This is a genomic window from Streptomyces sp. NPDC054883 (assembly GCF_053610645.1).
In genome coordinates, this window is sequence record NZ_JBSGYT010000032.1 from 21202 (window position 1) to 78872 (window position 57671).

Here is a 57671-nt window from a genome sequence, read left to right on the forward strand (position 1 = left end):
GTGGTCGCGCTGGGCTTCGCCACCGCTGCGGGCAGGTGCGCCCCTCGTTCCTCGGGGCACCCCTACCCTCCGCTCCGGCTCAGCTCAGCCGCTCGGGCTCGTGGTCGCGCTGGGCTTCGCCACCGCTGCGGGCAGGTGCGCCCCTCGTTCCTCGGGGCACCCCTACCCTCCGCTCCGGCTCAGCTCAGCCGCTCGATGACCATCGCCATGCCCTGGCCGCCGCCCACGCACATCGTTTCGAGGCCGAACTGCTTGTCGTGGAACTGGAGGCTGTTGATCAGGGTGCCGGTGATGCGCGCGCCGGTCATCCCGAACGGGTGACCGACCGCGATGGCCCCGCCGTTGACGTTCAGCTTCTCCAGCGGGATCTCCAGGTCCCGGTACGACGGGATGACCTGGGCGGCGAACGCCTCGTTGATCTCGAAGAGGTCGATGTCGCCGACCGTGAGACCGGCCCGCTTGAGGGCCTGCTTGGAGGCCTCGACCGGGCCCAGACCCATGATCTCGGGCGAGAGGCCGGTCACGCCCGTGGAGACGATCCGGGCCAGCGGCGTCAGGCCCAGCTCCCGCGCCTTCGTGTCGCTCATGATGACCAGCGCGGCGGCGCCGTCGTTCAGCGGGCAGCAGTTGCCGGCCGTCACCAGGCCGTCGGGGCGGAAGACGGGCTTGAGGCCCTGCACGCCCTCCAGCGTGACGCCGGCGCGCGGGCCGTCGTCCGTGGCGACGACCGTGCCGTCCGGGGTGGTGACCGGGGTGATCTCGCGCGCCCAGAAGCCGTTCTTGATGGCCTCCTCGGCGAGGTTCTGCGAGCGCACGCCGAACTCGTCCATGTCCTGGCGGGTCACGCCCTTCAGCCGGGCCAGGTTCTCGGCGGTCTGCCCCATCGCGATGTACGCGTCCGGGACCAGGCCGTCCGCGCGCGGGTCGTGCCACGACGCGCCCTCGCTCTGCGCCACGGCGGCCGTCCGGGCCTCGGCATCGGCGAAGAGCGGGTTGTGGGTGTCCGGCAGGCCGTCGGAGGAGCCCTTCACCGAGCGGGAGACCATCTCGACGCCCGCGGAGATGAAGACGTCGCCCTCGCCCGCCTTGATGGCGTGCAGCGCCATGCGCGAGGTCTGGAGGGAGGAGGAGCAGTAACGGGTGATCGTGCAGCCCGGAAGGTGGTCCATGCCCATCTGCACGGCGACGATGCGGCCCAGGTTGTGGCCCTGCTCGCCGCCCGGCAGGCCGCAGCCCAGCATCAGGTCGTCGATCTCGCGCGGGTCCAGCTCGGGGACCTTGGCGAGGGCGGCCTGGATGATCGTGGCGGTCAGGTCGTCCGGTCGGACGTCCTTGAGGGATCCCTTGAAGGCGCGCCCGATGGGCGAGCGGGCGGTGGAAACGATGACTGCTTCGGGCATCGGGGCTCCAAGGGGGTGCGTTGCGGCTCGTACCGGACCAGCATGTGAAGTTACCGGCCCGTACCGTCGAGGTCACCGGCCTCGCGGTGTGATGAGGACCGCACCGGGCGGCCCGGCCGGGTCCGAGCGGGCGGCCGTGCCTCCAGGATCCCTCCCGGCGGCCGCTCCGGGCCGCGGATCAGGGCCTGGGTACGGGGGCGTCCGTACCCTCGGCGTCCCCGGTGGCCTCGCCGGGGCGGCCCGGCTCGCCGGCCTCGGCCGGCTGGCCGATGGGCTCGGACTCGGGCACCCGCCGGCGCCGCCGGTGCTTGAGCAGGGCCCACGGGCCGCGGGCGGGCGTGACCTCCGTGCCCGCTTCCCCGGCCGCGGCCGAAGCGGCCTCCGCCACCGGCAGCAGGTCCTCGTCCCGGGACACGTCGAGACGGTCCGCCCCGGGCCAGAGCCCGAGCGCCGCGCAGAGGGTCGGCAGGACGGCCATGGCGGCGGTCGCGTACCCCTCCGCCGACGGGTGGTAGGAGTCCGGGCCGAACATCTCGCGCGGGTTCGCCGCGAACTCCGGCCCCAGCAGGTCCCCCATCGAGACCGTACGGGCCCCCAGCGCGACCACCCCGATCGTCTGGGCGGCCGCCAGCTGGCGCGAAACGCGCCGGGCCAGCATGCGCAGCGGCTGGTAGACCGGTTCGATCGTGCCCAGGTCCGGGCAGGTGCCGACGACCACCTCGGAGCCCGCCAGCCGCAGCCTGCGTACCGCCGCGGTGAGCAGCCGGACCGACTGGGTGAGCGGCATCCGGCGGGTCACGTCGTTCGCGCCGATCATGATCACGCAGACGTCGGGGGCGGGGGCGTCCCCGTCCAGCAGCAGGCCCACCTGCCGGTCGAGGTCGTCCGACCTGGCCCCCGAAAGGGCCACGTTGCGCAGCTCGACCGGCCGCTCGGCCACCGCCGCCAGGCCCGAGGCCAGCAGGGCGCCCGGTGTCTGCCGCGCCCGCCGGACGCCGAGACCGGCGGCCGTGGAATCGCCGAGCATGCCCAGCCGCAGCGGACCGGGACTAAGCTCGGGACCACCGAACTCGCTCCCGTACACCCCGTCGGCGCGGGGCGGATCCGGCAGGCCGGTGCCCACCGTGCGCTTGGCGAACTGGACCTCCGCGAGCACCAGCCCCACCGCGGCGACCCCGAGCAGCCCGAGCCCGCCGCCGCCGTACGCCGCGCCCGCCGCGATCCGGCGGGCCGTCCTCGCCCTGGACACCTTTGGGCACCTCGCTTTCCTCCTGCCCCGATGACCTTCCTGCCCCGTAGAGCCGGTCGGCCAATCCCTTTCCGCATACTCTGGCCGGACCTCCCGGAGAACCCGTGGAGTCCCCTCCTTGGAGAACATGGTGCAATTCCACGACTCGATGATCAGCCTCGTCGGCAACACCCCGCTGGTGAAGCTCAACCGTGTGACCGAAGGCCTGCAGGCCACCGTCCTTGCGAAGGTCGAGTACTTCAATCCCGGTGGATCCGTGAAGGACCGGATCGCCGTCCGGATGATCGAGGCCGCCGAGCAGAGCGGTGCCCTCAAGCCCGGCGGCACCATCGTGGAGCCGACCAGCGGCAACACCGGCGTAGGACTCGCCATCGTGGCCCAGCAGAAGGGCTACAAGTGCATCTTCGTCTGCCCTGACAAGGTGTCCCTGGACAAGATCAACGTGCTGCGCGCGTACGGCGCCGACGTGGTGGTCTGCCCGACCGCCGTCGACCCCGAGCACCCGGACTCGTACTACAACGTCTCCGACCGCCTCGTGCGCGAGACGCCGGGCGCCTGGAAGCCCGACCAGTACAGCAACCCGAACAACCCCCGCTCGCACTACGAGACCACCGGTCCCGAGCTGTGGGAGCAGACGGACGGGAAGATCACGCACTTCGTGGCCGGCGTCGGCACGGGCGGCACGATCTCGGGCACCGGCAACTACCTCAAGGAGGTGTCCGGCGGCAAGGTCAAGGTCATCGGCGCCGACCCCGAGGGCTCCGTCTACTCGGGCGGCTCCGGCCGCCCCTACCTGGTCGAGGGCGTCGGCGAGGACTTCTGGCCGAGCGCCTACGACCGCAACGTCACCGACGAGATCATCGCGGTGTCCGACAAGGACTCCTTCCAGATGACCCGTCGTCTCGCCAAGGAAGAGGGCCTGCTGGTCGGCGGCTCCTGCGGCATGGCGGTCGTCGCGGCGCTCAAGGCCGCCGAGGGCCTGGGCCCGGACGACGTGGTGGTCGTCCTGCTGCCCGACAGCGGCCGCGGCTACATGAGCAAGATCTTCAGCGACGAGTGGATGGCGGGCCACGGCTTCCTGGAGGAGGCCGGACCGTCCGCGCGCATCGGTGACGTGCTCGCGGACAAGGAGGGCGCCATGCCGTCCCTGGTCCACATGCACCCCGAGGAGACGGTCGGCGAGGCCATCGACGTGCTGCGCGAGTACGGCGTCTCGCAGATGCCGATCGTCAAGCCGGGCGCCGGTCACCCGGACGTGATGGCCGCCGAGGTCATCGGCTCCGTCGTCGAGAAGGAGCTGCTGGCGGCGCTGTTCGCGCAGCGGGCCTCGCTGGGCGACCCGCTGGAGAAGCACATGAGCGCGCCCCTGCCGCAGGTCGGCTCCGGCGAGCCGGTGGCCGAGCTGATGGCGGTGCTGGGCGAGGCGGACGCGGCGATCGTGCTGGTCGAGGGCAAGCCGACGGGCGTCGTCAGCCGCCAGGACCTGCTCGCGTTCCTCGCGAAGTCGGGCAAGTAGGCCGGAGCTGCCCGTCGCCCGAACGGTACGGGCCCGACACGTGACGGCAGCACCGGCTTAACACGGATCCGGCACAGTGGTGGTTGTCGGCAGGGAGCGGCAGACGTCCCCGCCGACACCACCGAACGGCGTTGGCGTACTTCCGGAGCGGCTCCCGGACCGCGTGAACGCCACGGACGCGGCCGGCCCTGACCCGGCCCGTGTCCCGCGCGGGAACCGCCGTCGTCCCGCCCCCCGGGCAACCGGGGGTGCGGCGGTTCCCGCGCCTCTCCTCTTTTGTTGTGGGCTCGGTTCGGCCCCGGGGCGCTTTCAGCCTGGCTCGCAGGGTCTACGTGCTCATACCGCTCGTTCCTCGCGGTCTTCCGCGCGAAGCCCCTGTTCCCCAGGCGCGCCCCTTCGCCTCACTCGCCCGTGCCGGCTTCGGGCAAGGGCCCACGCCCGGCGGGCCTTCGCCCCGGAGGGCTAGCCCGGGCAGGGGTACCGGCCCGAAGGGCCCCGGTTGACTCGCCCGTGCCCCCGCGGGGCCTCTGGCTCAGGCCGGGGGGTGGCGACGCGTGCGGTGGGGGAAGGTTTTGGCGGCGTGGGCGAAGTTGACCGCCACGATTCCCGCCCAGCAGACCAGCAGGCCCGTCAGATGGGCCTGCGTCGCGGCGATGGCGGTCAGCGGGATCGCCAGCACCAGCGTGATGATGGCGAAGCCGAACCGTTCGCCGAAGTTGCCGCCGTCCGCCGCGGACCCGGCAGGGTCGTCGCCGCGGGCCGTCGCCAGCCGTTCCTCCGCCAGCCGGCGTCTGACCTGGGCGTGGATCTTGTCCACGAACGAATCCACCAGCGCGGCCTCGTACTCCGGCCCCAGCTCCCTCCGCGCGTCCAACGTGGCGTCGAGTTCCTTCTTCAGCTCCTGGCGCTCCATGCGCCCACCGTAGGAACCCCCGCGCGCCCGGACACTGGGGCTAGCCCCCGTCTCGCCGGACGGTCCGCGGCTTGCCGTCCTGCATAACCACATGCAGAGTGCTCGGTGACTGAATATCACCGGGACGGGGACGGAGGGGACGGGATGAGCGACAGCCCGGCCGCGAGGCTGCAGAAGCTGTTCGAAGGGCACCGGCTGACGCCGACCCAGCGGCGGATCGCGCACTGCATGGTGCGGGGCGCCGCGGAAGTGCCCTTCCTGTCGAGCGTGGAGCTCGCGGAGCTGGCCGGGGTCAGCCAGCCGTCGGTGACCCGCTTCGCGGTGGCGCTCGGCTTCGACGGGTACCCGGCGCTCCGCCGCCACCTGCGCGAGGTCGCCCCGGCCGAGCGGCCGGAGGGCGGCCAGGAGGACCCGTACAACGAGTACCAGCAGGCCGTCCAGGGGGAGATCGAGAACCTGCGCCGGCTCTCGGCCATGCTCGCCGACCCCGCGCCCGTCCAGGAAGCCGGCCGGGTGCTGGCCGGGTCGCGCCCGCTGCCGGTGCTGGGGCTGCGCGCCGCGTCCTCGCAGGCGCGCGGCTTCGCGTACTTCGCCGCCAAGGTCCATCCGGACGTACGGCTGCTCGACGAGGGCGGCTCGATGCTCGCCGACCGGATCGACGCGGCGGTGGCGGCCGGGGCCTCGGCGCTGCTGTGCTTCGCCCTGCCCCGGCATCCGCGGGAAGTGGTGGAAGCGCTGGACCACGGGCGAGCGGCCGGGCTGAGCGTGGTGACGGTCGCCGACTCCGCCTTCGCCCCGGTGGCGCGCCACTCGGACCTGCTGATCCCGGCGCCGGTGGGTACCGGGCTGGCCTTCGACACCGCGTGCGCGCCGATGCTGCTGGGCCGGGTCCTGCTGGAGGCCATGGCCGACGCCCTGCCCGACGCCCAGGCCCGGCTGGAGGCCTTCGACGCCCGGGCGGCGTCCCGCGGCCTGTTCGTGGAGTGATGACCGGGCAGTGATGGCCGGGGGGTGACGGCGGTGCCCGGCACCCCCGTCCGGCGCGGCTACTGCCGGAGGGCGTCCCGCTGGTCGCCGCCCGCCTCCGTGACGATCGAGGCCGGGGACTGCGCCGGGCGGGCCAGGGCGAAGCGGATCCCGTCGGCACCGGTCACCGTGAAGCCGTGGACCGCCGGGCGCGGGAGGCTGTTGTAGCCGTAGTGGGCGGTGAAGAAGTAGGCGCCGGTGTCGGGCACCGCGATCAGGTCCCCCGCCGACAGCTGCGGCAGCTCCCGCGCCGTGGCCAGCAGGTCTCCCGCGAAGCACGCCGGACCCGCCACGTCCTGGGCGAGCGGCGGGCCGGTCAGCGGGGTGCCCTTCGCGTCGTACGGGAGGATCCGCAGCGGCCAGGAGGCCGGGGCGTACACCGTACGGGTGGCCAGCTGGACCCCGGCGTGGGTCACCGCGATGCGCCGGCCGCCCGTCGCCTTCGTGTACTCGACCCGCGCCAGGACCAGCCCGTGCTTGGCCAGCAGGGACCGCCCGAACTCGGTGACCAGGCCGTAGCCGCCGTCGAACAGGGCCGGGACGGCCTCTCGCAGCGCCGCCACGTACTGCGCGTACGTGGGCGTGGCGGCGTCCGAGGCGAAGTTCACGGGGAGGCCGCCGCCGATGTCGAGGGTGTCGACCTGGCGGCGGCCGGCCGCCGCGTTGATCTCCTCCGCCAGGGCGTGCAGCTCCCGTACGCCCTGCGCGATCAGCGCCAGCGGCACGCCCTGCGACCCGGAGTGGGTGTGCAGCCGGGTCAGCCACGGCCGGTCCAGGAAGGCTCCCACCAGCCAGGCGCGGGCCCCCGGATCGCGCAGCGGGAAGCCGAACTTGGAGGTGGCGGTCGCCGTCGAGAGGGCGTCGATCGTGCCGGCGCCGGTCTGCGGGTTGACCCGTACGCCGACCGGCGAGCGGGTCGGCGCCGCGGCCACCAGGGCGTCCAGCCGCTCCAGCTCCTGCCGGCTGTCCACGTTGACGGCGATCCCGAGGGCGAGCGCCTCGCGCAGCTCCGCCACCGTCTTCGCGGGGGAATCGAGGACGGTCGCGCCGGGCGCCACCCCCGCCGCCCGGGCGAGCGCCAGCTCCCCGGGGCTGGCCACCTCGCAGCCGATCCCCGCGTCCGCGAGCAGCCGCAGCACCGGGACCAGTGGGGCGGCCTTCACCGCGAAGGCGTGCAGGACGGGCGTGCCGGGGGCGAGCGCCGAGGCGAACGCGCTGGTCAGGGCCCCGGCGGAGGCGCGGATCCCGGCGGTGTCCAGCAGGCAGACCAGCGGCTCGGCCGACTCTGTCCCGCCCACCAGGCCCTGTTCCACGGCCGCCCTGACGGCCAGGTCCCGCCGCCGGGCGGCGGCCTCCGCCCGGCCGTCGGACACCGCTTCGTACGCCTCGTCTGAAGCCATGTCCGCCATCCCATCATCCGGCGCGATGGCCCGCAGCTGTTGACTGGATCTATTCATACAGCGAGGATGTGAATGGATTGACCAACATCGGAGGAGGCACCCGCCATGTCAGGACCCCGCCCCGTACGTGCCGCGCGAGGCACCGAGCTCAGCGCCCTGGGATGGCAGCAGGAAGCCGCCCTGCGGATGCTCCAGAACAACCTCGACCCCGAGGTCGCCGAGCACCCCGACAAGCTCGTCGTCTACGGCGGCACCGGCAAGGCCGCCCGCGACTGGCGCTCGTACGACGCGATGGTCCGCACCCTGCGCACGCTGAAGCAGGACGAGACGATGCTCGTCCAGTCCGGCCGTCCGGTCGGCGTGATGCAGACGCACGAGTGGGCGCCGCGCGTCCTGCTCGCCAACTCCAACCTGGTCGGCGACTGGGCCAACTGGGAGGAGTTCCGCCGCCTGGAGCACCTCGGCCTGACCATGTACGGGCAGATGACCGCCGGGTCGTGGATCTACATCGGCACCCAGGGCATCCTCCAGGGCACCTACGAGACCTTCGCCGCCGTCGCAGCCAAGAAGTTCGGCGGCACCCTCGCCGGCACCATCACCCTCACCGCCGGCCTCGGCGGCATGGGCGGCGCCCAGCCGCTCGCCGTGACGATGAACGACGGCGTCGCGATCTGCATCGACGTCGACCCCCGGGCCATCGAGCGCCGCATCGAGCACCGCTACCTGGACGTGAAGGCCGACAACCTGCGGCACGCGCTCCAGCTCGCGGTCGAGGCGCGCGACGCCCGCAAGCCGCTCTCCATCGGCCTGCTCGGCAACGCGGCGGACCTGCTCCCGCAGATGCTCGCCGAGGGCGCCCCGATCGACATCGTGACGGACCAGACCTCCGCCCACGACCCGCTCGCCTACCTGCCGACCGGCGTCGCCTTCGACGACATGGCCGACTACGCGGCCAAGGACCCGGCGGGCTTCACCACCCGCGCCCGCGAGTCCATGGCCACGCACGTGGAGGCCATGGTCGGCTTCATGGACGCCGGCGCCGAGGTCTTCGACTACGGCAACTCCATCCGCGGCGAGGCCCAGCTGGCCGGTTACGACCGTGCCTTCGCCTTCCCCGGCTTCGTCCCCGCCTACATCCGGCCGCTGTTCTGCGAGGGCAAGGGCCCCTTCCGCTGGGCGGCGCTGTCCGGCGAGGCGTCGGACATCCACAAGACCGACAAGGCGATGCTCGAACTCTTCCCCGAGAACGAGTCCCTGCACCGCTGGATCAAGATGGCCGGCGAACGCGTCCACTTCCAGGGCCTGCCCGCGCGGATCTGCTGGCTCGGCTACGGCGAGCGCGACAAGGCCGGCGAGCGCTTCAACGACATGGTCGCCTCCGGCGAGCTGGCCGCCCCGCTCGCCATCGGCCGCGACCACCTCGACTGCGGTTCGGTGGCTTCCCCGTACCGCGAGACCGAGGCCATGCTCGACGGCTCCGACGCGATCGCCGACTGGCCGCTGCTCAACGCCATGGTCAACGTCGCCTCCGGCGCCTCCTGGGTCTCCATCCACCACGGCGGCGGCGTCGGCATGGGCCGCTCCATCCACGCCGGCCAGGTCTCGGTCGCCGACGGCACGAAGCTGGCGGGCGAGAAGATCCGCCGCGTCCTGACCAACGACCCCGGCATGGGCGTCATCCGCCACGTCGACGCCGGCTACGACATCGCCGAGACGGTGGCGGACGAGCGCGGCGTGCGCGTCCCGATGCGCGAGGGCGACGACGCGTGACCTCGCACACCCCCGACCACGGCGCCGCCGGAGCCCCGGCCCCGGCGGCGCCCGGCGGCGCCCGCTCCTTCCACGACATGTGGAACGAACTCGCCCCCATCGGCCGCCACGCGGACACCGGCGGATACCGCCGGTACGCGTGGACCGGAGCCGACACCGACTGCCGGACCTGGTTCCGGGAGCAGGCGCTGGCCCGCGGGCTGGCGTACGAGACCGACCGCAACGGCAACCAGTGGGCCTGGCTGGGCGACCCCCTCGCGGGCGACGCCGTCGTCACCGGCTCGCACCTGGACTCCGTCCCCGACGGCGGCGCCTTCGACGGCCCCCTCGGCGTGGTGTCGTCCTTCGCGGCCCTGGACGAACTCCGCCGCAGGGGTGCGGAGTTCGCCAGGCCGCTGGCCATCACCAACTTCGGTGACGAGGAAGGGGCCCGCTTCGGCCTCGCCTGCGTCGGCTCCCGGCTCACCGCCGGACAGCTGACCAAGGAGAAGGCGTACGAGCTGCGCGACGCGGACGGCGTGAGCCTGCCCCGCGCCATGGAAGCCGCCGGATACGACCCCGACGCGATCGGGGCCGACCCCGAGCGCCTGGCCCGCATCGGCGCCTTCGTAGAGCTGCACGTCGAGCAGGGGCGGGCGCTTGACCTGTCCGGCGACCGCGTCGGCATCGCCTCCGCGATCTGGCCCCACGGGCGCTGGCGCTTCGACTTCCGCGGCGAGGCCAACCACGCCGGCACCACCCGGCTCGTGGACCGGCGCGACCCGATGCTCACGTACGCGGCGACCGTCCTGGCCGCCCGCACCGAGGCGGCCCTGGCCGGCGCCGTCGCCACCTTCGGCAAGATCGCGGTCGAGCCCAACGGGGTCAACGCCATCCCCTCGCTCGTCCGGGGCTGGCTCGACTCCCGCGCCGCCGACCAGACGACCCTCGACACGGTCGTCACGGCCATCGAGAAGGCCGCCCAGGAGCGCGCCGGCCAGGACGGCATCGACCTGGCCGTGGTCCGGGAGTCCTTCACCCCGGTCGTCGAGTTCGAGCACGCGCTGCGCGACGAGCTGAACCGGATCCTCGGCGGGGCCGTCCCGGTCCTCGGCACCGGGGCGGGACACGACGCCGGAATCCTCTCCGCCGCCGTCCCGACCGCCATGCTGTTCGTACGCAACCCCACCGGCGTCTCCCACTCGCCCCGGGAGTTCGCCGCCGAGGACGACTGCGTCGCCGGAGTCCTCGCCCTCGCCGACGTACTGGAAGGTCTCGCGTGCCGCTGAAGACGTACTGGCTGGAACACGCCTGGCTCGGCACCCACGTCGAGCCGGGCGTCGCCCTGGAGGTGTCCGAGGACGGCCGGATCGCCGGGCTGTCCAGGGAGGTCCACGCCCCGCCGCGCGGCGCGGAGGTCCTGCGCGGCCTCACCCTCCCCGGCCTGGCGAACGCGCACAGCCACGCCTTCCACCGGGCCCTGCGCTCCCTCGTCCAGGTCGGCAGCGGCACCTTCTGGACCTGGCGCGAGTTCATGTACCAGGTCGCCCAGAAGCTCACCCCCGACACCTACTTCGCGCTGGCCCGCGCGGTGTACGCGGAGATGGCCCTGGCCGGCATCACCAACGTCGGCGAGTTCCACTACCTCCACCACGCGCCCGGCGGCGCTTCCTACAGCGACCCGAACGCGATGGGCGAGGCCCTGATCGAGGCGGCGGCCGCGGCGGGCATCCGGATCACCCTCCTCGACACCGCGTACCTCTCCGCCGGCTTCGGCCAGGAACCGAGCGCCCACCAGCGCCGCTTCTCCGACGGCACCGCCGACGCCTGGGCCGAGCGCGTCAGCGCCCTGCGCCCCCGCGAGCACGCCCTGATCGGCGCCGCCGTCCACTCGGTCCGGGCCGTCCCCGCGTCCCAGCTCGCCACCGTGGCCCGCTGGGCCGACGAGCAGCAGGCCCCGCTGCACGTCCACCTCTCCGAGCAGACCGCCGAGAACGAGGCCTGCCAGGCCGCCCACGGCTGCACCCCCACCGAGCTCCTCGCCGAACACGGCGTGCTCGGCCCCCGCACCACCGGCGTCCACAACACCCACCTCACCGACCTCGACATCGGCCTCCTCGGCGGAACCCGCACCGGCACCTGCATGTGCCCCACCACCGAACGCGACCTCGCCGACGGCATCGGCCCCGCCCGCCGGCTCCAGCAGGCGGGCAGCCCGCTCTCCCTGGGCAGCGACAGCCACGCGGTGATCGATCTGCTCGAAGAGGCCCGCGCCATGGAGCTGAACGAGCGCCTGAGCAGCCGCACCCGCGGTCACTGGACGGCGAACGCCCTGCTCACCGCCGCCACCGCCGACGGCCACGCCGCCCTCGGCCGCCCCGACGCGGGCCGCCTGGAGACGGGCGCCCTCGCCGACTTCACCACGCTCGCCCTGGACTCCGTCAGGACCGCGGGGCCGCTGCCCCGACTGGGCGCCGAGACGGCCGTATTCGCCGCCTCCGCGGCGGACGTGCGCCACACGGTCGTGGGCGGCCGGCACCTCGTACGGGACGGGGCGCACACCCTGGTCCCGGACGTCCCCGCAGCCCTCGCCGAGTCGATCGCGGCCGTACGCGGCTGAAGGAGCCCCCGAACACCATGAGCACCCTGAACAGCGCGAGCACCACGCTCATCACCAACATCGCCAACCTGGTCACGAACGACCCCTCCCTCGGTGACGCTTCCCCCCTCGGACTGATCCAGGACGCGGCGGTCGTCATCGACGGCGACCGCATCGCCTGGGTCGGTGAATCCAGCAAAGCACCCGCCACCGACAACGCCTTCGACGCGGCCGGCCGGGCGGTGATCCCCGGCTTCGTGGACTCCCACTCCCACCTGGTCTTCGCCGGCGACCGCACCGCCGAGTTCAACGCCCGGATGTCGGGCCGCGCCTACTCCGCGGGCGGCATCCGCACCACCGTCGCCGCCACCCGCGCCGCCACCGACGCCCAGCTCGAAGCCAACCTGCTGCGCCACCTCCACGAGGCCCGCCGCCAGGGCACCACCACCTTCGAGACCAAGTCCGGCTACGGCCTCACCGTCGAGGACGAGGCCCGCGCCCTGCGCATCGCCGCCGCGCACACCGAGGAGGTCACCTACCTCGGCGCGCACATCGTCTCCCCGGACTACGCCGATGACCCCGCGGCCTACGTCGCCCTCGTCACCGGCGAGATGCTCGCGGCCTGCGCCCCGCACGCCCGCTGGGTCGACGTCTTCTGCGAGAAGGGCGCCTTCGACGGTGACCAGGCCCGCGCGATCCTCACCGCCGGCGCCGCCGCCGGGCTGATCCCGCGCATCCACGCCAACCAGCTCTCGCACGGCCCCGGCGTCCAGCTCGCCGTCGAGCTCGAAGCCGCCTCCGCCGACCACTGCACCCACCTCACCGACGCCGACGTGGACGCCCTCGCCCAGAGCACCCGCACCGTCGCGACCCTGCTCCCGGGAGCCGAGTTCTCCACCCGCGCCCAGTGGCCCGACGCCCGCAGGCTGCTCGACGCGGGCGCCACCGTAGCCCTGTCCACCGACTGCAACCCCGGCTCCTCCTACACGAGTTCCATGCCGTTCTGCATCGCGCTCGCCGTCCGGGACATGCGGATGACCCCCGACGAAGCCCTCTGGTCGGCCACCGCCGGAGGCGCCCGCGCCCTGCGCCGCACCGACATCGGCGTGCTCACCCCCGGAGCCCGGGCCGACCTGGCCCTGCTGGAGGCCCCCAGCCACGTCCACCTCGCCTACCGGCCCGGCGTCCCGCTGGTCTCCGCCGTCTGGCAGCGGGGCGTCCGCGCCGTCTGAAAGCCGGTGCGGCGCCCCGCTTGAACACCCTCGTCCTTTGTCTTCCCTCCATAAGGCCCCGGGCGTACCTTGAGCCACCGATCTGATGTGCCGTCAGTAACCTGTGGTCCGAGGGGAAGACGAAGGTGTCCAACCGGAAACGATTCACCACGCTCGCACCGGTCCCCGCCCTGCTCTGCGCGGTGGCCGGATCGGCGGCCGCCCTGCTGGCGGCCGCCCCCGCGGCCCGCGCCGACGTGGTCGACGTCGCGTACAACTGCCAGACCCCCATCGGGGACAAGTCGGCGGTCTCGCCCATCGACGTCAAGGCAGTCAAGGAGGGGGACGCGTACAAGCTGACGATGACCTTCCAGAAGGGGGTCTCCTCCAGCCCCATCGAGCTGGGCAAAGGGGCGATGAACCCGAGCGCCGTCCTCCAGACCGACGGCGCGGAGAAGGTGTCGGTACCCGTCTCGGGCCCCGCGAACTCCGAGGCCGTCCCCGCCGACACCCCCATCAAGATCTCCGACCTCTCGGGCACCTACACCCCGAAGAAGAGCGGCAAGGTCACCTTCACCGCCGGGGTGCTCACCATCAAGGCGATGGGCACCACCACCACCTGCACCCCCGGCAACAGCCCCAAGCCGTCCCTGGAACTGGACGTGACGGCCGCCGGCGGAGCGCAGCCCGCACCCGAGACCCTCCCGCAGACCGGCCCCGCCGACTCCGCCCTCGCGCTCGGCACCCTCGGCGCCACCGCGCTGCTCTCCGGCGCGGCGGGCGTGCTGTGGCTGACCCGGCGCGGCCGGCCGGCCCAGCGGGCCCGGTCCTGAACGGAGCGGCCCGCCCATGCCCGTGCCCCCCACGCCCCGGCGCCGCGCACCCAGGCGGCTCGGCCTCGCCCTCCTGACGGCGGCCGCGCTGCTCGGCGCGGCGCCCGCGCAGGCCGCCGACGCCCCCGAGGGCACCGGCTGGACCGCCGAGCCCGCCGCGGGCCGCGCGGGCGCCGCCGTCCGCCCGTACTTCTACCTCGCCGGGGCCCCCGGTGCGGTGCTCGAAGACGGCCTCGCCCTGGTCAACCCCACCGATCGGGAGCACACCGTCACGCTGCGCGGAGCCGACGCGTACAACACCGCCGACGGGGCCTTCGCCGTACGCCCCCCGGAGCGACCCGGCCCCGGCGCGGGCCCGGCCACCGGTCCCGGCACCGGCCCCGGATCCTGGATCAGCTTCGGCCGGGGCGCGACCGTCCGGCTCCCCGCCCGCACCCGCGCCGTGGTGCCCTTCACCGTCACCCTGCCGCCCGCCTCCGCGCCCGGCGACCACCCGGCCGCCATCGTCGCCGCAGAGGCCGGCCACGAGACGGGCGTACGGGTCCACCTGCGCGTCAGCGGCCCGGCCGTGGCGGCCCTCACCGTCGAGGACGTCGCCGTACGGGGCCGGGGCGGGGCCGCCGTCATCGCGTACACCCTGGTCAACCGGGGCAACGTCGCCCTCGCCCCCACCCTCGCGGTCCGCGCCGACGGCGGCTTCGGGAAGGCCCCCGGGCGCGCTCCGCACGCCCTCCCGGTGGAACTGCTGCCCGGGCAGCGGGTCGGGCTGACCGAACCCTGGCCCGGAGCGCCGGCGTTCGACCGCGTGCACCTCACGCTCACCGTCGCCGCCCCCGGCGCCCCCCGGGCCACGGCCACCGCCTCCGCGTGGTGCGTGCCCGCCTCCCTCGCCGGCTGGGCGGGCCCCGGCCTGCTCGCCCTCGGCGCGACCACCGCGGCCGCGCTGCTCCTCGTACGCACCCGGCGCATCCGCCGGGCGCCCGAGCCGCACGAGGACCACGTACCGGAGCACCGGCCGCACCCCCACCGACGCCCGCTGACGGGAGCACCCAGGTGAGCGCCAACGCCGGCCGGCCGGCCCGCGCCCGGATCACGGCCCTGCTCGCGGCGGGGCTGGCGGTGTTCGCCCTGGCGCTGCTTCCCGCCGCCCCGGCCGCGATCGCGGACGAGGGCAGGGCCGCCGCCGCGCTCTCCCTCCAGGAGGCCGCCAAGGGCACCGGAGTCACGGTCACCGGCACCGGATGGCGGCCCAAGACGCTGGTGATGTTGCTGGTCTGCGGACAGAACATGATCGGCGGCACCAACAGCTGCGCCAACGCCGACGGGGTCGCCGTCGCGGTCGGAGACGACGGGCACTTCACCGCCCGGCTGCCGGTCGTGGGGCCGCCCAAGCCGTGCCCCTGCGTGGTGAACGTGACCTCCGTCAACGGGGACCAGTCCACCGTCGCGCTCCCGCTGAAGATCACCGACCACCCCGTGGCCGAGCTGCCCGCCGAGTCCGGCACCGGCCGCCTCGCGCTGCTCACGGGGGTCCGGCTGGACGGCGACGACGGGGTGCTGACCTGGTTCGGGGCGCCGCCCACCCGGAAGTTCACGGTCACCGTGGGCAACCTCGGTTCCGCCCCGGTCAAGGACCCGGTCTTCCAGCTCGGCACCGCGCACGGGGTGTACGCGCCGCTGTGGGAGGAGGCCCGCTGGAAGGGCACCATCGCGCCCGGCGGCAAGGCGGAGATCCGGCTGGACGTGGCCCTGGCCGCCGGCGCCCACGGGGACTACACGGTCTCGCTCAAGTACGGGGACAAGGTGGTGGCCACGCAGCCGTGGGGGGTGGGGCGCCCGTACGGGGTGCTGCTGTTCTGGGCCCTGCTGCTGGTGGTTGTCCCGACCGCCGTCTTCCGCGTCGGCATGGCCGTCGTCGACCGCGTCCGCCCGCGCCCCACCCCGGCCGCCCCCACCTCCGCCGGCCCCGCGGCGGACCCCGAAGCCCCCACGGCGGTCCTGCCGTGGTTCACCCCGGACACCGCGCCGGAACCAGACGCACCACCGGCACCACACACACCGCAGACATCCGCACCGTCTGAAAACCGTCCGACGACGAAGGGACATTCGTGAAGACCCAACGGAGGGTGAGCGCGGCCGCTGTCGCGCTGCTGTTCGGCGGCGCGGGCATCCTGCTGGCGGCCGCCCCCGCCCAGGCGGCCGACGTCTCCTACAAGGTGGAGTGCATCCCGCCGGCGGGAGGCGGCGGCCCGGTCCAGGGCACCACCACCGTCTCCATCACCGCCCCCGCCACCGCGAAGGTCGGCGACGAGGTCGAGGTGGTCTGGAAGACCGTCAAACCCGCCTCGAACAACACCGACCTCATGGACCTGGGCAAGGACACCGTCAAGCCCACCGGCTACGTGACGCTCGGCGGCGCGCTCGGCTCCGAGGTCAAGCTGGAGGGGGAGCGGAAGAACCCGCCCATCCCGAAGAAGGCCCCCATGGTCATGTCCGACATGAAGGGCAAGGTCAAGCTGACCAAGGCGGGCGACGTCACGATCACGCCGGGCAAGTACGACGTGGACTTCAGCGGCTTCATCACGAAGTGCTCCCCGAAGGAGACGGTGGGAGTCGCCGCCACCATCAAGGTCACCGAGGGCGGCGGCACGACGGGTGGCACCACCGGCGGTTCGACCTCGGGCGGTACCACGGGCGGCTCGACCACCGGCGGCACCGGCGGGCAGACCGACTTCCCCGGCAAGCCGATCGAGGTCGCCTACGACTGCGGAGCCGTCGTCCCCGGCGGCATCAAGACCCCGGTCACCATCAACGCGAAGAAGAACGGCAGCGGCTACGACCTCACCGTCAAGACCGCCAAGGGCGCAATGGCCAGCCCCATGGCCCTCCCGGCAGGGGCCCTCAAGCCCTCGATGGACATCAAGCTCGGCGGCGCCGACAGCGGCACGGTCAAGGTCACCGGCCCGGCCAACGCCGAGCCGATCCCGGACAAGGCCCCGGTCAGCCTCAGCGACATGACCGGCACTTACAAGCCGGGCAAGACCGGCAAGGTGACGCTCAGCCCGGACCAGCTGACGATCGACGTCACGATGGCCCCCGGTGCCACACCGATCAACGTGCCCTGCAAGGCCACCAGCAGCGGCGTCTCCCTGGAACTGGACACCACCGCCCAGCCCGGCGGCTCCGGCTCGCCCTCCACCACCGGCAGCACCACCAGCGGCTCCGCCGCGTCCGGCGGCCTCGCCGAGACCGGCGCGGCCGACGGCGGCGGCCTCAAGGCCCTCGGCCTGGTCGCCGGCACGGTCATCCTGCTCGGCGCGGCGGTCTTCACCTTCACCCCCTGGCGCCGCCTGCGCGGCCACCGCTGACCCTCGGGACGTACGCCCTCCGTGTCACGGCGGCCCGAACCTCTTGGAGGTGATCGTTTCTGCTTGCTAGCTTCCGGTTCGGCGGAAAGGTGGTCTTTTGTCCGCCGGACCTGCGAAGAACGGGGCAGCTCATGAAGTTCACGTCCGTACTCGTGGCGGTGGCCGCCGTCGTGGCCCTCGCCGTCATCGGTGGAACGCCGGCCTCCGCCGCGCCCGCCGGCGGAGGCAACGGCCGCTGCAAGGCGACCGCCGACATGGACAGGTTCGGCCGTCCCAACGTCACGTCGGCCTGCTCCGGACGGCTGCCCTCGGGCGCCCGGCACCGTGCCGTGATCACCTGCGACACGGTTCAAGGCGTCCGGGAGCACGTCGTCCGCCACACGCACCACAGCCGCTGGACCCCGACGGGAAGCAAGGCCACCGTGCGCTGCGGTTTCAAGACGTTCCTCGTCGGCTTCAAGTCCGAGGTACAGGGCGCTTGACGCCTGACACTTGACGCCTGAGGCCGACCGGGTCGCGAGGAACGCCGAAGGGCCCGGCACACCTTCCGGTGTGCGGGCCCTTCGGTCGGGGCGGGAGGGCGCGTCAGCGCACGTCGCCCATGAGGTCCTTGACCTTCTTCCGGTACATGAAGACCGCGACGCCGGCCAGTGTGGCCAGGACGGCCTCGATCGCCACCGCGCCGGTGCCGTTGAGGTCCACGCCGAACACGGCCGGGTCGGACAGCAGGCTGGTGATGGAGTCACCCGCCGTCACCGCCAGGAACCAGACGCCCATCATCTGCGAGGCGTACTTCTGCGGCGCCATCTTCGTGGTGACCGACAGGCCGACGGGGGAGATGCACAGCTCGCCGACCGTCTGGATCAGGTAGATGCCCACCAGCCACATCGGGCTGACCAGGTGGCCGTTCGAGGACATGGCGACCGGCAGCAGGAAGAAGAAGAACGAGACGCCGATGAAGAACAGACCGGCGGCGAACTTGCCGACCGTGGTCGGCTCCTTGCCCTTGCGGTTCAGCCACAGCCAGATCCAGGCGAAGACCGGGGCCAGCGCCATGATGAAGACCGGGTTCAGCGACTGGTACCAGGACGAGGGGAACTCGAAGCCGAGCAGCGAGCCGGACGCCTTGGTCTCACCGAACGCCTGGACCGTCGAAGCGCCCTGGTCGTAGATCATCCAGAAGGCGGCGGCGGCCACGAAGAACCAGATGTAGCCGGTCATCTTCGACTGCTCGCCGCGGTCGAGTTCCTTGTCCCGCTTGATCCGCACGAGCACGGCGGTCGGGACGATCAGGCCGACCAGGGTGAGCGGGATGGTCGCCCAAGCCTTGGTGAACATGCCGGCGACGGCGATGACGGTGTAGAAGACCGCCACGACGGCCACCGAGATGGCGATCTTGCGCAGCCAGGAGGTCCGTTCCTCGGCCGACAGCGGCTTCGGGACGACCGAGCTGACCGGGTTCAGGTTCTTCGTGCCCAGCAGGAAGACGACGAGGCCGATGCCCATGCCGACCGCCGCCATGGCGAAGCCCAGGTGCCAGTTGATCTTCTGGCCCACCGTGCCGATGGCCAGCGGGGCGAAGAAGGCACCCGCGTTGATGCCCATGTAGAAGATCGTGAACCCGCCGTCGCGGCGCGGGTCGTCCGCGTCCTTGTACAGCTGGCCGACCATGGTGGAGATGTTGGCCTTCAGCAGGCCCGAGCCGATCGCGACGAGCGCGAGGCCGACGTAGAAGGTCGCCGATCCGGGCAGGGCCAGGATCACGTGACCCGACATGATCGTCACTGCGGCGACGGTCACGGTCTTGCGGGGGCCCCAGACACGGTCGCCCAGCCATCCGCCCGGCATCGCGAGCAGGTAGACCATGGACACGTAGATGGAGAAGACGGCGATCGCCGTTCCCTCGTCCATCCCGATGCCGCCGCCCAGGCTGCCCTTCTTGGCATCCGGGCCACCCGAGATCAGGTAGACGAGGAGCAGGGCCTTCATGCCGTAGAAGCTGAAGCGCTCCCACATCTCGGTCATGAACAGAGTGGCCAGGCCACGGGGGTGGCCGAAGAAGGTCTTCTCGGAGGCCGGAGCCGCCGGTTCCTTCGTCAGGCTGGAAGCCATGGTCGATCCTTGCTTGATCGGGACGCTGTCGCTTCGTGAGCGGGGCAGCGCCCTGTGGGGGGTGGCCGGCACCGGCGACGGGCCGCCCACCCCACGCCTCGGGGTCTCGACCCGCGGGTGGGGTCGAAGGAAGGTCCGTAACCGGGATCCACGCCCTCCGCGCACATTCGCGCGCAGGGCCCGGCCCCTAGGTCATTCACTTCATCCGGGGCGGACGGGGCCGTCCTTGACACGTGTACGCATCAAGGCGCCGATCCGCTCGGGACAGAAGGAGAGACCCTTGGCTCGTTTTTCGGCACAAAGGTCCCCTGGGTAGTGCATCAGGCGTCTCGCCACCATACGACACGACACTGCGGCATATGGAAGGACTTGAGATATGGATCACAAGGGGGCGCGGGAACCGTTCGACCATATTCGAAGGCGGGTAGTAGTCCATAAGCCCAGATAGGCAGGGGTATGCGGGCTGGCCCACGTTTCGGTCGCCGCGGACTACCATCACCCACATGACGCGTGTACTGCTCGCCGAGGACGACGCATCCATCTCGGAGCCCCTGGCCCGCGCCCTGCGCCGGGAGGGGTACGAGGTCGAGGTCCGGGAGGACGGCCCCACCGCTCTGGCCGCGGGACTGCAAGGCGGCGTCGACCTCGTCGTCCTGGACCTGGGACTGCCCGGCATGGACGGCCTGGAAGTGGCCCGACGGCTGCGCGCGGAGGGGCACGGGTTCCCGATCCTGGTGCTGACGGCCCGGGCGGACGAGGTCGACACGGTCGTCGGCCTGGACGCGGGCGCCGACGACTACGTGACGAAGCCGTTCCGGCTCGCCGAACTGCTGGCCCGGGTCCGGGCCCTGCTGCGGCGCGGCGCCAACGAGGCCTCCCAGGCGCCGGCCACCCACGGCGTACGGATCGACGTCGAGTCGCACCGCGCCTGGATGGGGGAGGAGGAGCTCCAGCTCACCGCCAAGGAGTTCGACCTCCTGCGGGTCCTGGTCCGGGACGCGGGCCGGGTCGTGACCCGCGACCAGCTGATGCGCGAGGTCTGGGACACCACCTGGTGGTCCTCGACCAAGACCCTGGACATGCACATCTCCTGGCTCCGCAAGAAGCTGGGGGACGACGCCGCGAACCCCCGTTACATCGCGACGGTACGGGGCGTCGGCTTCCGTTTCGAGAAGAGCTGAGCGAAACCGGGTGGAGAACCGAGTGCGGACTGAGCCGTGCGCCGCCGTCTGATCAACTCCACGCTCGCCGTGGTGCTCGTCGTGATCGCCGTCTTCGGGGTCTCCCTCGTCATCGTGGAGACCAGGACGATCACCAGCAGCGCCCAGGACCGGATCGGGTCGGAGGCGCTGCGACTGGTGGGCATCGTCGAGACGGACGTGCTGGAGGGCAAACCGGTCGACCCGGTCTCGCTGGGCGAGCAGCTGGACGTGGGACGGTACGCCCGCATCAGCGTTCCCGGCCGGCCGCCCGTCGAAGTGGGCGAGCGGATCCCGGACAGCGTCATCCGCGGCACCGCCCGCGGGGAGCAGGGCGAGGTGGTGGTGGTCGAGGAGTCCCGCTCCACGGTCACCAAGGAGGTCGGACGGACCCTGGTCGTGGTCGGCGCGGTGGCGCTGCTGGCCGTCGTGGCGGCCGTCCTGCTCGCCGTCCGCCAGGCGAACCGGCTGGCCTCGCCGCTCACCGACCTCGCCGAGACGGCCGAACGGCTCGGGTCGGGCGACCCGCGCCCCCGCCACAAGCGCTACGGGGTTCCCGAGCTGGACCGGGTGGCGGACGTACTGGACTCCAGCGCGGAGCGGATCGCCCGGATGCTCACGGCCGAGCGGCGGCTGGCCGCCGACGCCTCGCACCAGCTGCGGACCCCGTTGACGGCCCTGTCGATGCGGCTGGAGGAGATCACCGTCACCGACGACCTGGAGACCGTACGGGAAGAGGCGAGCATCGCCCTGACCCAGGTGGAGCGGCTCACGGACGTGGTGCAACGGCTCCTGACGAACTCGCGCGACCCCCGGACCGGCTCGGCGGTCCCCTTCGACCTGGACGAGGTCGTCAAGCAGCAGGTGGAGGAGTGGCGGCCGGCCTACCGCAGCGCCGGCCGGGCCATCGTCCGCTCGGGCAAGACGGGCATGCGGGCCGTCGGCACGCCGGGGGCGGTCTCGCAGGTGCTGGCCACCCTCGTGGAGAACGCGCTGATGCACGGCGGTGGCACGGTCGCGCTGCGCACCCGGGTCACCGGCAACCAGGCGGTGCTGGAAGTCACGGACGAGGGCCCCGGCGTTCCGCCCGACCTCGGCAACCGGATCTTCGAGCGGGCCATCAGCGGCCGCAACTCGACGGGCATCGGCCTCGCCGTCGCCCGCGACCTCGCGGAGGCGGACGGCGGCCGCCTGGAGCTGCTCCAGACGCAGCCGCCCGTGTTCGCCCTGTTCCTGAGCCGGACGGCGCCCCCGCCCGCGGAGCCCGAGCGGCCGGTCCGCTAGCCGCCGCCGGCCCGAGCCCGGGTCCGCTAGCGGACCGGCGTCGCGGCCGGCTCGGTGGCGAGGGGGGCTGCCACGGGGGCCTGCCCGTCGCGCTGCTCGACGACCAGCGAGGCGGCGGCCGGCGTGGGCAGCGCCTTGAAGACCCACGTCCGGTAGGACCAGAAGCGGAAGACCGTGGCGATGCCGATACCGGTGAACTTGAAGAAGTTCGTCGCGAGGGAGCCGTCCCAGCCGAGCCCGTAGGTGGCGGTGTACAGCACGCCGTTCTCGATGACCAGGCCGATCACGCTGAACGCGGCGAACAGCACCAGCTCACGGGTGCGGGTGTGGCTGCTGTTGTCGGCGCGGTCCCGGTAGGCGAAGTAGCGGAACCCGAGGTAGTTCGACGCGATGGCCACCACGGTCGCTATCACGCTCGCGCGCACCACCTGGAGGTCGGTGGTGCTGCGGATCAGGTTGAACACGCCCATGTTGACCAGCACGCCCAGCCCGCCGACCGCCCCGAACTTGGCGACCTCCCGTGCCATACCGCGTATGCGTTCGAGGGCGGATCCGTGCTTCGGCGTGCTCATGTGATGGTTCAGTCCCTGTCCGTCGTCGCCGCCCCGTGAAGGAGGCGTCACTCGTCGTCGACGACCCACGTCTCGGCGCACACGTCTTCTGCGTCACACGTATCCGTCAACCGAATCTCGTCGCCCGTCCATGGTAAGTGCCGCCCCGCGGCTCCGTCCGCGCATGTGCCCCCCTGCGACGCACGGCACACGGCCGTCCGGCGAGTCCGCGCCAGGGCTGCGTCCGGATGGCGGAATACCGGCGGATACCCTGGAGAGGTGACGTTCCCGGTAGTCGGCATGGTCGGCGGCGGACAGCTCGCCCGCATGACCCACGAGGCGGGCATCCCCCTCGGCATCAGATTCAAGCTCCTCAGTGACACCCCACAGGACTCGGCGGCCCAGGTCGTGAACGACGTCGTCATCGGCGACTATCGCGACCTGGAGACGTTGCGCGCCTTCGCGCGCGGCTGCGATGTGATCACTTTCGACCACGAGCATGTACCCATCGAACACCTGCGGGCCCTGGAAGCGGACGGCATTCCCGTCCGCCCGGGGCCCGACGCGTTGATGCATGCCGCCGACAAGGGGGTGATGCGCGCCAGGCTCGACGAGATCGGCGCGCCCAGTCCCCGCCACCGGATCGTGAGCGATCCGGCGGACGCGGCGGCCTTCGCGCAGGAGGTCGGCGGGTTCCCCGTCATCCTCAAGACGGTGCGCGGCGGCTACGACGGCAAGGGCGTGTGGTTCGTCCGCACCCCCGAGGACGCGGCGGCCCCCTTCAAGGCGGGCGTCCCGGTCCTGGCCGAGGAGAAGGTGGACTACGTCCGCGAGCTCGCGGCCAACATCGTCCGCTCCCCGCACGGCCAGGCGGTGGCCTACCCCGTCGTGGAGTCCGTCCAGGTCGACGGCGTCTGCGACACGGTCATCGCGCCCGCCCCGAACCTCTCGGCGGAGCTGGCGGGCGAGGCGCAGGCCCTGGCCCTGCGCATCGCGAAGGAACTCGGGGTGACCGGCCACCTGGCCGTGGAGCTCTTCGAGACCACCGACGGCCGGATCCTGGTCAACGAACTGGCCATGCGCCCGCACAACAGCGGCCACTGGACCCAGGACGGCGCGGTCACCTCCCAGTTCGCCAACCACGTACGGGCGGTGCTCGACCTGCCGCTCGGCGATCCGCGCCCGCGCGCCCGCTGGACGGTCATGGCGAACGTCCTGGGCGGCGACTACCCCGACATGTACGCGGCCTACCTGCACTGCATGGCCCACGACCCGCAGCTGAAGATCCACATGTACGGCAAGGACGTGAAACACGGCCGCAAGGTCGGCCACGTCAACACCTACGGCGACGACCTGGACGATGTGCTGGAGCGCGCACGTCACGCAGCCGGCTACCTCAGAGGGACGATCACCGAATGAGCACCAGCTCTACCGCAGGCACCACGGGCCCCGTCATCGGCATCGTCATGGGCTCCGACTCCGACTGGCCGGTCATGGAGGCCGCCGCCAAGGCGCTGGAGGAGTTCGAGATCCCCTACGAGGTCGACGTCGTCTCCGCGCACCGGATGCCGCGCGAGATGATCGCGTACGGGGAGCAGGCCGACGCGCGCGGCCTCAAGGCCGTCATCGCGGGTGCCGGCGGCGCCGCCCACCTGCCCGGCATGCTCGCCGCGGTCACCCCGCTGCCCGTCATCGGCGTCCCGGTGCCGCTGAAGTACCTCGACGGCATGGACTCCCTGATGTCGATCGTCCAGATGCCCGCCGGGGTTCCCGTCGCCACGGTCTCCATCGCCGGAGCGCGCAACGCGGGCCTGCTGGCCGTACGGATGCTGGCCGCGCACGACACCGAGCTGCTGGCCCGGATGCGCGACTTCCAGCAGGAGCTGAACGACCAGGCCACCGAGAAGGGCAAGCGGCTGCGGGCCAAGGCCGCCGGCACGGAGTCGTTCGGATTCGTCAAGTGAGCGCCGAGCGGCGCCTGGCCGAGGCGCGCGAGCTGCTGGCCGAACACCCGGTGGTGGACGGGCACAACGACCTGCCCTGGGCGCTGCGCCAGCAGGCCCGCTACAACCTCGACCGGCTGGACATCGCCGCCGACCAGCGCGGCACCCTGCACACCGACATCCCCCGGCTGCGCGCCGGCGGGGTCGGCGCGCAGTTCTGGTCCGTGTTCGTACGGTCGGACTACGCGGGCGACACGGCGGTCAGCGCCACCCTCGAACAGATCGACGGCGTCGACCAGCTGATCGCGCGCTACCCGGCGGCCTTCGCCCGGGCGCTCACCGCCGACGACATGGAGGCGGCCCGGGCCGAGGGCCGGATCGCCTCGCTGATGGGCGCCGAGGGCGGCCACTCCATCAACAACTCGCTGGCCACGCTGCGCGCCCTGCACCGGCTCGGCGTGCGGTACATGACCCTCACGCACAACGACACCATCGACTGGGCGGACTCGGCGACCGACGAGCCCCGGCACGGCGGCCTCACCGGCTTCGGCCGCGAGGTCGTGCGCGAGATGAACCGCATCGGCATGCTCGTCGACCTCTCGCACGTCGCCGAGACGACGATGCGGGACGCCATCGAGGTGTCCACCGCGCCGGTGATCTTCTCGCACTCCTCCGCGCGGGCCGTCTGCGACCACCCGCGCAACGTGCCGGACGACGTACTGGCGCTGCTCCCGGCGAACGGCGGGGTGGCCATGGCCACCTTCGTGCCGAAGTTCATCCTGCCCGGGGCCGTCGAGTGGACGCTGGCCGCCGACGAGAACCTGCGCGCGCACGGGTTCCACCACCTCGACACCACCCCCGGGGCGATGGCCCTGCACCGGGCCTTCGAGGCGGAGCGCCCGCGCCCGGTGGCCACGGCCGCCACCGTCGCGGACCACCTCGACCACATGCGCGAGGTGGCCGGCGTCGACCACATCGGCATCGGCGGCGACTACGACGGCACGGCCTTCACCCCCTCCGGGCTGGACGACGTGGCGGGCTACCCGAACCTGATCGCGGAGCTGCTGACGCGCGGCTGGTCTCGGGCCGACCTGGCCAAACTGACCTGGTCCAACGCGGTCCGCGCGCTGCGCGACGCCGAGGCGGTGGCGCGCGACCTCTCGGCCTCGCGCGGGCCGTCCAACGCGGTGATCTAGGGGTGCCCGGCGGATCGGGGCCGGGCGCGGCCGTGATCCGCCGGACACCCCGGCGCCCCTCGGGGCCGCCGGCGTTCGGGTGCCGCCCCCGCGGTGCACCCGAACGCCACATCCGCCGTGAACCCGCGCGTCCCGCGTGTCACCGTGGCCAGACGAACCCCGCTTCTCTCCCTGCTGCGCCGAGACCGGAGCGAACGCCATGGCCGACTTGCAGGACGAACCCCTCCAGAGCCCCGGCACCGACGTGGGCCCGGGCTCCGTGGGATCCGAAGACCTCGCCGCCCCGGGGGCGGTGACCGGAGCCCTGGACCGGGCCGTGGAACTGCTGGCCGAGCATCCCGTCGCCGACGGGTGCAACACCCTGGTGTGGACCTTGCGCCAGAGCCCTTACCACGACATCGACACCCCGGACCTCGGTGTCGACACCGACATCCCCAGGCTGCGCGCCGGCGGGGTCGGGGCCCAGTTCTGGTCCCTGCTGACGCCGAGCGAGGCGCCGGCCGCCGACCAGGTGGTGTCCGACACCCTGGAGCAGATCGACGTGGCGCTGTCCCTCGTGCGCCGCTACCCCGACAGCCTGTGCCTGGCGCTGACCCCCGACGACATGGCGGACGCCCGCAACCGGGGCCGGATCGCCGCGTTCCTCGGCCCGGTGCCCGGCCGTACGCTGACCGGCTCGCTGGGGGCGCTGCGCGCCTTTCACGCGCTGGGCGTACGGATCCTCGCGCCCGCCGGGGCGCCGTGGGCGCGGGAGGGCCTGACCGTCTTCGGCCACGAGGTGGTCAAGGAGATGAACCGGCTGGGGATGCTGCTCGACCTGGCGGGATGCCCGTCGGCGGTGGCCTGCCAGCTCGCGGGCGCCTCCAAGTCGCCGGTCATCATCTCGAACACCGGCGCCGCCGCCCTCAACCCGCATCCGGGGAACGTGACCGACGAGGTGCTGCTCGCGCTGCGCGCGGCGGGCGGGCTGGCGATGGTCACCTTCGACACCGAGCGGACCGGGGACTCCCTGCACGCGGTGGCGGACCACGTGGACCACGTACGGGCGCTCGCGGGCCCGAACGGCGTCGGCCTCGGCGCCGCGTTCGGGGCCGAACCCGGCAGCCCGCGCCCGGCCGGGCTGACCGACCCCTCGGGCTATCCGAGGCTGGTCGCCGAACTGCTGGAGCGGGGCTGGACGGAGCCCGACCTGGCCCTGCTCACCTGGGGCAATGCCCAACGGGTGCTGCGCGATGCGGAGTTCACCGCTCGCGCCGCCCAACACCGCCGCCCGGTCTAGCCGGCCCCGGGTCAGCCGGCCGCCGGGGCGGGCTGGTCCGCCGGGGCCGGTCCGGCTCCGGCGACGGGGGTGACGGTCGCCTTCCACAGCCGGATGCCGGACCAGACGGTCGCGTAGAGCAGCATGCCGTTGCGGGCGCACAGCAGGACGGTCCCGGTCCAGGTGTTCTGCAGGACGTCGCCGTACCAGACGGGGAAGACCAGCGACGTGAGCAACGCGGTTGCGGCCAGCAGCCACGCGACCGGGCGCTGGGTGGTGTGCCGGGAGGTCAGGCAGACGGCCGCGAGGCCGAGCAGCCAGATCATGTACTGCGGGCTGATGACGCGGCTGGTCACCGTGAACACCATGATCGCGCAGAGCGCGGCGTCCGGCGGGGTCGCCGTCGTCCAGCGACGGGCCTTGACCCGCCACAGGATCAGCAGCAGGAAGCCGATCGCGGTGAGGGCGAGCGAGACCCGCGCGATGGCCGGGACGTAGGGGCCGACGTACTCGAAGGCGCCGTACCGGAAGTCGATCTTCCCGGGCCAGGCCTTCGTCTTCATGGCCAGCATCAGCGCCGAACCGCCGAGGGACTCGATCTGGACCCCGCGGTCCCCCTGGTTGCCGAGGAAGCCCAGGGAGTCCCGGAACAGGGCCGCGAAGACGGCCAGCAGCGCGACGCAGGACAGCGCCGCCGCGATGACCGCCTCCCGCGCGGACTTGCCGCGCGGGACCCCCAGCAGGGCGAGCAGCGGCCACACCTTGACCATGGCGCCGACGCCCGCGATCACCCCGCCGAGCCGCGGGCGGTGGCGCAGGCACAGCAGGGAACCGACCGCGAGCAGCGTCACCTGGACGTCGTAGCGCGCGAACGGCGTCGCCATCAGCAGCGGCAGCGCGCCCAGCCAGAGCAGGGCGCCGGCGGTGCTGCCGTCGCCGCGGCGGGCGGCGCGGAGCAGGCCGACGAGGACGAGCCCGTCGCAGAGCACCGTCAGCGCGACGAAGGCCTGGAAGTAGCTGAGGAACGGCAGCAGGTCGGGCGAGAGGAAGATCGCCGCGGCGGCCGGCGGGTACTGCCACATGATGTCGTCGTGCGGCATCGACCAGGTGACGAGGACGTCGTACCAGTTGTGGTAGGTCCCGGTGACCTCCACGCGCACCAGGTTCGAGCCGTGGAAGTCGTGCACGAGCATCCACAGCATCAGCGCCCGGGTGGCCAGCCAGAACCCCCCGATGCCGAGCAGCGCGCCGCGTCCGCGCACGGCTGCTTCGAAGGTTCCCCGCCCGCCGGGTGCGGCGGGCGCCGCCGCGCCGGGGCGGGGGGCGGTCGGAGGGCTGCTGGTCGCGGTCATCGGCCGCCACTCTACCGATCCGCCGTGCCCGCGGCCGGACCCGTCTGCGGACCGGGGTGCGTCAGATCAGCGGCGGTGCAGGTCGGGCGCGCGGGTGCGCGTCAGGTCAGGCCCGCGGGCGGCCCATCGCGCGGTAGGTCCAGCCGGCGCCCCGCCACAGGTCGGGGTCGAGGGCGTTGCGGCCGTCCAGGACCAGCCGGTCCGTGACGACCTCGCCCAGCGCGGCCGGGTCCAGCTCGCGGAACTCCCGCCACTCGGTGAGGTGCAGGACCACCTCCGCGCCCCGCGCCGCCGCGACGGCGGACTCCGCGTACCCGAGGGTCGGGAAGACGCGCCGCGCGTTGTCCATGCCCTTCGGGTCGTAGACGGTGACCTGGCCGCCCTGGAGGTGGATCTGCCCGGCCACGTTCAGCGCGGGGGAGTCGCGCACGTCGTCGGAGTCCGGCTTGAAGGTGGCGCCGAGCACCGCGACGCGCTTGCCGAGGAAGGAGCCGCCGACCGCCTCGCGCGCCAGCTCGACCATGTGCCCGCGGCGGCGCATGTTGATGGAGTCGACCTCGCGCAGGAACGTCAGCGCCTGGTCCGCGCCCAGCTCGCCGGCCCGGGCCATGAACGCCCGGATGTCCTTGGGCAGGCAGCCGCCGCCGAAGCCGATCCCGGCCCGCAGGAACTTGGAGCCGATCCGCTCGTCGTAGCCGATCGCCTCCGCCAGCTTCACCACGTCACCGCCGGCCGCCTCGCACACCTCGGCCATCGCGTTGATGAAGGAGATCTTCGTCGCGAGGAAGGAATTGGCGGCCGTCTTGACCAGCTCCGCGGTCGGGAAGTCCGTCACCACCAGCGGCGTGCCCTCCGACATCGGCGTCTCGTACACCTCCCGCAGCACCTTCTCGCCGCGGTCGCCCTGTACACCGATCACGATCCGGTCCGGGTGCAGGGTGTCCTGGACCGCGAAGCCCTCGCGCAGGAACTCCGGGTTCCACGCCAGCTCCGCGTCCGCGCCCGCCGGGGCCAGCGCCGCCAGCTTGGCGGCGAGGCGCTCCGCCGAGCCGACCGGCACCGTGGACTTGCCGACGACCAGTACGGGCCGGGTCAGGTGCGGGGCCAGCGACTCCAGCGCGGAGTCCACGTACGACATGTCGCAGGCGTACTCGCCGTGCTTCTGCGGAGTGTTCACGCACAGGAAGTGGACGTCGCCGAAGGCGCCGACCTCCTCCCACGACCGGGTGAAGCGCAGCCGCCCCGACGACCCCGGCAGCCCGGCCACGTGCGCGCCCAGCAGCTCCTCCAGCCCGGGCTCGTACATCGGGACCCGGCCCGCGGCCAGCATCTCGATCTTCTCCGGCACCACGTCCAGGCCCAGCACCTCGAAGCCCAGCTCGGCCATGGCGGCGGCGTGCGTCGCGCCGAGGTAACCGGTGCCGATCACAGTGATCTTGAGGGGGGCCATGGGTGCTCCAGAGGTGCGGGGCCGTTTGCGGCCACTGAGCATAGTCGGGCCCGCCCCGGGGGACGCTCCCCACGAGCCCACCGGACGCCCCGGCTGTCACGCAGCTCACGTACGCCGTACATATCGCTGCCCTGACGCCGGAGACTAAGCTTCGGGTTACTTAACGGTAGTTAGCATCACGGATCGTGCGCCGGCACACGCGGCGCGCACCACGCATCACACCTGGGGAGTGAGAGATCTTGGCGGGTTCTGCCGACTTCGACCTGTACCGCCCGGCCGAGGAGCACGACATGCTCCGCGAGTCCGTCCGCTCGCTCGCCGAGGCGAAGATCCTGCCGTTCGCCGCGGCGGTCGACGAGGAGTCCCGCTTCCCGCAGGAGGCCCTCGACGCGCTGGTCGCCAACGACCTGCACGCCGTCCACGTGCCCGAGACCTACGGCGGCGCCGGCGCCGACGCGCTCGCCACGGTGATCGTGATCGAGGAAGTGGCCCGCGTCTGCGCCTCCTCCTCCCTCATCCCGGCCGTGAACAAGCTCGGCTCGCTCCCGGTGATCCTCTCCGGCTCGGAGGAGCTGAAGGCCAAGTACCTCGGCCCGCTGGCCAAGGGCGACGCGATGTTCTCGTACGCCCTCTCCGAGCCCGACGCGGGCTCCGACGCGGCCGGCATGAAGACCCGCGCGGTGCGCGACGGCGACTTCTGGGTCCTCAACGGCGTCAAGCGCTGGATCACCAACGCGGGCGTCTCCGAGTACTACACCGTCATGGCGGTCACCGACCCGGAGAAGCGCTCCAAGGGCATCAGCGCCTTCGTCGTGGAGAAGGGCGACGAGGGCGTCTCCTTCGGCGCCCCCGAGAAGAAGCTCGGCATCAAGGGCTCCCCGACCCGCGAGGTCTACCTCGACAACGTCCGCATCCCCGCGGACCGCATGATCGGCGCCGAGGGCACCGGCTTCGCCACCGCCATGAAGACCCTGGACCACACCCGCATCACCATCGCGGCCCAGGCCCTCGGCATCGCCCAGGGCGCCCTGGACTACGCGAAGGGGTACGTCCAGGAGCGCAAGCAGTTCGGCAAGCCGATCGGCGACTTCCAGGGCGTGCAGTTCATGCTCGCGGACATGGCCATGAAGATCGAGGCCGCCCGCCAGCTCACGTACTCGGCGGCCGCCAAGTCCGAACGTGTCGACGCCGACCTGACGTTCTTCGGCGCCGCCGCGAAGTGCTTCGCCTCCGACGTGGCCATGGAGGTCACCACGGACGCCGTCCAACTCCTCGGCGGCTACGGCTACACCCGCGACTACCCGGTCGAGCGCATGATGCGCGACGCCAAGATCACCCAGATCTACGAAGGCACGAACCAGGTCCAGCGCATCGTCATGGCGCGCAACCTGCCGTAAGGAGAAGGGGGACGAAGGCCCCCTGGCCCGTCGCGTACGGCAACGGCACCGACGCGGTGACGTACCAAATCCGCAACGACCCAACGGGCCTTGTCCCTCTCCCGGCCGGCACGGACGCCCGGCCCCGCCCACGCCGCAGGTCCCGACCTGCCGCGTGGGCGGCGGTGTTGCGTGCGGCAGGCCGTCCCGTCGTCCCCGCGCCGCCCGGCAACGCGGCCCGCCTCCGGCCTTCGCGTGTCCCCGCATGGGCTAAATTTGAACCTTCGTACGCCCGAACCGGTTGGGGAGAAAGCAATGACGGAAGCGATCCTGCTGGTTGGCGGGCAGGGGACGCGGCTGCGTCCCGTGACGGTGAACACCCCCAAGCCGATGGTTCCGGCCGCGGGTGTTCCGTTCCTCGCCCACCAGATAGCCAGGGCCGCTGCCGCCGGTGTCACCCACATCGTGATGGCCACCTGCTACCTCGCCGAGGTCTTCGAGCCCTACTTCGGTGACGGTTCGGACTTCGGCATCACGCTGGAGTACGTGGTCGAGGACGAGCCGCTCGGTACCGGCGGCGCCATCCGCAACGCCGCCGAGCGGCTGACGGGCGGCCCGGACGCCCCCGTCCTCGTCTTCAACGGCGACATCCTGACCGGTCTGGACATCGCCGGCCTGGTCGAGTCCCACCAGGCGGCCGCGGCGGACGTCTCCCTGCACCTGGTGCGGGTCGAGGACCCGCGCGCCTTCGGCCTGGTCCCGACCGACCCCGAGGGGCGGGTGCTGGCCTTCACCGAGAAGCCGCAGACGCCCGAGGAGATCGTCACCGACCAGATCAACGCCGGCTGCTACGTCTTCCGCCGCAGCGTCATCGACTCCATCCCGGCCGGCCGACCGGTATCCGTCGAGCGCGAGACCTTCCCCGGCCTGCTCGCCTCCGGTGCCAAGCTGCACGGCGTCACCGAGGACACCTACTGGCTGGACCTCGGCAAGCCCGAGTCCTTCGTCCAGGCCTCCGCCGACCTGGTCCGTGGAATCGTCTCCTCCCCGGCCGTGCCCGGCCCGCGCGGTGAGGCCCTGGTGCTCCCGGGTGCCGAGGTGGCGGAAGGCGCCAAGCTGTCGGGCGGTACCGTTGTCGGGGCTGGCGCCCGTATCGAGGCGGGAGCGGTCGTCCAGGGCTCCATCGTCCTGGACGGCGCGATCATCGGTGCGGACACGAACGTGAGCGCCAGCTTGATCGGCGCCCGCGCTTCGGTGGGTACGCGCACGGTTCTCGACGGCGCGGTCATCGGGGACGGCGCCGTCGTAGGGGCTGACAACGAACTTCGCGCAGGGGCGCGGGTGTGGTGCGAGGCGGAACTGCCGTCCGCCTCCGTCCGCTTCTCCTCTGACCGGTGACCAACTTCAGTGAGGCATAACCCTGTGATAGGCGAGCAGCAGACTCCCCGCGCGACCGACGTCGCAACCACGAAGCTCCCGGACAGCTGGGCGCACACCCCGCTCACCGTGGTCATGCCCACGTACAACGAGGCCGGCAACCTGCCGGGGATGGTCGAGCTGCTCATGGGCCTCGACCAGCCGGGCCTGCGGCTGCTGGTCGTCGACGACTCCTCGCCCGACGGCACCGGCAAGATCGCGGACGAGCTGGCCGAGGGCTTCCTCACCGAGGACGGCAAGCCGCGCATGTCGGTCCTGCACCGCACCGCCAAGGACGGCCTCGGCCGCGCCTACGCGGCCGGCATGGGCAGGGCCGTCGAGGACGGCGCCGAGTACGTGCTCCAGATGGACGCCGACGGTTCGCACCCCGCCGGGAAGATCGCCGAGATGCTGGGCGTGGCCCGCTCCACCGGCGCCGGTCTCGTCGTCGGCAGCCGCTACGTCCCCGGCGGCACCCTCTCCGACGCCTGGGGCGCGCACCGCAAGCTGCTCTCCCGCTGGGCCAACGCCTACGCGAGCACCATCCTGGGCACCCGCGTCCGTGACATCACGGGCGGCTTCAACCTGTGGAGCGCCGACGCACTGAAGTCGATCGACCTGGCGTCGATCGGCAGCGCCGGCTACAGCTTCCAGGTGGAGATGAAGTTCAAGGCCCTGCGCCGCGGCTTCCAGGTGATGGAGGTCCCGATCCACTTCGAGGACCGCACCGTCGGCGAGTCGAAGATGAACCTCGCGGTCCAGCTGGAGTCCATCGCCATGCCGTGGAAGCTGCGCGCCCGCGCCGGCAAGTAACAGGTCAGGACATCCGGAAGGGGCACCCCGCCGACGGGGTGCCCCCCGGGCGTCCGGCGGTCAGGCGCGCGCCGGCCGGCTCTCCAGCCACTGCTTCAGCAGCCGGGCGGACGGCCGTTCCACGTAGCGCTGGACCAGCCAGGAGGCCAGCAGCATCACCGCGACCGCCGACAGCAGCAGCGTCCACGGTTCGACGTCGCGGTGCCACTGCCGCAGCAGGGTGATGCCGATCTGCTGGTGCAGCAGGTACAGCGGGTACGACATGGCGCCGCCCACCGACAGCCAGCGCCAGTCGATCCGGTCGAGCCACCGCAGGGCCACGGCCGCCATGACGAGGTAGCAGACGCTCACCACGGCCAGGCACGCCTCCCAGGACAGCCGGTCTCCCTTGACGGTGTTCCAGGCGACGATGTCGTTGAGCCAGCGCTGCATCAGCAGCCACGACAGGCCCAGCAGCGCCCACGGCTCGCCGGCGCGCGGGCCCTCGCGGCGGATCAGGAAGAAGCAGATCCCGGAGACGAACAGCGGCGAGTAGACCGGATTGGCCAGGGTGTCGAAGAGCGGCAGTCCGGACGTCGGTGCCAGGAGGGAGGCGACGGTCCAGATCCAGCAGAAGTTGAGCGCCTTGCGGTAGGTCAGGCCCGTCCAGGCGACCACGGCGAAGAGCAGGTAGAACCTGACCTCGGACCAGAGCGTCCAGTAGGACATGTCCAGTAGGCCGCTCTTGAGCGGGGTCTGGAACATCGTCAGGTTGGTCAGGACCTGGCTCAGCCCGGGCCCGGCGCCGCCGAACGGCTCGCCGTCGAGGAGCAGCACGGCCATCGTGACCAGCACGCAGAACCAGTAGGCCGGTCCGAGCCGGACCACCCGGCTGCGCAGGTAGCCGCCCAGCGGCCGGCCCCACGCCGACATGCAGATGACGAAGCCGCTGATCATGAAGAACAGTTCGACGCCGAGCCAGCTGTACCGGCCGGCCGTGGTCAGCCAGCCGAAGGCGTCGCGCCCCCAGATGTCCTCGCGGGTGTAGTGGTGGAAGAGCACGGCCGCCGCCGCGACGACGCGCAGCCCGTCCAGGACGCGCAGCCGTGCCCCGGACACCGGTCCGGCCGCCGCCTGTCCGGGGATGGCGGGCTTCGCGGGGTGGTCACCGTCTGGCTGCGGCCTGCGGAAGGCGCGCGGGGACGGGTGCAGGGACATGGACGCTCCAGAGCCATGAAGGACGCCCGTCCGGTTCCATGCCGCACCGACGGCACGGGCTCCCGGACTTCCCCCCGGCGCGTGAGCCGCAACAGTTGTACGGCAACCTATCGGACCGTCCCCGTACACCCGGCGCACGCCGTTCCTGCGCGCCGCCCCGCACGCCGTCGTACCCGGTGCCCGTCAGCGGCTCTGCACGGTGACCTTCTCGTCGTTCTGGATCTGCTTCACCAACTGCTGCACCTTGGCCTTGTCCCAGATCAGGTTGCCGCCGCGCTCACCGGAGATGGGCATGTTCATCGACACGCCGTCACCGCCGTTGACGCCCTTCATGGCGAAGAACATCTGACCCATGTCCCACAGGCCCATGTCCTTGTCCACGATCACCGTGTCCAGGCCCGCGCCCATCACCGGGTACAGGGCGAAGGGGTTGAGGATCGTGGACGGGGTCGCCGCCTGACTGGCCAGCGCCGACAGGAACTTCTGCTGGTTCTTCGTCCGTTGCAGGTCCGACTCGGCGAAGGCGTAGCGGGTACGGACGAACGCCAGGGACTGGCTGCCGTTCAGGGTCTGCCGGCCGGCCTTGAAGTCGGCTCCGGACTTCTCGTCCTTGAACCCCTTCTCGATGTCCAGTTCCACGCCGCCCAGCGCGTCCACGATGTTCGCGAAGCCGGCGAAGCCGATCTCCGCGTAGTGGTCGATGCGCAGGCCGGTGTTGAACTCGATCGTGCGCACCAGCAGCTCCGGGCCGTCCTCCGCGTAGGCCGCGTTGAGCTTGACCCGGCGGCCCTGGGCCGGGAACTTCTTCCCGGACTGCGATCCGACGAAGGACGGGATCTCCACGTCCGAGTCGCGCGGCAGCGAGACCATGGTGTTCCCGCTGGAGCACTTCGCGAGGATCATCATCGAGTCGGTGCGCTTGCCCTCGGCGGAGCCGGTGTGGAGCTTCTTCTTCTCCTCGTCGGACATGCCCTCGCGGCTGTCGGAGCCGACGATGAGGTACGTGGTGCAGTCGCCCTCCTTGGGGCGCTCGATCACCTTGGAGAGGTCCACCTCGCGGCGCACCTTGGAGTCGGCCCAGAAGTAGGTGCCGACCGTGGTGACCACCAGCGCGGAGACGAGGACGATCGCGCCGATCTTGATCCGCTTGCGGACGTCGGGGGAGCGGCCCGGGCCGCCGGGGCCGCCCGGGCCGACCGGTCCGGCCGGCGGACGCCCGGCGCCGCCGCCCGCGGGCGTGCCGTAGAGCTGCCCGGTGTTGTAACCGCTGTCATAGCCGCCCGGGCTCTGCGCCTGCTGCGGCGGCACGCCGTACCCGGACCGCCGCGCCGGCGGGTCGGCGGGCGGCCGCGGCGGGCCGGGCTGCCGGACGGGCGGCTGCTGCCGCTGGATGTGCCGCATCCGCTGCGGACCCTCGGGCTCGGGCCAGTCATTCATGTGCCCAAGGATGCCTTCCCGGCCGAGCCGCCCGACAGCCCGGTGGGTACTTCGTACCGGTGCTGTTGCAGAGCTGATGCTTCCGGGACCGCTTTAAGGTGTCCGTATGACACAGATAGCGGGCGATCCCGCGGGCAAGCCGACCTCGGCTTCCCGCACCACCCTCAGCCACATCATGACCGCCAACGACACGAACCTCCTGGGTACGGTCCACGGCGGGGTGATCATGAAGCTGGTGGACGACGCGGCCGGCGCCGTGGCCGGGCGCCACTCGGGCGGTCCCGCGGTCACCGCGTCCATGGACGAGATGGTCTTCCTCGCCCCGGTCCGCGTCGGCGACCTGGTCCACGTCAAGGCCCAGTGCAACTGGACCGGCCGCACCTCCATGGAGATCGGGGTACGGGTCCTGGCCGAGCGCTGGAACGAGTCCACCCCCGCCACCCAGGTCGGCAGCGCCTACCTCGTCTTCGCGGCGGTCGACGGCGAGGGCAAGCCGCGCGTCGTTCCGCCCGTCCTCCCGGAGACGGAGAAGGACGAGCGGCGCTTCCAGGAGGCCCAGATCCGCCGCACCCACCGCCTGGCCCGCCGCCAGGCCATCATGGAGCTCCGCGAACGCCGGTCGGCGGAGGGGCTCGACGACTGAGGCCGCGCGCGCGTGTTTCGAGTCACTGAACCGCCGCTGCGTCGTGTGGCGCCATAAGCCGCCCGTAAGGTGGCGTCAGACGTCGGGGCGTGCTCGCCAGCGGATGCGACGTCGGATCCCGAGCCGGAAACATCGCGGAGTCGAGCCCCATGTCAGCTGTGATACCACCCCCGCCTGTGCTGGACGCCGTGCCCGCGCAATCGGCCCGACAGGCCGCCGGCGGAGCGCGTCGCCCCCGGCTCTACGTGCTGGACGGTCTGCGCCTGATAGCGGCGCTCTCCGTGGTCTCCTTCCACTGGGCCGGCGTCAACATCCACCCGGAGGTGTGGGGCGCCACCCCGCGGACGCTGATGCCGGGCGTCCACCGGTTCGCCTCCTACGGCTGGATGGGCGTCCAGCTGTTCTTCCTCATCAGCGGCTTCGTGATCTGCATGTCGTGCTGGGGCCGGTCCCCACGGGACTACTTCACCTCCAGGGTCGTGCGGCTCTACCCGGCCTACTGGGTCGGCATCGTCATCACCACCCTCGTGGTGAACTTCGCGGCCACCGTCCGTGCCAGCCGCAAGCCGATGAGCGTCAGCGACGTGCTGACCAACCTCACGATGCTGGAACGCCCCCTCGGCGTGACCGAGGCCGACGGCGTGTACTGGACGCTGTGGATCGAGCTCCGCTTCTACCTGCTCTTCGCGGTCGTCGCCGTCATGGGGCTGACCTACCGCCGGGTGCTGGCGTTCTGCGGAATCTGGACGATCCTCGCCGTGATCACGCCGGGCACCGGCAGCAAGCTGATGGACACGGTCTTCATGCCACAGGACGCCCCGTACTTCATCGCGGGCGTGGCCATGTACCTCATCTACCGGTTCGGGGTGAACCCGCTGCTGCTCGGAGTGGTCGCCTTCTCCTGGCTGTTCGCGCAGAACCGGCTGCACATCACCGTGGGCGGCTACGAGTACGAGGTGCACCACAGCCTGTCCTGGCCGGTGATGGCGGCCGTTTCCGCCGCGGCCTTCCTCGTCATGCTCGCCGCCGCGATGGGCGCCCTCAACTGGATCCGCTGGAAGTGGCTCACGGTGGCCGGTGCGCTCACCTACCCCGTCTACCTGCTCCACCAGGAGCTCGGCTGGGCCATGATCCGCTGGGGCCGCGATCACGGTATCGCTCCGTTCCGGCTGCTGGCCCTGTGCCTGACCGTCGTCCTGGTGCTCTCCTGGCTCGTCCACCGCTTCGCCGAGCGGCCGTTGTCGGCGCTGCTCAAGCGGTTGCTGGACGGGGCGAAGGTTTCGCTGCCCAAGAGCGATCCGCCGGTCCGGCCCAGGTGACTTCGGGCCGCCCCGCGCAGTGGGGACCGCGGTGGATTGGTTGCGGCCCCGCAGACTGATCTACCCTGGCACGTCGAGCCCGGTCCGGTTTCCCCTTGTGCCGGCGCACCGCAGCCGTCCCGATGGATCCGGAAGGTACGAGCAGATGACGACCAGGAGTACGGCCCTGCCTGAGGCCGGCTCTGCCCGCCGCGTGCCGCACCAGGCGGCGGCCGGCGCGCGGGCGTCGCGAGCAGCGCGCCTCGACTGGCTGTGGGCGGCCCTGCTGACCCTCGCCGTCACCGTCTACGGCAGCGGGGGAGTGCAGCCCTGGCGCGACGAGCTGGCCAGCTGGAGCGCCGCTTCGCGCAGTACCGGTGACCTGCTCCAGACGCTCGGCCACGTGGACGCCGTATCCGGCCTCTACTACCTGGTCCTCCATTTCTGGATGACCGCGTTCGGCGACTCGGAGACGATGCTGCGCATGCCGTCGGCGCTGGCCATGGCCGCGGCGGCGGCCTTCGTCGTACTGACGGCCCGCCGGCTCTTCGACCGGCGTACCGCCGTCTTCGCCGGCCTGCTCTTCGCCCTGCTCCCGTCGGTCTCCCGGTACGGGCAGGAGGCGCGGTCGTACGCGTTCGTCCTGCTCGCGGTCACCGCCGCCACCTGGCTGCTGATGCGGGCGCTCGACCGTCCGACGCCGCGGCGCTGGGCCCCGTACGCCCTCGCGGTGGCACTGGCCGGCCTGTTCCACATCGTTTCGCTGCTCTTCCTGCTGCCGCACGCACTGATCGTGGTGCTGCGCCGGCGCGGCGACCGCCGTGGCCGCACCCTCGGCGCCTACGCCCTGACGACCGCGGTCGCGCTGCTGCCCGTGATCCCGCTGGTGCTGCTCGGGCAGCGGCAGGTGGGCCGGCAGATCAGCTGGATCAAGACCCCGCACCTGCGGAACCTCGCCGACGTCTGGAACGCCCTCTACGGCAGCCCGCTCGTCGCCCTCGCCGTCGCGGCGGCGGCACTGCTCCCGCTCGCCTGGACCCGTGGCCGGCGGCCCGCGCTGGAGCTGGGCCTGATCGGAGCGGTCCCCATCGCGGCCGACTTCCTGGTCTCGCAGGGCAGCACTTCGTACTTCATGGACCGCTACCTGCTGTTCACCGTCCCCGCCTGGGTGGTGCTGGCTTCCGCCGGTCTGGCCGCGGTCAAGCCGAGGGCGGTGGGGGCGGCCGGGCTGGCCGCCATCGTGCTCCTCGGTGTCCCGGACCAGCGCCAGCTCCGTACCGAACTCGTGAAGGTGGGCCTCGACGGGGAGGCGGCCGCGCACGTCATCGCCGAGGGGTACCGGCCGGGGGACGGCTTCGTGCCCGTCCGGGGCGCCGACAACGTGTACATGATCGACTTCCAGGTGGAGTACTTCCTTCCCGACCGCGTCAAGCTCCGTGACGTGTTCTCGCAGCGCACCGCGGTGCAGCGCGACGACCTGTTCCCGCGGGAGTGCCCCCAGCCCGTCGCGTGCCTCGACACCACCCGCCGGATCTGGGTCGTCACCTGGAGCGGGACGGACAACCCGTACCACAAGCTCCCCGAGCAGCAGGCGAAGGCGCTGGCGAGCCACTACAAGGTGCTGCGGAAGACCAGCGTCAAGGGCCTGCAGGTGTCCCTGCTGGAGCGGACGAAGTAACCGGGCACCCGTCCGCTACTTGCCGCAGTTCACCTGGTCGCCCGTAGCCACCGCGAAGGGGCCCTCGTACGGGTCGTCCTCGCGGACCGGGAGGACCTTCTTGTAGTCCGTGCCCGCCGTCACCAGGACCGTGCGGCCCTGGCCGGGGACGGCGCGCAGCTCGCTGCCGGGCAGCGCCGTCGCAACCGTGCGCGCCGAGCGGTCCCAGCGGGGGTCGTAGGTGATCACCGTGCGCTTGACGTCCCGGCGGGCCGCGCCGCCCGGGCGGCCGGTGGTGTCGAAGCCGGTGGCGCGCAGCGCGGCGTCCACCCGGCCGCCCAGCCCGTCGATCCGGGTGCCGTTCTCCACCTGGACCCGGATTTCGTCCGGCGGGACGTCGACCGGGACGGCCGCCGGGGGCCGGCTGCCGGGGCGTTCGGCCTGGGGACGCTGCCCGGCGGGGGCGCCGGCCAGGGGCCGGTCCTCGCGGAGCGACTCGAAGAGCTTGGCCGCCTTCGGCTCGTCCCACTTCACCGTCGAGCCGACCCCCTTGACCTCGTACGAGGTGTCGCCGACCGGCACCGAGGCGAACTCCGAGGAGGACGGGGTGAAGCCGCGCATCGCCTGGCCCAGTGCCAGCATCTGCTCCGAACCGAAGTCCCGGTCGGCCCGCACCGAGCCCAGCAGCGTCGAGCTGAGCTGCTTGAACTTCACCGGGTTCAGCAGCACCCCACTGGCGGTGGCCTGCTTGATCAGGGCGGCGACGAACCGCTGCTGGCGCTGCATCCGGCCCAGGTCCGCGGCCCCGTCGACATGGCGCGAGCGCACGTACTGCAGGGCCTGGCCTCCCGTGAGGCGGTGCGTGCCGGGCAGCAGCTCCAGGCCCGTGTAGCTGTCGCGCATCGTCTTGGCGGTGCAGATCTCCACGCCGCCCACCGCGTCGACGGTCTTCATGAAGCTGGTGAAGTCGACCTCCAGGTAGTGGTCGATCTTCACCCGGGTCATGTTCTCCACGGTCCGCACGGTCAGGCCGGGGCCGCCCTCCGAGTACGCGGCGTTCAGCTTGACGGCGTGCGGCTGGTGCGGCTTGCCGGTGTTCTGGTCCCGGTGGGCGGGGACCTCCGCGTAGCTGTCCCGGGGCAGGCTGATCACGCTCGCCCGGTCCCGGTCGGCGGACAGGTGCACCAGCATGATCGTGTCCGTGCAGTGGCAGGGCGCCCCGCCGAGGCGGTACTCGCGCTTCTCGTCCGGGGTGATCTTGTCGCGGCCGTCGGTGCCGACGAGCAGGAAGTTCATCCCGTGCCCGGCCTGCGGGCGGTTCTTCATGTCCTTGAACGGGTCCACCCGGTCGATCCCGGTGTCCAGTCCGGTCATCACGGCGTGCCCGACGGCTCCGGAGGCGAGCACCACCAGCGCCAGGCCGCCCGCGAGCCGCACTCCCCACCGGGGCCCGTCCCCGGGGCGCCGGGCCGGGCCGCCACCACCACCGTGCGGCGCGCGCCGGGGCGGCCGTGGCCTGGCGGGACGGGTGGGACGGTGCGGCTGGGGCACGGGGGACACCTCCGCGGGGGAACAGCAGGGACGAATGAGCCGATATCTGGATGCATGTCGGCTATGAGGGATTTGCTGATCGTCAGAACAGTAGGCCCATACGACCGGCGTCCGTCCGCACCGCTCGTCCGCCGCGCCCCCGGTTCCCCCGTACGCGGTAACGTGACACCGATACCCGACCGTGAAGGACCACATGCCCGCCCAGCAGCCCGCAGTCTCGGTGATCATGCCGGTGCTCAACGAGGAGCGCCACCTGCGTGACTCCGTCCGGCACATCCTCGGCCAGGAGTACGCAGGCGAGATGGAGGTGGTGATCGCACTCGGGCCGTCCACGGACCGCACCGACGAGATCGCCGCCGAGCTCGTGCGCGAAACCGCGTCCGACGAACGAGCCCGCGTCCACACCGTCCCGAACCCCACCGGCCGCACCCCGGCCGCCCTCAACGCCGCCATCAAGGCCTCGCGTCACCCGATCGTGGTACGCGTCGACGGCCACGGCATGCTCTCCCCTGACTACATCGCCACCGCCGTCCGGCTCCTGGAGGAGACCGGCGCGCAGAACGTCGGCGGCATCATGCACGCCGAGGGCGAGAACGCCTGGGAGGACGCCGTCGCCGCCGCGATGACGTCGAGGATCGGCGTCGGCAACGCGGCCTTCCACACCGGAGGCGAGGCCGGCCCGGCCGAGACCGTCTACCTGGGCGTCTTCCGCCGGGAAGCGCTGGAGCAGCAGGGCGGTTACAACGAGGAGTTCATCCGCGCCCAGGACTGGGAGCTGAACTTCCGCATCCGCGAGGCCGGCGGGCTCATCTGGTTCTCGCCCGAGCTGAAGGTCCAGTACCGCCCGCGGCCCTCCGTACGGGCGCTCGCCAAGCAGTACAAGGACTACGGGCGCTGGCGCCACGTGGTGGCCCGCTACCACTCGGGCTCGATCAACCTGCGCTACCTGGCCCCGCCGACCGCCGTCTGCGCCATCGCCGCCGGGCTGGTGGCGGGCGCCGCCCTCACCCCTTGGGCCTTCGTCGTCCCGGCGGGCTACCTGGCGGCCATCACCGCGGGCTCCGTCCCGGCCGGCAAGGGGCTCTCGCTCAAGGCCCGGGCGCAGATCCCGGTGGCCCTGGCAACCATGCACATGTGCTGGGGCTTCGGCTTCCTGACCAGCCCCCGCGCACTGGCGGCCAAGGTCATCGCCAGCCGCCGCCCGTCGGTGCGGAGCGACACCCCGTCGGGGGTCTGACGTAGCGGACGGGCCGGGCGGCCCCGAACGGCGCGCCCGGCCCGTGCGCCCGGCCCGTCCCGGCCGGGAAGACGTCGAAGGGGTGGCCCGGTCCGTGCAGGACCGGGCCACCCCTTTCGTCCTTCCCCGTCCGCCGGGGAGGCCTCAGCTCACCACCGGTAGGGCTTGTACACGTCCATGCACTGCCCCGAGTCCGCGCCGTTGATCGCCTCGGCCGTGTCCGGGACCGACCCGGCCGCCGGGGGAGCCTGCTGCGGGTACGCGGTCCCCTCGCGCCAGTCGGCGCCCACGATCAGCGTGATCCGGGAGACGTCGGCCGACTGCTGCACCGCGCTCGCGGGGATGCCGAGCGCCGCCGCGACGCTCTGCCCCTCGTCGGCCAGGTCCGCGCTCGGGTAGCGGACCACGGTGGTCTTCTCCGGGATCAGCGCGCTGTCCGCCTTGGCCCCGGTGAAGCCCTTGCCGACCAGTGCCCCCGCGACCACCGAGGCCCGCTGCGGCGCGAGCGGCATACCGGCGGCCGTGCCGTTGACCACGTGCACGGTGATCTTGTCGGGCGTGGTGACCGGCTGCTGCGAGGCGTCCGCGCCCGCCGCGGACCGGCTGGGCTGGGCGGCCGGCTCGCTCGGCTGCGGGCTCGGGGAAGCCTGCGGATCGCCGTTCTTGTCGAAGGCCACGTCCTTGCGGACCATCGTCCACAGCTTGCCGGCGTCGGTCGGGTTCACGATCAGCCGGTCCCGGTCCCCCGGGTCCTGGAACGTCGGCATCGTCGTCATCGTGATGCGGTTCACCGGTACGTCCTTGAGCTGCATCGTCAGGTTGAACAGCTTCTTGACCGAGCCGATCTCCTCCGAGACCTCCAGTGCCTTCGTGCCCGCCTCCGCCAGGGCCGTGATCCGGCCGACGTCGGTGAAGGCGTTCTGGCTCTTCAGCTCCCGCATCATCGAGTTCATGTACATGTGCTGGGCCTGCGCCCGGCCCAGGTCGCTGCTGAACGCGTGCCGGGTGCGCAGCCACTGGAGCGCCTGCTCGCCCTTGATCTTGGTGACGCCCGCCTTCAGTTTGAGGCCGGAGCCGCCGCTGGAGGTGGGCAGCGGGCGGTCCCAGACGTTGTCCTTCACGCAGACGTCGACGCCGCCGATCGCGTCCGCCATCTGCACGACCCCGGAGAAGTCGATCATCATCCAGTGGTCGATGTAGATGTTGGTCAGCTTCTCCCAGGTGGCCAGGGTGCAGCCGGGGCCGCCGCGCCCGAGGGATTCGTTGATCATGGCGTGGGTCTTCTTGAACTTCTCGCCGGTCTTCGGGTCCGTGCACTCGGGTATGTCCACCACGGTGTCGCGCGGAACGCTGACCACCGAGGCGTTCTGCCGGTCGGCGGAGACGTGCAGCAGCATCTGCACGTCGGCGAGCGGAGGCGCCCCGATGCTGTCCCGGCTGCCGCCGAGTTCCACGTTCTCCGGCTTGTTCCGGCTGTCCGAGCCGAGCAGCAGTATGTTCAGCGGGCGCTGGCCCTTGGCGTTCGCCTCGGTCTTGGCCACGCCGCTGTCGCCGCTGAGCCGCTGGCCGCTGCGGATGTTGCCGTCGAGGTGCCGGTAGTAGAGGTACCCGGCCCCCGATGTGGCGAGGATCAGGAACGCCAGGACCGAGGCGCCCCAGAACAGCGCGCGCCGCCGGCGCCTGCGGACGGGCCGTCCGCGGCCGCCGGGGGGCCGGGCCCCCGCGGAGCCCGACCGCGGTGGGGGCACGACGCCGGTCGCGCCCGCACCGCCACCGGGTATGCCGCCGCCGGTGGCCTGGTCGGGCGCCCCCTCCCCACGCACGCTGCTGTGCCTCACGCGTCCCCCCTCAAGATCACAATGGTCGGTACGGTGCCGGTCCTACCGGCTACCGGCCGTCATAAGCCCGGTCGGTGACGAGCAGGGCGGCTGACCGCCGCCCCCGGGCCGCCCCCTGGCGTCCGCTACTTGGCGCAGATCGCCTTGTCGGCCTCTACCCGCTGGAGCCCCTCGGGCGCCTGTTCCGGTACGGGGCCCGAGATCGGGACGCCCGGCTCCTTGAAGTCGGCGCCGAGCGTCAACTTCATCGGCGTGCGCGGCGCGGCGTCGGCCGGGCCCACCTTGAGTGCCGAACCGGCGAGCCCCATCATGTCCGCCAGCGCCCGGGCCTGGTCGGCCTGGTTGGGCGCGTACTCCAGCTGCGTGGTGTCGGTCTTCACCGGGGCGTTCCCGAGGTTGCTGGCCTTGCCCACGCCCTTGGTGTTCTGCAGCCAGGTCAAGGTGGTGGACGCCGAACCGGCGGGGCCGCCTCCGTTGAGGACGTTCACCCGGACGTCCGTCGCGGGCGCACGGTTGCCCTGGAGCTGCGCGTCCTCCTTGTTCTTGGCGTCCTGCTTCGCCGCCTGTTCCTTCTGCTCGACCTCGGTGAGCGAGACGTCGCCCCGGATCATCCGCAGCAGCGGATCGGCCTGCGAGGGGTTCAGCACGACGGTGATGTGCTTGCCCTGGGGATCGTTCGGGTTGTCGACCACCGGCAGCGTCGTGAAGGTGATGTTCTTGAGGTTCATGCTCTTCAGCTCGCCCGCCAGCGCGGTGAGCTGCCCGATGGACCCTATGCCCTGGTCCACGCTCAGCGACTTGGTGGCCGCCTCGGCGAGGGAGAGAAACTTCTTCGGACTGGTCAGCGTCTCCTTGGACTTCATCTCGCGCATCATCGAACCGAGGAACTGCTGCTGCGTCTTGATGCGGTCCAGGTCGCTCTCGTTGCCGAAGGCGTGCCGGGTGCGTACGAAGGCCAGGGCCTGCTCGCCCTGCAGCCGGCTCTCGCCCGCCGGGAGGTCGAGTTTGGAGTCCTTGTCGTGGACGGCCTTCTCCACGCAGACCGGGACGCCGCCGACGGCCGTGCTCAGGTTCTTCACCGCGTTGAAGTCGACCATCATGAAGTGGTCGACCTGGATCCCGGTGATCTGCTGGACCGTGCGCATCGTGCAGCCCGGGTCGCGGCCTTCCTGGCCCAGGCTCTCGTTGAACCGGGTCGCGCGCTGGCCGGGAACGTTCTTGACGGAGCCGTCCGGCTGCTTCGTCGGGCACACCGGAATGGTGGTGATCAGGTCGCGCGGGATGGACAGCGCCGTCGCGTTGCTGCGGTCCTTGGAGACGTGGAACAGGATGGTGGTGTCCGCGTGGCCGACGCTGTTCGGGTCCCCGTAGCCCTCGTTGCCCTCGCCACTGCGCTTGTCGGTGCCGATGACCAGGATGTTGATGGGCTGGTCCTTCTTGAAGCCGCCCGTGCCCGCGGAACCCGTGTCGATGACGTTCAGGTTGCTGTTGAGGTGCTCGTAGTACAGGTACGCGCCCAACGAGCCTGCGACGAGGACGAACGCGAGGGTCCCGCCGCCGATGACCAGGGCCTTCCGGCCCCGGAACGGACGCTTCCCGCCGCCGCCGCTTCTGCGGGAGCGCCCGGGCCGCCGCCCGCCGCCCCCGGGGGGTGCGTCGCCGCGTCGCGGCCCCGGCACCGCCGGGGCCGCGGGGGAGGTGGCGGGGGCAGCGGTGCGCGAGGTGCGCGCTCTGCGGGGGGCGGCGACGGACGGCCGCTGCTCAGCGGAATTGCCCAGTCGCAGTTCGTAGTTGCCGGTACGAGGGTTGAGAACCCACTGGTCAGCGGGGTCGATCTCGTCCGCCCGCCCACGGCTTTGCGCATCCACGGTTGCTCGAATCCTCCGTCGGTGCCTCGCGACGCGCCTCCCCCAAGGCGCACGGTCAACGTCCGGCTGCTGGTGCCCGGCGTCCTTAGCGGCCTGGGCACCGGATCGCTCACCTTATCCGGCCATGTCGACCTCAAACCATGGCGGTGGCAAAACCCACCCTCCGCATAACAGCCCAAAACGCCCAACCGACCCTGCTGGACCGTGGGCTTTTTGGATTGCTTTACCGGCAGTCCGCGGCGTCCGCCGTGGTGCCGGTGAAAGTGGGGACGGGTGAGGGGGGCGCACCGGTTCCCTTGAGCCAGGGAAAGCCGCTCCGGGGCCCGTCCGTCGGGGACGGCCCCGCCGGGGGCTGCTGGGCCGTGGGCGAGGGCGGGGTGACCGTCAGCGGCTGGTCCGCGCGCAGTTGGAGGAACAGCCGGGTCGCGTCCGGTTCGACGAGTTCGTCCCGGTTCGGGTCGGCGGCGTACGGCCGGCGCGGCACCGTGAGGAACCTGACCTGGTCAGTGGGTACGTTCCGCACCCCGCGCACGAGTTCGTACAGCCCGCGCAGCGAGGCCAGCGCCGGGTCGGTGGTCACCGAGGACGTCGCCGCGTCCAGCAGCGGGTAGAGCCGCCCCGGGTTCAGCAACACCCCGTTGCTCTGCACCTTCTGCACCAGGGCGCCGAGGAACTGCTGCTGGCGCTGCATCCGTTCGGTGTCGCTGCCGTTGCCCAGGCTGTAGCGGGCGCGCACGAAACCGAGCGCCTGCTCGCCGTGCAGCAGCTGCCGGCCGGCCGGCAGCCGCAGCTTCGCCTCGGGGTCGTCCATCGGCTGCTTGAGGCAGATCTCGACCCCGCCCACCGCGTCGACCATCTTCTTGAAGCCGCCGAAGTCCAGCACCATGTGGTGGTCGATCCTGATCCCGGAGAGCTTCTCCACCGTACGGATCGTGCAGGCGGCCCCGCCCCACTGGTAGGCCCAGTTGAACTGCGCCCGCTGCTCCTCGGTGCGGTTTCCGTCCGCCGTCAGGCAGCCCGGGATGTCCGTCACCAGGTCCCGCGGTATCGACACGGCCGTCGCGCTCTTCCGGTCCGCCGGCAGGTGCAGCAGGATCGCGGTGTCCGAGCGCTGCGTGCCCTTGTCCTGGCCGTAGGGGGCGTTGTCCTTGCCGGAACGGGTGTCCGAGCCGATGATCAGGATGTTCTGCGCGCCGTCGGCGAGGTGCAGCGGACGCTCGCGCCCGTACCGCTCCAGCTCGGCGGCGGCGGAGGTGTCCTCCCGGATGTTGCCCTCCAGCTTCCGGTACAGCCACCAGCCCGCGGCGGCCCCGGCCAGCACCAGCAGCGCCAGCCCGAGCGCGACCCAGCGCAGCAGACGGCGCCGGCGGCCGCGCGGAGGCCTGGGAAAGCCTCCGGCCGCTCCGGTGCCGCCTGGTATGCCCGCGCTGGCCCGCACTTCCGCACCGTCCCCTCACCCGTACCGGTCGGCCGCACGGGTCGGTGCGGCCTGTGCCGATCCTGCCCCCGGGCGGCCGGGACGGCCCGGGGGCAGGGCCTTGTAAAGGGCCGTACGGGTGATAAACGGCGGCAGCTGGGGCCCTACGGGGCTCCCGGCGGTCAGGCGGTGTGGGTGACCCGCTCGCTCTCCACCCGCTGCGCCAGCCCGGCCTCCGGCAGCCGGTCCAGGTTCCGGCACAGCACCACCGAGCCGCCCGAGGCGAGCGCGGCGTACAGTCCCGCCGAAAGCCCTTCCCAGGTGTCGTAGCCCAGCCCGGACAGCACCCGTGAGCCCTCACCCAGGCCCCGCCGCGCCGCGTCCTCCCGGGCGCGCGCGACGACCTGGGCGTACGACAGCTGCTCCCCGCCGACCACCAGCCCGGGGGCATCCGCGTCGACGGGCTGGAAGGGCGCGAACCGGTCGCCCTGCCCCGGCACCTCCACCGCGTAGTCCGCGAACCCGGCCGGCGGCTGCGGGAAGCGCCCGCCCAGCGGGCGCAGCGCCAGCGCCACCCGCTCGCCGGTACAGGCGGCGGCCTCCGCCAGGCCGTCCGGCCCGCTCACCACCACATCGGCCGCGACCGGGTCGCCGCCCACCTCGGCGACGACGCCGACGGAGGCGCAGGCGAGCAGCCACACCGCGCTCTGCCAGTGCGCCGGGAGCAGCAGCGCGAGCCGGGTCCCGGGCTCGGCGCCCAGGTCGCCCTGGAGCAGGTTGGCGGTCTTGGCCACCCAATTGGCGAAAGTGGCGACGGACAATTCGACGCGCTCGCCCGTGGCGTCGTCGTAGAAGGTGACGAGGGGGCGGCCCGGATCGGCGGCGAGCGCGGATCGCAGCAGGTCGGCAGGGGTGCGGTCAGTGGCGTTCACCCGCCACAGCGTACGCGCCGGCCTCCGCCGTCCGGCGGCCCCCGGCTACCCCGTACGGGGGAGGGGTACCCGTGGTTCACCGGACGGGGCGTCAGCTCTCCGATGGCGGTTCGCCGAGCGCGTGCCCAGCATCTTTTCCATGCGTGGATTCCTTGCTTCCTCGATCGGCGTCGCGACGGCCGCCGCACTGGCCATGCCGCTCGCGCTCACCACTCCGGCCCTGGCGGCCGCGCCCCGAGGCGCGGCCGTCCCCGTGAACCCAGCCGGGTCCACCCAGTCGCTGCCGCTGGTCCCCCTGGGACCGGCGGCGGACCGCACCCCCGGCGTCCCCGGCATGAGCGCATCCCCGCGCCTGCCCGAGACCCGCGGCCTGACTCCACGTGAGGTCAAGAGGTTCTCGCTGGTCGGCGTCGTCTGGGACGACGCGGACACCCGCCTCGTCGGCCGGGTCCAGGTCCGCACCCGCTCCACCCGGACGGCTGCCTGGTCCGACTGGCAGGACGTCGATACCCACAACGGCGAGCACGCGGCCGATCCCGACGCGGCCGAACGCGGCTCCGGACGCGTCCGCGGCAGCACCGCCCCGCTGTGGGTCGGCGAGTCGGACGGCGTCGAGGTCCGGGTCCGGGCCGAACCGGGTACCCGGGCTCCCGCCCCGCTGCCCGCGGGCATGCGGCTCGAACTGGTCGACCCCGGCACGCAGACCCGTACGGAGGCCGCCGACGGCAAGAACCCCGGCAGGACCCCCGGCCGGGCCGCGGCGGCCCCCCGCGACGACGACAAGGGGGACGCGGAACTGGCCCCCGGCATGACCATGGAGATGGCGGAGTCCTCCTCCGCGAACGTTCCGCTGGCCGCGCTCGGCGCCGACGAGATCACCGCGCTGAACAAGGCCGACTCCACCGCCGACGCGACCGCCGCGAGCGACGGCAGTCTCAGCGCCGCCGCCCGCCCCTACATCGGGCCGCGGCCCCGGATCGTCACCCGCAAGGGATGGGGCGCGGACGAGAGCCTGCGCGAGTCCGGCTTCGTGTACACGAGCACCGTGAAGGCGGCCTTCGTCCACCACACCGCCTCCGGCAACAACTACGCCTGCAACGAAGCCCCGTCGGTGCTGCGCAGCCTGTACCGCTACCACGTGCTCAGCGAGGGGTGGCGCGACATCGGCTACAACTTCGCCGTCGACAAGTGCGGCACGGTGTACGAGGGCCGCGCCGGCGGAGTCGCCAAGCCGGTGCTCGGCGCGCACACCATGGGCTTCAACACGAACAGCATGGGCGTCGCGGTGATCGGCACCTTCACCTCCACCGCCCCGCCGGCGGCGGCGGTGAGGGCGGTGGCCGGCCTCACGGCGTGGAAGCTCGGCCTCTTCGGCGCGGACCCGCGGGCGAAGACCACCCTCACCTCGGGCGGCGGCAACCGGTACGAGAAGGGCACCAAGGTCCGGATGAACGTCATCTCGGGCCATCGCGACGGCTTCGCCACCGAATGCCCGGGCCGCCTCCTCTACAACCAACTCCCCCCCACCCGCACCGCCTCGGCCAGGCTCCAGGGCCGCTGACGACTCGGCTCCGCCGGCGGAGCCAATTCAGCCTCGCCGGCGTTTGAGGCGCGGGCCGCGGGGCGGAGCCCCGGAAAGCCCGGCGCAGCCGGGGCGGCTCGCGCCACGGCGCCGCACCCGCCCCGCCCGGGGTCCCGCGCCGGGCCGGGGCCGGGAGTCCCGCCCCCGGGATAGGCTCAGGCCGTGGCCGGCCGCTTCGAACCCCTCACCCCCACCGCAGCCCGCGGCGGCCGCACCGGCGTGCCCGCAGGCCCCGGCCGCCGCGCCGGAGCCGGCGCGCAGAGCCGGGTCTGGGCCCCGCCCGGCCCCGTCGACCTCGGCCTCACCCTCGGCCCCCTGCGCCGCGGCCCCGCCGATCCCACCTTCCGCACCACCCCCGACGGCTCCGTCTGGAAGACCAGCCGCACCCCCGACGGTCCCGCCACCCTCCGCGTGGCCGCCGCCGCCCACGATGTCCACGCCGAGGCCTGGGGCCCCGGCGCGGCCTGGGCCCTCGACACCCTCCCCGCCCTGCTCGGCGCCGACGACGACCCCACCGCCTTCGTCCCCCGCCACCGCCTCGTGCACACCAGCCACCGCCGCCGCCCCGGCCTGCGCCTGACCCGCACCGGTCTGGTGCTGGAATCCCTCATCCCGACCGTGCTGGAGCAGAAGGTCACCGCCGACGAGGCCTACCGCGCCTGGCGCCGACTGGTCCGCCAGTACGGCGAGCCCGCCCCCGGCCCGCGCCAGGACCTGTACGTGATGCCCTCCGCCCGGACCTGGACCCTCATCCCCTCCTGGGACTGGCACAAGGCCGGCGTCGACATGAAGCGCTCCGCCACCATCCTGCGCGCCGCCCGCGTCGCGAACCGGCTGGAGGAGGCGGCGGCCATGGAACCCCTCGCGGCCGCGCGCCGGCTGGAGGCCGTCCCCGGCATCGGCCCCTGGACCTCCGCCGAGACCCTCCAGCGCAGCAACGGCACCCCCGACGCGGTCACCACCGGTGACCTCCACCTGCCCGGCATCATCGGCTACGCCCTCGCCGGGGACCGGGACGCCGACGACGCGGTCATGCTGGAGCTCCTCGCCCCGTACGCGGGCCAGCGCCACCGCGCCGCCCGGCTCGTCCTCCTCGCCGGCCACGCCCCGCCGCGCCGGGCCCCGCGCATGTACCGCACGGACATCGGCAAGTTCTAGGGGCTCCGTTCAGCGGACCTCGATGAAGGCCTCCGCCGCCCGCGCCGGCCGCTCCGCCGGGGCCGCCGCCGGGTGGCCCACCGCCACCGCCCCCATCGGGTCCCACCCGTCGGGCAGCGTCAGCACCTTGCGCACCACGTCCCGGCAGAACATCGTCGAGGACACCCACGCCGAGCCCAGCCGCTCCCCGGCCAGCGCGACCAGGAAGTTCTGCACGCCCGCGCCCATCGCGACCACGAACATCTCGCGCTCGGCCGCGTCCCGCCGCGCGTGCCCGTAGTCGTGCGCCCCGTCCGTCACCATGCACGGCACGACCAGGTACGGGGCGCCCCGCAGCACGTCCCCGCGCCGCACCCGCTTGGTGATGGACTCCTCGGACTTCCCGTCCCGCCGCAGGTCCTCGACCCACGCGTCCCGCATCGCGTCGAGCAGTTCCAGCCGCGCCGCGGCCGACTCCAGCAGCACGAACCGCCACGGCGTCGTGTGGTGCGGCGCCGGGGCCGTCACCGCCGCCGCCACCGCCCGGCGGACCGCGCCCGGGTCCACCGGCGCGTCCGTGAAGGCCCGCACCGTGCGGCGCTGCGTCACGGCCTCCCGTACCGCCTCCGAGGTGCCGAGCCGGAACATGTCGTCGCCCGCCGCCCGGACCAGGTCCGCCGCCGAGGACCCCTCGCCCAGCAGGTGGGGCAGCCCGCGTACGACGGCCACCGGCAGCCCGGCCGCCTTGCCCTTGACCAGATCGCCGGCCGCGGCGAGCTCGTCCGCCGTGGCGACGACCGTCGCGCTCAGCGGGTTGCCGTGCGCGTCGCGGCCGCCCCGCAGGTCGTCCAGTACGCGCACCCCGGCCGCGCCGATGGCCACGTCCGTCAGCCCGTTGCGCCAGGGCCGCCCGAAGGTGTCCGTCACGATGACGCCGACGTCCACCGCGAGCGCCTCCCGCAGCCCCTGCCGGATCGCGGCCGCCGAGGCGTCCGGGTCCTCGGGGAGGAGCAGCACCGTGCCGGGCTCGGTGTTCGAGGCGTCCACGCCGGCGGCCGCCATGACCAGCCCGCGCCGGTCCTCGACGATCCGCAAGGCGCCCCGGCGGGCGACGACCCGGACCGTCTCGGCGTCTATCGCCTCCTCGCGCGACCCCGCCCGGACGATCCGGCCCTCCGCCTTGGACACGATCTTCGAGGTGACCAGCAGGACGTCGCCGTCCCGCAGCCCTGGCGCCGCGGCGGCGATCAGCCGGGCGAGGTCGTCGCCGGGCCGGACCTCCGGGATCCCGGGCACGGCGCGCACCTCGAACGCGGGGGCAGTCACCGGGAGGCCTCCGCCAGGTCCAGCGCGGCCCGCGCCATCTCGGCCGTGGCCGCGGTGCCGGTCATCATCAGCGGCACCGCGCGGCAGCTGATCCCGGCGGCCTCCACCTCCGCCACGGCGTCCGCGTCGGCGGTGTCGACGAGCCAGCCGTCCAGCAGCCCGGCCCCGTAGTGCAGGGCGACCGCGGCGGCGGTGGACTCGACCCCGACCGCGGCCAGCACCTTGTCCGCCATCCCGCGCACGGGGGCGCCCCCGACGATGGGGGAGAGGCCGACGACCGGCGCACCGGCGGCGGCCACGGCCTCGCGGATGCCGGGCACGGCGAGGATGGTCCCCACCGACACGACGGGGTTGGACGGCGGGAAGAGGATCACGTCGGCGGCGGCGATGGCCTCCAGCACCCCGGGCGCGGGCTTGGCCTGCTCGGCGCCGACCGGCACCACGGCCTCCGCGTCGACCGAGGCGCGCATGCGGACCCAGTACTCCTGGAAGTGGACGACCCTGCGCTCGCCGGTCTCGGGGTCGGTCAGCGCGACGTGCGTCTCGACCCGGTCGTCGGACATGGGCAGCAGCCGTACGCCGGGCTGCCAGCGGTCGCAGAGGGCCTCGGTGACGGCGCTGAGCGGGTAGCCCGCACCGAGCATCTGCGTACGGACGATGTGGGTCGCGAAGTCGCGGTCGCCGAGGCCGAACCAGGCCGGCCCGACCCCGTAGGCCGCGAGTTCCTCCTTGACGGTGAAGGACTCGTCGGTGCGGCCCCAGCCCTGGTCCTCGTTGATGCCACCGCCGAGGGTGTACATCACCGTGTCCAGATCGGGGCACACCTTGAGCCCGAACAGGTGAATGTCGTCACCGGTGTTGCCGATGACCGTGATGTCCGCTTCGGGGACGGCGGACTTCAGTCCGCGCAGGAAACGGGCGCCGCCGATACCGCCGGCCAGAACAACAATGCGCATGCAGCGCAGTCTGTCAGGCCCCCGCCGCCCGGAGGCGGCCGGTCAGACGGAGAGGGCCTCGGGGCGGGCCGGGGAGCAGCCGTGCATGGGCATCCGGGTCAGGCCGGGGAAGTAGACGTGCAGGCTGACCGCGCCGTCGAGGGCGTCGTTGACGACCTCGTGGGCGTACCCGGGGGCGAAGACGCGCTGGGCGCCGGCGGCGAGGGTGAGCGGGCCGCGCGGGCCGTGCTCGGTGAGCTCGCCCTCCAGCACGGTCAGGACGCCCGAGGAGGCGCCGTGGTCGTGCCGGCCGCTGCCCTGGCCGGGTACCCAGCTCAGCAGCCACACCTCGTAGCCGGGGCCGGTGCGCAGGCGGTGGTACCAGCGGGTGGTGGCGTCGTACTCGACCAGGTGCTCCCACTGGGTGCGGTCCGCGGCGATGGAGCGGGCGAGGCCCACGAACTCGGCGACGGTGACCGGGTGTTCGCGGGCGGGCTGGAGCAGGTGCGGTACGGAGAGGATGTCGCCGGCGATCTGGAGGTCGCTCTCGACCACGGCGGGGGCGGCGGTCTGCGGGGCGCTGGTCTGCGGGGTGCTGTTCATCGGGGGAGTCCTCGACGGATGTCAGTCGTGCTGGCGGTCGCTGGGGGTTGGCCGGTTGCCCGGAGGAGCCGGGGCTCCCGGGGCATCAACAGCTGCAACAGCGACAGCGAACCTGGGCAGCGCACAGGAACCCACGAATGGGGGTCCTGGTGACGGCTGCGCGCGCTGACATGCGTACAAGGAGAACGGGCCGGGGGCCGGACTGTCAACCCAATGTCCACAATGGTCGAAAAGGTTCACCTCATCCGGTTACTGCGCGCGGAGAAAGGTTTGTGCACTCCCGACCAGGGCAAGTGGCGCTGGGTATGGCCCTTCCGGCTGGCCTCAAACCTCATCCCGTGACTCGTGACCGGAATGTGATCCGCGCCGCATCTTCGGCCGGATCGCAACCACACCCCCGAGTGGCGCGTGGGCAAGGGGTGAAGGCGGGAGCTTCGGGACACCTGTGGCAGGTGTCACGATTTTTGGCGATATGAACACTTACGGCATTCGCTTGGTTCCGCAGAGTGAATAAGGGGCCCAATAGCAGACCCCGGCTTGACTGCTCCGGAGCCACGCACTTGTAATTTCACTCGTGTCGTTACGTAGCGATCAGTAACGGCAACACCACGGGGACGCACAGACAGAGCGAGGGGCGCACATGACCGAGCTGTTTCAGGAACTGCTGGTCGAGGAGGCGGACGAGGAGCTCGGATGGCAGGAGCGCGCTCTGTGCGCCCAGACCGACCCCGAATCCTTCTTTCCCGAGAAGGGCGGCTCCACCCGCGAAGCCAAGAAGGTCTGCCTCGCCTGCGAGGTCCGCTCCGAATGCCTTGAGTACGCCCTCGCCAACGACGAGCGATTCGGCATCTGGGGCGGCCTCTCCGAGCGCGAGCGCCGGCGGCTGAAAAAGGCAGCGGTCTGACCTTGCCCCAGGCACGGACGGACACACCCGACCACATAGCGAACCAAGCCAACGGTCCGCCTCCCGCACCTTCCCCGCAGGAGGCGGACCGGTGCGTTCCAAGCCGTTAGTGTGGCGCTGTCCAGCAGCCTCCGAGGGCACACCACCCCCGGACCTCCCCCAGGACCCGTCCCGGGGGAACCCCACGGTCGGAGGGCCCGTACCGCGATGTCCCTGCACAGCAGTTCGACGGCCTCCCAGCAGGCGGCCGGCACCCCGGAGTTCCCCCGGCACGTCGTCACCGCCGTCCTCGTCGCCCACGACGGCGCCCGCTGGCTGCCCCGCACCCTCGCCGGCCTCCTCGCCCAGGAACGCCCCGCACAGCGGTACGTCGCCGCCGACACCGGCAGCTCCGACGACTCCGCCGGCCTGCTCGCCGAAGCGCTCGGCCCCGACAACGTCCTCCACCTGGCCCGCCGCACCGGATTCGGCACCGCCGTCGACGAAGCCGCCCGCACCGCCGGCGTGCCGGCCCCCGAGGACCTGCCGTACCTCAAGCGCCCCAGCGGCTGGGACCCCGTCAGCCGGACCTGGCAGGACGACGCCTACGACCTCCCCGAACTCCCCCACGGCGAACCCGTCCAGTGGCTGTGGCTGCTGCACGACGACAGCGCCCCCGAACCCGACGCCCTCACCGAACTGCTGCGCGTCGCCGAGGAGAACCCCGACGCCGCCGTCATCGGCCCCAAACTCCGCGGCTGGTACGACAAGAAGCAGCTCCTCGAAGCCGGCGTCACCATCGCCCGCAGCGGCCGCCGCTGGACCGGCCTGGACCGGCGCGAACAGGACCAGGGCCAGCACGACCAGATCCGCCCCGTGCTGTCCGTCTCCACCGCCGGCATGCTCGTGCGCCGCGACGTCTACGACGCCCTCGGCGGCTTCGACCGCCGCCTCCCGCTCATGCGTGACGACGTCGACCTCTGCTGGCGCGCCCACAGCGCCGGCCACACCGTCCTCGTCGCCCCCGACGCCGTCATGCGGCACGCCGAGGCCGCCGCCCGCGAGCGCCGCACCGTCGACTGCGCCGGCCGCTCCGCCGTCAGCCCCCACCGCGTCGACAAGGCCGGCGCCGTCTACACCGTGCTGGCCAACTCCTCCGGCCGTGCCCTGCCCTACGTACTCCTGCGGCTGATCACCGGCACCCTGCTGCGCACCCTCGGCTACCTCATCGGCAAGGCCCCCGGCCAAGCCGTCGACGAGTTCACCGGCCTGCTCGCCACCCTGCTCCGCCCCGGCCGGATCCTCGGCGCGCGCAAGGCCCGCCGCCGCCCCGCCGTCCCCGCCGCCGAGCTGCGCCCGCTCTTCCCGCCGCCCGGCTCCACCCTGCGCGCCAACACCGAACAACTCGCCGGGTACTTCGGCGCGGACGGCGGCAGCGACCCCGGCGGGGCCAGCCGGCACGGCGCCGCCGGCCCCCTGGAACCGGGATCCGAAGACGCCGACTACCTGGAGATCGAACAGTTCGGACGGCTCAAGCGGGTCGCCCGCAAACCCGCCCCCGTGCTGTTCGCCCTCCTCCTGCTCGTCTCCCTCATCGCCTGCCGCGCCCTGCTCTTCGGCGGCTCCCTCATGGGCGGCGCCCTGCTGCCCGCCCCCGACCGGGGCCTCGACCTGTGGCGCGCCTACACCTCCGACTGGCAGCCCGTCGCCGCCGGGACCACCGCCGGAGCCCCGCCCTACCTCGCCGTCCTCGGCGCCGTCGCCGCCCTGCTGTTCGGCTCCGCCCAGGCCGCCCTCACCCTGCTGCTCGTCTGCTCGGTGCCGCTCGCCGGACTGACCGCCTACTTCGCCTCCCGCCCGCTCGTCGAATCCCGGCTGCTGCGCGCCTGGGCCGCCATCGCCTACGCCTTCCTGCCGGCCGTGACCGGAGCGCTCGCCGGCGGCCGGCTCGGCACCGCCGTCCTCGCCGTCCTGCTCCCGCTCATCGCCCGCTCCGCCGCTACCGCCTTCGGCCTCGGCGCGGCCGCCGGATCCCCCGACGGCGGCTGGCGCGCGGTGTGGACCACCACCCTGCTGCTGACCCTGGCCTCGGCCTTCACCCCCGTCGTCTGGCCGCTGGCCGCGGTCCTAGGCGTCGCCGCGCTCCTCACCCGCCCCGCCCGCCGCGCGGCGTACGCGCTCAAACTCCTCGCCGTCCTCGCCGTACCGCTCCTCGCCCTCGCCCCCTGGTCCCTGGGCCTGCTCACCCACCCCGACCGCTTCCTGCGCGAGGCCGGCCTGCCCTACGGATCCGGCTCCGCCACCGCCCTCGACCTGCTCGGTGCCGGTCCCGGCGGCCCCGGCACCACCGGCGCCGCCCTGCTGCTCGGCGTCGTACTCGCCGCCCTCGCCGCCCTGCTGCGCGCCGACCGGCGGTTCGCCGTCCGCGCCGCCTGGACCACAGCCCTGACCGCCCTGCTGCTCGCCGTCCTCCTCAACCGCAGCGCCTGGGCCGGCCCCGCCACCCTCGTGTACGGCCTCGCCCTGCTGGCGGCCGCCGTGGTCGGCGCGGACGGCGCCAAGGAGCGCGTGGCCGCCCGCAGCTTCGGCTGGCGCCAGCCCCTGGCCGCCCTCATCGCGCTCGGCGCCGCCGCCGGGCCCCTGCTCTGCGCCGCCGGCTGGATGGTCTCGGGCGCCGACGGACCCCTCCGGCGGCGCGACCCCGTCCAGCTCCCCGCCTTCGTCGCCGCGCAGGCCGACGACAGCAACCGCAGCCGCACCCTGGTGCTCGGCGGCGCTTCCCCCGCCACGGTGTCCTACGCCCTGGTCCGCGGTCCCGGCGCCCGGCTCGGTGACGCCGAACTCCTCGCCGAAGCGGGCGCCGAACCCCGCCTCGCGAAGGTGGTGTCCAGCCTGGTCTCCGGCTCCGGCGCCGAC

The 57671-nt window shown here is 72.7% G+C and carries 46 protein-coding genes (1 of these 46 running past the window's edge); 28 read left to right on the forward strand and 18 right to left on the reverse strand.

The annotated features are described in order from the left end of the window. Positions 1–179: 179 nt before the first annotated feature. Together ACWGH1_RS22835 and ACWGH1_RS22840 are read right to left on the reverse strand one after the other, a co-directional pair. Positions 180–1400, reverse strand: a complete 1221-nt coding sequence (locus ACWGH1_RS22835; protein WP_453353655.1) for an acetyl-CoA C-acetyltransferase — start codon at positions 1398–1400, stop codon at positions 180–182. 178 nt (positions 1401–1578) lie between these two features. Then, positions 1579–2649: an SGNH/GDSL hydrolase family protein gene (locus ACWGH1_RS22840; protein WP_453353656.1), complete on the reverse strand. Its 1071-nt coding sequence runs from the start codon at positions 2647–2649 to the stop codon at positions 1579–1581. A gap of 130 nt (positions 2650–2779) precedes the next feature. Between ACWGH1_RS22840 and ACWGH1_RS22845 the strand changes: the two genes are divergently transcribed. Continuing rightward, positions 2780–4165 carry a cystathionine beta-synthase gene (locus ACWGH1_RS22845; protein ID WP_453353662.1) on the forward strand — a complete coding sequence of 462 codons (1386 nt, stop codon included), beginning with the start codon at positions 2780–2782 and terminating at the stop codon, positions 4163–4165. A 532-nt stretch (positions 4166–4697) separates the two neighbouring features. Here the strand turns inward: ACWGH1_RS22845 and ACWGH1_RS22850 are convergent. Next, positions 4698–5078, reverse strand: coding sequence for a hypothetical protein (locus ACWGH1_RS22850; RefSeq protein ID WP_453353657.1), 381 nt, complete (start codon positions 5076–5078; stop codon positions 4698–4700). A gap of 144 nt (positions 5079–5222) precedes the next feature. On the opposite strand from ACWGH1_RS22850, the gene ACWGH1_RS22855 reads away from it, so the two are divergent. After that, entirely contained in the window at positions 5223–6065 is an 843-nt protein-coding gene (locus tag ACWGH1_RS22855; protein WP_453353658.1) for a MurR/RpiR family transcriptional regulator, read from the forward strand. A 59-nt stretch (positions 6066–6124) separates the two neighbouring features. Here the strand turns inward: ACWGH1_RS22855 and ACWGH1_RS22860 are convergent, their stop codons facing one another. Beyond that, entirely contained in the window at positions 6125–7504 is a 1380-nt protein-coding gene (locus tag ACWGH1_RS22860; protein ID WP_453353659.1) for a diaminopimelate decarboxylase, read from the reverse strand. A 105-nt stretch (positions 7505–7609) separates the two neighbouring features. Between ACWGH1_RS22860 and hutU the strand changes: the two genes are divergently transcribed. The 9 genes from hutU (at position 7610) to ACWGH1_RS22905 (ending at position 17746) form a co-directional block, all read left to right on the forward strand. Continuing rightward, positions 7610–9274, forward strand: coding sequence for a urocanate hydratase (hutU, locus tag ACWGH1_RS22865; RefSeq protein WP_453353660.1), 1665 nt, complete (start codon positions 7610–7612; stop codon positions 9272–9274). Positions 9275–9351: 77 nt separating this feature from the next. After that, positions 9352–10542: an allantoate amidohydrolase gene (locus ACWGH1_RS22870; RefSeq protein ID WP_453408971.1), complete on the forward strand. Its 1191-nt coding sequence runs from the start codon at positions 9352–9354 to the stop codon at positions 10540–10542. Continuing rightward, the gene (locus tag ACWGH1_RS22875) at positions 10533–11873 is read left to right on the forward strand and encodes a formimidoylglutamate deiminase (RefSeq protein WP_453356640.1); all 1341 of its coding nucleotides are present in this window, start codon (positions 10533–10535) and stop codon (positions 11871–11873) included. The genes ACWGH1_RS22870 and ACWGH1_RS22875 overlap by 10 nt, the downstream gene beginning before the upstream one ends. A gap of 17 nt (positions 11874–11890) precedes the next feature. Continuing rightward, positions 11891–13084, forward strand: a complete 1194-nt coding sequence (gene hutI / locus ACWGH1_RS22880; RefSeq protein WP_453356639.1) for an imidazolonepropionase — start codon at positions 11891–11893, stop codon at positions 13082–13084. Positions 13085–13209: 125 nt separating this feature from the next. After that, positions 13210–13896 (forward strand): LPXTG cell wall anchor domain-containing protein, encoded by a 687-nt coding sequence (locus tag ACWGH1_RS22885; protein ID WP_453408962.1) that lies wholly within the window; start codon positions 13210–13212, stop codon positions 13894–13896. A 16-nt stretch (positions 13897–13912) separates the two neighbouring features. Then, positions 13913–14953, forward strand: coding sequence for a COG1470 family protein (locus ACWGH1_RS22890; protein ID WP_453408963.1), 1041 nt, complete (start codon positions 13913–13915; stop codon positions 14951–14953). Continuing rightward, on the forward strand, positions 14950–16008 hold the full coding sequence (locus ACWGH1_RS22895) for a neocarzinostatin apoprotein domain-containing protein (RefSeq protein WP_453356665.1): 1059 nt from the start codon (positions 14950–14952) through the stop codon (positions 16006–16008). Before ACWGH1_RS22890 ends, ACWGH1_RS22895 begins: the two co-directional genes overlap by 4 nt. A 14-nt stretch (positions 16009–16022) precedes the next feature. Continuing rightward, complete coding sequence (locus tag ACWGH1_RS22900; protein ID WP_453356664.1) at positions 16023–17264, forward strand: hypothetical protein; 1242 nt, start codon at positions 16023–16025, stop codon at positions 17262–17264. 131 nt (positions 17265–17395) lie between these two features. Continuing rightward, complete coding sequence (locus tag ACWGH1_RS22905; protein ID WP_453356663.1) at positions 17396–17746, forward strand: hypothetical protein; 351 nt, start codon at positions 17396–17398, stop codon at positions 17744–17746. Positions 17747–17849: 103 nt separating this feature from the next. Here ACWGH1_RS22905 and ACWGH1_RS22910 read toward each other — a convergent pair whose 3' ends face one another. After that, positions 17850–19376 (reverse strand): peptide MFS transporter, encoded by a 1527-nt coding sequence (locus ACWGH1_RS22910; protein WP_453357029.1) that lies wholly within the window; start codon positions 19374–19376, stop codon positions 17850–17852. Between the two features lie 503 nt (positions 19377–19879). Between ACWGH1_RS22910 and ACWGH1_RS22915 the strand changes: the two genes are divergently transcribed. Together ACWGH1_RS22915 and ACWGH1_RS22920 are read left to right on the forward strand one after the other, a co-directional pair. Next, a complete protein-coding gene (locus ACWGH1_RS22915) occupies positions 19880–20557 on the forward strand; it encodes a response regulator transcription factor (RefSeq protein ID WP_136213631.1) in 678 nt (225 codons plus the stop codon). A 36-nt stretch (positions 20558–20593) separates the two neighbouring features. After that, positions 20594–21859 carry an ATP-binding protein gene (locus ACWGH1_RS22920; protein ID WP_453408964.1) on the forward strand — a complete coding sequence of 422 codons (1266 nt, stop codon included), beginning with the start codon at positions 20594–20596 and terminating at the stop codon, positions 21857–21859. Positions 21860–21885: 26 nt separating this feature from the next. On the opposite strand, the gene ACWGH1_RS22925 is transcribed toward ACWGH1_RS22920, so the two are convergent. Further along, a complete protein-coding gene (locus ACWGH1_RS22925) occupies positions 21886–22431 on the reverse strand; it encodes a GtrA family protein (protein WP_453356715.1) in 546 nt (181 codons plus the stop codon). A gap of 258 nt (positions 22432–22689) precedes the next feature. Between ACWGH1_RS22925 and ACWGH1_RS22930 the strand changes: the two genes are divergently transcribed. The 4 genes from ACWGH1_RS22930 (at position 22690) to ACWGH1_RS22945 (ending at position 26828) form a co-directional block, all read left to right on the forward strand. Further along, a complete protein-coding gene (locus ACWGH1_RS22930) occupies positions 22690–23829 on the forward strand; it encodes a 5-(carboxyamino)imidazole ribonucleotide synthase (RefSeq protein ID WP_453356714.1) in 1140 nt (379 codons plus the stop codon). Then, positions 23826–24374, forward strand: coding sequence for a 5-(carboxyamino)imidazole ribonucleotide mutase (gene purE / locus ACWGH1_RS22935; RefSeq protein WP_453356713.1), 549 nt, complete (start codon positions 23826–23828; stop codon positions 24372–24374). The genes ACWGH1_RS22930 and purE overlap by 4 nt, the downstream gene beginning before the upstream one ends. Further along, positions 24371–25549, forward strand: a complete 1179-nt coding sequence (locus ACWGH1_RS22940) for a dipeptidase (protein WP_453356712.1) — start codon at positions 24371–24373, stop codon at positions 25547–25549. The genes purE and ACWGH1_RS22940 overlap by 4 nt, the downstream gene beginning before the upstream one ends. A 199-nt stretch (positions 25550–25748) precedes the next feature. Further along, positions 25749–26828, forward strand: a complete 1080-nt coding sequence (locus ACWGH1_RS22945) for a membrane dipeptidase (protein ID WP_453353934.1) — start codon at positions 25749–25751, stop codon at positions 26826–26828. A gap of 11 nt (positions 26829–26839) precedes the next feature. On the opposite strand, the gene ACWGH1_RS22950 is transcribed toward ACWGH1_RS22945, so the two are convergent. Together ACWGH1_RS22950 and ACWGH1_RS22955 are read right to left on the reverse strand one after the other, a co-directional pair. Further along, the gene (locus ACWGH1_RS22950) at positions 26840–28159 is read right to left on the reverse strand and encodes a glycosyltransferase 87 family protein (protein WP_453353933.1); all 1320 of its coding nucleotides are present in this window, start codon (positions 28157–28159) and stop codon (positions 26840–26842) included. Between the two features lie 106 nt (positions 28160–28265). Further along, positions 28266–29609: a UDP-glucose dehydrogenase family protein gene (locus tag ACWGH1_RS22955; protein WP_453353932.1), complete on the reverse strand. Its 1344-nt coding sequence runs from the start codon at positions 29607–29609 to the stop codon at positions 28266–28268. Between the two features lie 239 nt (positions 29610–29848). Between ACWGH1_RS22955 and ACWGH1_RS22960 the strand changes: the two genes are divergently transcribed. The 3 genes from ACWGH1_RS22960 to ACWGH1_RS22970 all read left to right on the forward strand — a co-directional run bounded on the left by ACWGH1_RS22960 (position 29849) and on the right by ACWGH1_RS22970 (position 33214). Further along, complete coding sequence (locus ACWGH1_RS22960) at positions 29849–31006, forward strand: acyl-CoA dehydrogenase family protein (RefSeq protein ID WP_453353931.1); 1158 nt, start codon at positions 29849–29851, stop codon at positions 31004–31006. Positions 31007–31300: 294 nt separating this feature from the next. Further along, a complete protein-coding gene (locus ACWGH1_RS22965) occupies positions 31301–32383 on the forward strand; it encodes a sugar phosphate nucleotidyltransferase (protein ID WP_453353930.1) in 1083 nt (360 codons plus the stop codon). A gap of 24 nt (positions 32384–32407) precedes the next feature. Continuing rightward, positions 32408–33214, forward strand: a complete 807-nt coding sequence (locus ACWGH1_RS22970) for a polyprenol monophosphomannose synthase (protein WP_453353929.1) — start codon at positions 32408–32410, stop codon at positions 33212–33214. Between the two features lie 60 nt (positions 33215–33274). Here ACWGH1_RS22970 and ACWGH1_RS22975 read toward each other — a convergent pair whose 3' ends face one another. Both ACWGH1_RS22975 and ACWGH1_RS22980 read right to left on the reverse strand, forming a co-directional pair. After that, positions 33275–34411: an acyltransferase family protein gene (locus ACWGH1_RS22975; RefSeq protein WP_453353928.1), complete on the reverse strand. Its 1137-nt coding sequence runs from the start codon at positions 34409–34411 to the stop codon at positions 33275–33277. A 183-nt stretch (positions 34412–34594) separates the two neighbouring features. Next, positions 34595–35848, reverse strand: coding sequence for an LCP family protein (locus ACWGH1_RS22980; RefSeq protein WP_453408965.1), 1254 nt, complete (start codon positions 35846–35848; stop codon positions 34595–34597). A 106-nt stretch (positions 35849–35954) separates the two neighbouring features. On the opposite strand from ACWGH1_RS22980, the gene ACWGH1_RS22985 reads away from it, so the two are divergent. The 3 genes from ACWGH1_RS22985 to ACWGH1_RS22995 all read left to right on the forward strand — a co-directional run bounded on the left by ACWGH1_RS22985 (position 35955) and on the right by ACWGH1_RS22995 (position 39467). Then, positions 35955–36491, forward strand: a complete 537-nt coding sequence (locus ACWGH1_RS22985; protein ID WP_453355243.1) for an acyl-CoA thioesterase — start codon at positions 35955–35957, stop codon at positions 36489–36491. A 188-nt stretch (positions 36492–36679) separates the two neighbouring features. Then, positions 36680–37810, forward strand: a complete 1131-nt coding sequence (locus tag ACWGH1_RS22990) for an acyltransferase family protein (protein ID WP_453355242.1) — start codon at positions 36680–36682, stop codon at positions 37808–37810. Positions 37811–37955: 145 nt separating this feature from the next. Beyond that, complete coding sequence (locus tag ACWGH1_RS22995) at positions 37956–39467, forward strand: glycosyltransferase family 39 protein (RefSeq protein WP_453355241.1); 1512 nt, start codon at positions 37956–37958, stop codon at positions 39465–39467. A 15-nt stretch (positions 39468–39482) separates the two neighbouring features. On the opposite strand, the gene ACWGH1_RS23000 is transcribed toward ACWGH1_RS22995, so the two are convergent. Next, positions 39483–40997: an LCP family protein gene (locus tag ACWGH1_RS23000; protein ID WP_453355240.1), complete on the reverse strand. Its 1515-nt coding sequence runs from the start codon at positions 40995–40997 to the stop codon at positions 39483–39485. 193 nt (positions 40998–41190) lie between these two features. On the opposite strand from ACWGH1_RS23000, the gene ACWGH1_RS23005 reads away from it, so the two are divergent. Continuing rightward, positions 41191–42234 carry a glycosyltransferase family 2 protein gene (locus ACWGH1_RS23005; protein ID WP_453355239.1) on the forward strand — a complete coding sequence of 348 codons (1044 nt, stop codon included), beginning with the start codon at positions 41191–41193 and terminating at the stop codon, positions 42232–42234. Between the two features lie 149 nt (positions 42235–42383). Here ACWGH1_RS23005 and ACWGH1_RS23010 read toward each other — a convergent pair whose 3' ends face one another. The 4 genes from ACWGH1_RS23010 to ACWGH1_RS23025 form a co-directional block, all read right to left on the reverse strand. Next, the gene (locus ACWGH1_RS23010) at positions 42384–44072 is read right to left on the reverse strand and encodes an LCP family protein (RefSeq protein WP_453356854.1); all 1689 of its coding nucleotides are present in this window, start codon (positions 44070–44072) and stop codon (positions 42384–42386) included. 125 nt (positions 44073–44197) lie between these two features. Further along, positions 44198–45940 carry an LCP family protein gene (locus ACWGH1_RS23015; RefSeq protein WP_453408966.1) on the reverse strand — a complete coding sequence of 581 codons (1743 nt, stop codon included), beginning with the start codon at positions 45938–45940 and terminating at the stop codon, positions 44198–44200. 223 nt (positions 45941–46163) lie between these two features. Further along, positions 46164–47378 (reverse strand): LCP family protein, encoded by a 1215-nt coding sequence (locus ACWGH1_RS23020; RefSeq protein WP_453357208.1) that lies wholly within the window; start codon positions 47376–47378, stop codon positions 46164–46166. Between the two features lie 161 nt (positions 47379–47539). Further along, positions 47540–48289 carry a TIGR03089 family protein gene (locus ACWGH1_RS23025; protein ID WP_453357209.1) on the reverse strand — a complete coding sequence of 250 codons (750 nt, stop codon included), beginning with the start codon at positions 48287–48289 and terminating at the stop codon, positions 47540–47542. A gap of 139 nt (positions 48290–48428) precedes the next feature. Between ACWGH1_RS23025 and ACWGH1_RS23030 the strand changes: the two genes are divergently transcribed. After that, positions 48429–49850, forward strand: coding sequence for a peptidoglycan recognition protein family protein (locus ACWGH1_RS23030; protein WP_453408967.1), 1422 nt, complete (start codon positions 48429–48431; stop codon positions 49848–49850). 183 nt (positions 49851–50033) lie between these two features. After that, positions 50034–51029 carry a DNA-3-methyladenine glycosylase family protein gene (locus ACWGH1_RS23035; protein WP_453408968.1) on the forward strand — a complete coding sequence of 332 codons (996 nt, stop codon included), beginning with the start codon at positions 50034–50036 and terminating at the stop codon, positions 51027–51029. A gap of 9 nt (positions 51030–51038) precedes the next feature. Here the strand turns inward: ACWGH1_RS23035 and ACWGH1_RS23040 are convergent, their stop codons facing one another. From ACWGH1_RS23040 to ACWGH1_RS23050, 3 genes are read right to left on the reverse strand one after another with little or no spacing between them, the layout of a single operon-like run. Further along, complete coding sequence (locus tag ACWGH1_RS23040) at positions 51039–52334, reverse strand: coenzyme F420-0:L-glutamate ligase (protein WP_453354968.1); 1296 nt, start codon at positions 52332–52334, stop codon at positions 51039–51041. Continuing rightward, complete coding sequence (gene cofD / locus ACWGH1_RS23045) at positions 52331–53290, reverse strand: 2-phospho-L-lactate transferase (protein ID WP_453354967.1); 960 nt, start codon at positions 53288–53290, stop codon at positions 52331–52333. Before cofD ends, ACWGH1_RS23040 begins: the two co-directional genes overlap by 4 nt. Positions 53291–53332: 42 nt before the next feature. Beyond that, the gene (locus ACWGH1_RS23050; protein ID WP_453354966.1) at positions 53333–53872 is read right to left on the reverse strand and encodes a cysteine dioxygenase; all 540 of its coding nucleotides are present in this window, start codon (positions 53870–53872) and stop codon (positions 53333–53335) included. A 640-nt stretch (positions 53873–54512) separates the two neighbouring features. On the opposite strand from ACWGH1_RS23050, the gene ACWGH1_RS23055 reads away from it, so the two are divergent. Then, a complete protein-coding gene (locus tag ACWGH1_RS23055) occupies positions 54513–54776 on the forward strand; it encodes a WhiB family transcriptional regulator (RefSeq protein ID WP_003983763.1) in 264 nt (87 codons plus the stop codon). A gap of 207 nt (positions 54777–54983) precedes the next feature. Then, a protein-coding gene (locus ACWGH1_RS23060; RefSeq protein ID WP_453408969.1) for a glycosyltransferase family 2 protein crosses the window boundary here: on the forward strand, positions 54984–57671 show its 5' portion. It continues 936 nt past the right edge of the window; 2688 of the gene's 3624 nt are visible here — the first part of the coding sequence; its start codon is at positions 54984–54986; the stop codon falls past the right edge of the window.

Coding starts and splice junctions, on each gene's coding strand:
- ACWGH1_RS22925 (WP_453356715.1), bottom strand. CDS start 22,431: ATGAGCACGCCGAAGCACGGATCCGCCCTCGAACGCATACGCGGTATG.
- ACWGH1_RS22910 (WP_453357029.1), bottom strand. CDS start 19,376: ATGGCTTCCAGCCTGACGAAGGAACCGGCGGCTCCGGCCTCCGAGAAG.
- ACWGH1_RS22915 (WP_136213631.1), top strand. CDS start 19,880: ATGACGCGTGTACTGCTCGCCGAGGACGACGCATCCATCTCGGAGCCC.
- ACWGH1_RS22975 (WP_453353928.1), bottom strand. CDS start 34,411: ATGTCCCTGCACCCGTCCCCGCGCGCCTTCCGCAGGCCGCAGCCAGAC.
- ACWGH1_RS22835 (WP_453353655.1), bottom strand. CDS start 1,400: ATGCCCGAAGCAGTCATCGTTTCCACCGCCCGCTCGCCCATCGGGCGC.
- ACWGH1_RS23005 (WP_453355239.1), top strand. CDS start 41,191: ATGCCCGCCCAGCAGCCCGCAGTCTCGGTGATCATGCCGGTGCTCAAC.
- ACWGH1_RS22855 (WP_453353658.1), top strand. CDS start 5,223: ATGAGCGACAGCCCGGCCGCGAGGCTGCAGAAGCTGTTCGAAGGGCAC.
- ACWGH1_RS23030 (WP_453408967.1), top strand. CDS start 48,429: ATGCGTGGATTCCTTGCTTCCTCGATCGGCGTCGCGACGGCCGCCGCA.
- hutU (WP_453353660.1), top strand. CDS start 7,610: ATGTCAGGACCCCGCCCCGTACGTGCCGCGCGAGGCACCGAGCTCAGC.
- ACWGH1_RS23050 (WP_453354966.1), bottom strand. CDS start 53,872: ATGAACAGCACCCCGCAGACCAGCGCCCCGCAGACCGCCGCCCCCGCC.
- ACWGH1_RS22965 (WP_453353930.1), top strand. CDS start 31,301: ATGACGGAAGCGATCCTGCTGGTTGGCGGGCAGGGGACGCGGCTGCGT.
- ACWGH1_RS22950 (WP_453353933.1), bottom strand. CDS start 28,159: ATGACCGCGACCAGCAGCCCTCCGACCGCCCCCCGCCCCGGCGCGGCG.
- cofD (WP_453354967.1), bottom strand. CDS start 53,290: ATGCGCATTGTTGTTCTGGCCGGCGGTATCGGCGGCGCCCGTTTCCTG.
- ACWGH1_RS22945 (WP_453353934.1), top strand. CDS start 25,749: ATGGCCGACTTGCAGGACGAACCCCTCCAGAGCCCCGGCACCGACGTG.
- ACWGH1_RS22870 (WP_453408971.1), top strand. CDS start 9,352: ATGTGGAACGAACTCGCCCCCATCGGCCGCCACGCGGACACCGGCGGA.
- ACWGH1_RS23055 (WP_003983763.1), top strand. CDS start 54,513: ATGACCGAGCTGTTTCAGGAACTGCTGGTCGAGGAGGCGGACGAGGAG.
- ACWGH1_RS22995 (WP_453355241.1), top strand. CDS start 37,956: ATGACGACCAGGAGTACGGCCCTGCCTGAGGCCGGCTCTGCCCGCCGC.
- ACWGH1_RS22905 (WP_453356663.1), top strand. CDS start 17,396: ATGAAGTTCACGTCCGTACTCGTGGCGGTGGCCGCCGTCGTGGCCCTC.
- ACWGH1_RS22890 (WP_453408963.1), top strand. CDS start 13,913: ATGCCCGTGCCCCCCACGCCCCGGCGCCGCGCACCCAGGCGGCTCGGC.
- ACWGH1_RS22850 (WP_453353657.1), bottom strand. CDS start 5,078: ATGGAGCGCCAGGAGCTGAAGAAGGAACTCGACGCCACGTTGGACGCG.
- ACWGH1_RS22980 (WP_453408965.1), bottom strand. CDS start 35,848: ATGAATGACTGGCCCGAGCCCGAGGGTCCGCAGCGGATGCGGCACATC.
- hutI (WP_453356639.1), top strand. CDS start 11,891: ATGAGCACCCTGAACAGCGCGAGCACCACGCTCATCACCAACATCGCC.
- ACWGH1_RS22985 (WP_453355243.1), top strand. CDS start 35,955: ATGACACAGATAGCGGGCGATCCCGCGGGCAAGCCGACCTCGGCTTCC.
- purE (WP_453356713.1), top strand. CDS start 23,826: ATGAGCACCAGCTCTACCGCAGGCACCACGGGCCCCGTCATCGGCATC.
- ACWGH1_RS22860 (WP_453353659.1), bottom strand. CDS start 7,504: ATGGCTTCAGACGAGGCGTACGAAGCGGTGTCCGACGGCCGGGCGGAG.
- ACWGH1_RS22955 (WP_453353932.1), bottom strand. CDS start 29,609: ATGGCCCCCCTCAAGATCACTGTGATCGGCACCGGTTACCTCGGCGCG.